The 57671-nt window shown below is 69.7% G+C and carries 39 protein-coding genes (1 of these 39 cut by a window edge); 25 read left to right on the top strand and 14 right to left on the bottom strand.

Annotation, left to right across the window (positions count from 1 at the left end; translation table 11 throughout):
• The 3 genes from ACFVAV_RS02675 to ACFVAV_RS02665 all read left to right on the top strand — a co-directional run.
• On the top strand, positions 1-232 hold the 3' end of the coding sequence (locus ACFVAV_RS02675; protein WP_379028794.1) for a protein kinase. 1436 nt of this gene lie to the left of the window's left edge; the window shows 232 of its 1668 coding nt (coding positions 1437-1668); its start codon lies off the left edge, out of view; the stop codon is at positions 230-232.
• A 26-nt stretch (positions 233-258) separates the two neighbouring features.
• On the top strand, positions 259-1233 hold the full coding sequence (locus ACFVAV_RS02670) for an NADPH:quinone oxidoreductase family protein (RefSeq protein ID WP_379028791.1): 975 nt from the start codon (positions 259-261) through the stop codon (positions 1231-1233).
• Positions 1234-1340: 107 nt separating this feature from the next.
• On the top strand, positions 1341-2453 hold the full coding sequence (locus ACFVAV_RS02665; RefSeq protein ID WP_379028788.1) for a winged helix DNA-binding domain-containing protein: 1113 nt from the start codon (positions 1341-1343) through the stop codon (positions 2451-2453).
• Between the two features lie 4 nt (positions 2454-2457).
• Here ACFVAV_RS02665 and ACFVAV_RS02660 read toward each other — a convergent pair whose 3' ends face one another.
• Positions 2458-2973, bottom strand: coding sequence for an Lrp/AsnC family transcriptional regulator (locus ACFVAV_RS02660; protein WP_379028785.1), 516 nt, complete (start codon positions 2971-2973; stop codon positions 2458-2460).
• 139 nt (positions 2974-3112) lie between these two features.
• Here ACFVAV_RS02660 and hppD point away from each other — a divergent pair, with 139 nt between their 5' ends.
• The 8 genes from hppD (at position 3113) to ACFVAV_RS02620 (ending at position 11024) form a co-directional block, all read left to right on the top strand.
• On the top strand, positions 3113-4258 hold the full coding sequence (gene hppD, locus ACFVAV_RS02655) for a 4-hydroxyphenylpyruvate dioxygenase (RefSeq protein ID WP_379028782.1): 1146 nt from the start codon (positions 3113-3115) through the stop codon (positions 4256-4258).
• 31 nt (positions 4259-4289) lie between these two features.
• Complete coding sequence (locus ACFVAV_RS02650; protein WP_379028778.1) at positions 4290-4817, top strand: DUF3558 domain-containing protein; 528 nt, start codon at positions 4290-4292, stop codon at positions 4815-4817.
• The gene (locus ACFVAV_RS02645; RefSeq protein ID WP_379028775.1) at positions 4814-5368 is read left to right on the top strand and encodes a DUF3558 domain-containing protein; all 555 of its coding nucleotides are present in this window, start codon (positions 4814-4816) and stop codon (positions 5366-5368) included. Before ACFVAV_RS02650 ends, ACFVAV_RS02645 begins: the two co-directional genes overlap by 4 nt.
• Before the next feature lie 273 nt (positions 5369-5641).
• Positions 5642-6016, top strand: coding sequence for a 30S ribosomal protein S12 (rpsL, locus tag ACFVAV_RS02640; protein WP_019049359.1), 375 nt, complete (start codon positions 5642-5644; stop codon positions 6014-6016).
• Between the two features lies 1 nt (position 6017).
• On the top strand, positions 6018-6488 hold the full coding sequence (gene rpsG / locus ACFVAV_RS02635) for a 30S ribosomal protein S7 (protein ID WP_019049358.1): 471 nt from the start codon (positions 6018-6020) through the stop codon (positions 6486-6488).
• Between the two features lie 150 nt (positions 6489-6638).
• A complete protein-coding gene (gene fusA / locus ACFVAV_RS02630) occupies positions 6639-8741 on the top strand; it encodes an elongation factor G (RefSeq protein ID WP_355273726.1) in 2103 nt (700 codons plus the stop codon).
• Between the two features lie 114 nt (positions 8742-8855).
• Entirely contained in the window at positions 8856-10046 is a 1191-nt protein-coding gene (gene tuf / locus ACFVAV_RS02625; protein WP_379028772.1) for an elongation factor Tu, read from the top strand.
• A 159-nt stretch (positions 10047-10205) separates the two neighbouring features.
• Positions 10206-11024, top strand: coding sequence for an alpha/beta fold hydrolase (locus ACFVAV_RS02620; RefSeq protein ID WP_379028769.1), 819 nt, complete (start codon positions 10206-10208; stop codon positions 11022-11024).
• Here the strand turns inward: ACFVAV_RS02620 and ACFVAV_RS02615 are convergent, their stop codons facing one another.
• On the bottom strand, positions 11025-11342 hold the full coding sequence (locus ACFVAV_RS02615; protein WP_379028766.1) for a nitroreductase/quinone reductase family protein: 318 nt from the start codon (positions 11340-11342) through the stop codon (positions 11025-11027).
• A gap of 103 nt (positions 11343-11445) precedes the next feature.
• Positions 11446-11874 (bottom strand): PPOX class F420-dependent oxidoreductase, encoded by a 429-nt coding sequence (locus tag ACFVAV_RS02610; RefSeq protein ID WP_379028763.1) that lies wholly within the window; start codon positions 11872-11874, stop codon positions 11446-11448.
• A gap of 304 nt (positions 11875-12178) precedes the next feature.
• Between ACFVAV_RS02610 and fusA (ACFVAV_RS02605) the strand changes: the two genes are divergently transcribed.
• Positions 12179-14263 (top strand): elongation factor G, encoded by a 2085-nt coding sequence (gene fusA / locus ACFVAV_RS02605; RefSeq protein ID WP_379028760.1) that lies wholly within the window; start codon positions 12179-12181, stop codon positions 14261-14263.
• A 166-nt stretch (positions 14264-14429) separates the two neighbouring features.
• Here the strand turns inward: fusA (ACFVAV_RS02605) and ACFVAV_RS02600 are convergent, their stop codons facing one another.
• The gene (locus ACFVAV_RS02600; RefSeq protein WP_379028757.1) at positions 14430-15314 is read right to left on the bottom strand and encodes a helix-turn-helix domain-containing protein; all 885 of its coding nucleotides are present in this window, start codon (positions 15312-15314) and stop codon (positions 14430-14432) included.
• Between the two features lie 103 nt (positions 15315-15417).
• Between ACFVAV_RS02600 and ACFVAV_RS02595 the strand changes: the two genes are divergently transcribed.
• Positions 15418-16959 (top strand): MFS transporter, encoded by a 1542-nt coding sequence (locus ACFVAV_RS02595; protein ID WP_379028755.1) that lies wholly within the window; start codon positions 15418-15420, stop codon positions 16957-16959.
• Here the strand turns inward: ACFVAV_RS02595 and ACFVAV_RS02590 are convergent.
• Positions 16867-17484 carry a TetR/AcrR family transcriptional regulator gene (locus ACFVAV_RS02590; protein WP_379028753.1) on the bottom strand — a complete coding sequence of 206 codons (618 nt, stop codon included), beginning with the start codon at positions 17482-17484 and terminating at the stop codon, positions 16867-16869. The genes ACFVAV_RS02595 and ACFVAV_RS02590 overlap by 93 nt on opposite strands.
• Complete coding sequence (locus ACFVAV_RS02585; RefSeq protein WP_379028751.1) at positions 17484-17840, bottom strand: SPW repeat protein; 357 nt, start codon at positions 17838-17840, stop codon at positions 17484-17486. The genes ACFVAV_RS02590 and ACFVAV_RS02585 overlap by 1 nt, the downstream gene beginning before the upstream one ends.
• A gap of 246 nt (positions 17841-18086) precedes the next feature.
• Here ACFVAV_RS02585 and ACFVAV_RS02580 point away from each other — a divergent pair, with 246 nt between their 5' ends.
• The 4 genes from ACFVAV_RS02580 (at position 18087) to ACFVAV_RS02565 (ending at position 21274) form a co-directional block, all read left to right on the top strand.
• Positions 18087-19286 carry an NAD(P)/FAD-dependent oxidoreductase gene (locus tag ACFVAV_RS02580; protein ID WP_379028749.1) on the top strand — a complete coding sequence of 400 codons (1200 nt, stop codon included), beginning with the start codon at positions 18087-18089 and terminating at the stop codon, positions 19284-19286.
• 46 nt (positions 19287-19332) lie between these two features.
• Positions 19333-19542, top strand: coding sequence for a hypothetical protein (locus ACFVAV_RS02575; protein WP_379028747.1), 210 nt, complete (start codon positions 19333-19335; stop codon positions 19540-19542).
• A 65-nt stretch (positions 19543-19607) separates the two neighbouring features.
• Positions 19608-20372: a glutamate racemase gene (locus tag ACFVAV_RS02570; protein ID WP_379028746.1), complete on the top strand. Its 765-nt coding sequence runs from the start codon at positions 19608-19610 to the stop codon at positions 20370-20372.
• Between the two features lie 128 nt (positions 20373-20500).
• The gene (locus ACFVAV_RS02565) at positions 20501-21274 is read left to right on the top strand and encodes a DNA alkylation repair protein (RefSeq protein WP_379028744.1); all 774 of its coding nucleotides are present in this window, start codon (positions 20501-20503) and stop codon (positions 21272-21274) included.
• A gap of 83 nt (positions 21275-21357) precedes the next feature.
• Here the strand turns inward: ACFVAV_RS02565 and ACFVAV_RS02560 are convergent, their stop codons facing one another.
• The gene (locus ACFVAV_RS02560; protein ID WP_379028742.1) at positions 21358-22413 is read right to left on the bottom strand and encodes a 2Fe-2S iron-sulfur cluster-binding protein; all 1056 of its coding nucleotides are present in this window, start codon (positions 22411-22413) and stop codon (positions 21358-21360) included.
• 37 nt (positions 22414-22450) lie between these two features.
• A complete protein-coding gene (gene mftR2, locus ACFVAV_RS02555) occupies positions 22451-23089 on the bottom strand; it encodes a mycofactocin system transcriptional regulator MftR2 (protein ID WP_379028740.1) in 639 nt (212 codons plus the stop codon).
• A gap of 174 nt (positions 23090-23263) precedes the next feature.
• On the opposite strand from mftR2, the gene mftA reads away from it, so the two are divergent.
• The 8 genes from mftA (at position 23264) to ACFVAV_RS02515 (ending at position 51487) form a co-directional block, all read left to right on the top strand.
• The gene (gene mftA / locus ACFVAV_RS02550) at positions 23264-23368 is read left to right on the top strand and encodes a mycofactocin precursor MftA (RefSeq protein ID WP_379028738.1); all 105 of its coding nucleotides are present in this window, start codon (positions 23264-23266) and stop codon (positions 23366-23368) included.
• 2 nt (positions 23369-23370) lie between these two features.
• The gene (mftC, locus tag ACFVAV_RS02545) at positions 23371-24864 is read left to right on the top strand and encodes a mycofactocin radical SAM maturase (RefSeq protein ID WP_379029925.1); all 1494 of its coding nucleotides are present in this window, start codon (positions 23371-23373) and stop codon (positions 24862-24864) included.
• Between the two features lie 139 nt (positions 24865-25003).
• Positions 25004-26401 (top strand): mycofactocin biosynthesis glycosyltransferase MftF, encoded by a 1398-nt coding sequence (mftF, locus tag ACFVAV_RS02540; RefSeq protein ID WP_379028736.1) that lies wholly within the window; start codon positions 25004-25006, stop codon positions 26399-26401.
• A gap of 10 nt (positions 26402-26411) precedes the next feature.
• Positions 26412-27839, top strand: a complete 1428-nt coding sequence (gene mftG, locus ACFVAV_RS02535; protein ID WP_379028734.1) for a mycofactocin system GMC family oxidoreductase MftG — start codon at positions 26412-26414, stop codon at positions 27837-27839.
• A 77-nt stretch (positions 27840-27916) separates the two neighbouring features.
• Positions 27917-29287 (top strand): GAF domain-containing protein, encoded by a 1371-nt coding sequence (locus ACFVAV_RS02530; RefSeq protein WP_379028732.1) that lies wholly within the window; start codon positions 27917-27919, stop codon positions 29285-29287.
• A gap of 467 nt (positions 29288-29754) precedes the next feature.
• Positions 29755-48174: a non-ribosomal peptide synthase/polyketide synthase gene (locus tag ACFVAV_RS02525; RefSeq protein WP_379028730.1), complete on the top strand. Its 18420-nt coding sequence runs from the start codon at positions 29755-29757 to the stop codon at positions 48172-48174.
• The gene (locus ACFVAV_RS02520; protein WP_379028728.1) at positions 48174-51272 is read left to right on the top strand and encodes an AMP-binding protein; all 3099 of its coding nucleotides are present in this window, start codon (positions 48174-48176) and stop codon (positions 51270-51272) included. Before ACFVAV_RS02525 ends, ACFVAV_RS02520 begins: the two co-directional genes overlap by 1 nt.
• Positions 51272-51487 carry an MbtH family protein gene (locus ACFVAV_RS02515; protein WP_379028726.1) on the top strand — a complete coding sequence of 72 codons (216 nt, stop codon included), beginning with the start codon at positions 51272-51274 and terminating at the stop codon, positions 51485-51487. Before ACFVAV_RS02520 ends, ACFVAV_RS02515 begins: the two co-directional genes overlap by 1 nt.
• 16 nt (positions 51488-51503) lie before the next feature.
• Here the strand turns inward: ACFVAV_RS02515 and ACFVAV_RS02510 are convergent, their stop codons facing one another.
• From ACFVAV_RS02510 to ACFVAV_RS02485, 6 genes are all read right to left on the bottom strand, one after another.
• Positions 51504-52952, bottom strand: coding sequence for a DUF1254 domain-containing protein (locus ACFVAV_RS02510; RefSeq protein WP_379028724.1), 1449 nt, complete (start codon positions 52950-52952; stop codon positions 51504-51506).
• A gap of 150 nt (positions 52953-53102) precedes the next feature.
• On the bottom strand, positions 53103-53798 hold the full coding sequence (locus ACFVAV_RS02505) for a type II toxin-antitoxin system HipA family toxin (protein WP_379028722.1): 696 nt from the start codon (positions 53796-53798) through the stop codon (positions 53103-53105).
• A complete protein-coding gene (locus tag ACFVAV_RS02500) occupies positions 53764-54090 on the bottom strand; it encodes a HipA N-terminal domain-containing protein (RefSeq protein ID WP_379028720.1) in 327 nt (108 codons plus the stop codon). The genes ACFVAV_RS02505 and ACFVAV_RS02500 overlap by 35 nt, the downstream gene beginning before the upstream one ends.
• Positions 54083-54322 (bottom strand): helix-turn-helix domain-containing protein, encoded by a 240-nt coding sequence (locus ACFVAV_RS02495; protein WP_379028718.1) that lies wholly within the window; start codon positions 54320-54322, stop codon positions 54083-54085. The genes ACFVAV_RS02500 and ACFVAV_RS02495 overlap by 8 nt, the downstream gene beginning before the upstream one ends.
• Before the next feature lie 100 nt (positions 54323-54422).
• Entirely contained in the window at positions 54423-55646 is a 1224-nt protein-coding gene (locus tag ACFVAV_RS02490; RefSeq protein ID WP_379028716.1) for a TetR/AcrR family transcriptional regulator, read from the bottom strand.
• A gap of 12 nt (positions 55647-55658) precedes the next feature.
• A complete protein-coding gene (locus ACFVAV_RS02485) occupies positions 55659-57602 on the bottom strand; it encodes an acetoacetate--CoA ligase (protein WP_379028714.1) in 1944 nt (647 codons plus the stop codon).
• Positions 57603-57671 lie beyond the last annotated feature (69 nt).

Genomic DNA, 57671 nt, shown 5'->3' with positions numbered 1-57671 from the left:
GCGCGTGGTCATCTGCCACACCGGCGACAACCGCTACTACTACAAGGGCGCACGCGCCAGCAACGGTCTCGGCATCGAACTCGACGACCCGGTGCCCACCGGCGGCGGCGGTTTCACCGCGACCAACCCGACCGACGGCACGCAGTATCAGCTCACCTCCGCCGGACTGACGATCACCAAGGGCGGGTCGGTGCTGGCCAGCGAGCAGGTCACGGAATTCGCCCATCGCTGACCGGTTCGCCGGGATAGTGTTCGAGCATGCGCGCAGCCCAGGTCGGTAAGTTGGACGGTCCATCGGCGATCGAGATCGTCGACCTGCCCGAGCCGGTCGCCTATCCCGGCGGGGTACTGATCGACGTGTACGCGGCGGGCATCGCCTTCCCCGATGTGCTGATGACGCGCGGTCTCTACCAGATGAAGCCGGGCCTGCCGTTCGTCGTCGGCGGCGAGGTGGCCGGCGTCGTGCGCGCGGCGCCGGAGGGTTCGCCGCTGCGCCCCGGCGACCGCGTCGCCGCGCTGACCATGCTCGGCAACGGTGTCGCCGAGGTGGCCGTCTCGCCCGAGCACGCCGTGTTCAAGCTGCCCGGCAATGTCTCGCTCGAAGCGGGCGCGGGCATCCTGTTCAACGACCTCACCGTCCACTTCTGCCTGACCAAGCGCGGCCGGATCGCCGAGGGCGAGACCGTGCTGGTGCACGGCGCCGCGGGCGGCATCGGCACCTCCACCCTCCGGATGGCCAGGGCGCTCGGCGCGGGCCGGGTGATCGCGGTGGTCAGCACCGAGGCGAAAGCCCAGGTGGCCAAGGCCAACGGCGCGACCGATGTGGTGCTGACCGAAGGCTGGCTCGCCGCCGTGAAAGACCTCACCGACGGTCGTGGCGTCGACATCGTGCTCGACCCGGTGGGTGGCGACCGCTTCACCGACAGCGTCCGCTGCCTGGCCGGTGGCGGCAGGCTGCTGGTCGTCGGTTTCACCGCGGGCGAGATCCCGACCGTGAAGGTGAACCGACTGCTGCTCAAGAACGTCGAGGTCGTCGGCGCGGCCTGGGGCGAATGGGTGATGAGCCACCCCACCTACCTGGCCGAACAGTGGGCCGAGGTCGAACCGCTGCTCGCCTCCGGCGCCATCCCCGCGCCCGAGCCGGTGCTGTACCCGCTGGAAAAGACCGCCGAAGCCGTTGCGGCGCTGGACAACCGCACCGCTACCGGCAAAGTGGTCGTGCAGCTGCGCTGAGTGGTCGCGATACTGCGCCGAGTGGCCGCTTCCCCCGCGGGGAGGCGGAGTGTGTCGTCGTCGGCCGGTATCGTCCAGCTCGTCGCCGGGGGAGTCGGAGGAGTCGCATGCAGCTGTCGAATCGGGTACTGAACCGGACGCTGCTCGCGCGTCAGCACCTGCTGGAGCGGTCGGCGCTGACGACACCGCAGATGTGCGAGCACCTCGTCGGCCTGCAAGCCCAGGACGTCCCGCCGCCGTTCGTCGGACTGTGGAGCCGGATCGCCGACTTCGATCCGGCGACGGTGTCCACGGGCCTGGAAGACCGATCGCTGGTGCGAATCACCCTGATGCGCGGCACCATTCACCTGGTCACCCCGCCCGACGCGCTGCGGATCGCGCCGCACATCCAGCCGGAGCTGGAGAAGGCACCGTTCCGCAAAGGCTTCAACTACGGGGCGATGGTCGGGCTCGATCCCGACGAGGTCCGCGCGCACGGCGAAGCGGCGCTCGGCGACGAGCCGATGGCCGCCGCCGCGCTACGCGCCGAAGCGGCCAGGATCTACCCCGATCGCGACGCGGGCGCGGTCCTGCAGACCTGGCTGTACCAGCTGCCCGTCCTGCAGACCCCGCCGCGCGGCCGCTGGCGCGACAACAGCCGACCGGTCTGGTCGCGCGTGCAACCCTGGCTCGGCGCGCCCATCGACCCGGGTTACCCGGTGGCGGAACTGATCCTGCGCTACCTGCGCGCGTTCGGCCCCGCGAGCACGATGGACATGCAGGCCTGGTCGCGCCTGCCCGCGATGAAACAGGCCATCGCCGACCTCGGCGACCGGGTCCGCACCTACACCGACGAGCGCGGCCGGACCCTCTACGACGCCGCCGACCTCGACCTCGCCGATCCCGATCTGCCGGCCCCGGTCCGGCTGCTCGGCTGGTACGACAACGCGCTGCTGTCCCACCAGGACCGCACCCGCATCCTCGGTGACGACTCCGCGCCCCCGCTGCGCGCCTTCGCCACCTCGGTCTCGCCGGTGTTGATCGACGGTTTCCTGGCCGGCCTGTACAAGATCTTCGTCAAGTCCGGCACCGCCCGGCTGCGTATCAGCCCGCTGCGCTCCTGGACGAAACCCGAAGCCGCGCAGGTCGAATCGGAAGCAGCCGCGCTGCTCGCCTTCCTCGAACCGGAATCCGCGCCCGCCGTGGAGATCCTGGCACCCGGCGCGGACGTCCGGCCGTGACCGCTCAGCGCGGCTCGCGGTAGGCGGGCGCCTTGGCGGTGCCTGCCGGAGTCAGCGTGTGCAGCAGCGGCATGGTGCGCCGTGCGATCACCGTCGACAGCACGATCACGCTGTGCGAGCGCACCACCGAACTGGTCCGATCGATGCTGAGCAGCACCGACTGCAGCCCGGCGTGCGAGTCGGCGCCGATCCGGCACAGCACGTCACCGGAGCCGGTCGTCGCATAGGCCTCCAGCACACCGGGGATGGCTTCGAGCTCGGCGCTCACGGTGTCCAGCGCGCCCTGTGCGATCTCCAGCGTCACGAAGGCCTGCACGTCGAATCCGGCGGCGGTCACGTCGATCTGCGGATCGTAGGAGGCGATCACCCCCGACTCCTCCATCCGGTTGATCCGGGCCTGCACGGTCGCCCGCGCGACCTTCGTGCGCCGCGACAACTCGAGGATCCCGGCCTTCTGGAACTGGTGCATCGCGGCGAGGATCGCGAGATCGAGTTCGTCCAGTTTCGCCGGCGTACGCATCGAAAGACCTCCGTGTCTGCGCGGTCAGTTGCTATTCAAATTGTCCACCATCAGGCCGTGATCGGTAGCTTCTTGTGTCAGCCTGTTCAGACTTCGATGGAGTAGTTGCCCAGCTCACCCAGACGAGATCTCCTAGGTCATGACCATTGAGCAGCAGCTCGTCGGGCTGATCGAGCACGACGCCAGCGTCGATCCGTTTCCGGTGATCGGGTGGGACGCGCTGGTGTGGGTCGTCGGCAACGCGACCCAGAGCGCGCACTTCCTGCAGTCGGCGTTCGGGATGCGGCTGGAGGCCTACTCCGGTCCCGAGACCGGCAATCGCGACCACAAGTCGTTCGTGCTGCGCAGCGGGGGAGCGCGGTTCGTCGTGCAGGGCGCGGTCGACCCGGACAGTCCGCTCGTCGCCCATCACGACCGGCACGGCGACGGCATCGTCGACATCGCGCTCGAGGTGCCCGACGTCGACCGCTGCATCACGTGGGCGCGCGACCACGGCGCGCGAATTCTGGTCGAACCCCACGACGAGACCGACGAATTCGGCACGGTCCGCTCCGCGGCGCTGGCCACCTACGGCGAGACCAGGCACACGCTGGTCGACCGGTCCGGGTACTACGGGCCGTATATGCCGGGCTATGTGGCCCGCACGTCCACCCATCAGCGGCGCACGGCCCGGCTCTTCCAGGCCATCGACCACGTGGTCGGCAATGTCGAGCTCGGCATGATGGATCGCTGGGTCGACTTCTACCGCAACGTCATGGGATTCACGAACATGGCCGAGTTCGTCGGCGACGACATCGCCACCGAATACTCCGCGCTGATGAGCAAGGTCGTCGCCAACGGCAACCACCGGGTCAAGTTCCCGCTCAACGAACCCGCGGTGGGCCGCAAGCGTTCTCAGATCGACGAGTATCTCGAGTTCTATCGTGGCCCCGGCGTCCAGCACATCGCCCTGGCCACCGGTGACATCCTCGCCACGGTCGACGCGTTGCGCGCCGAAGGCGTCGAATTCCTGCAAACCCCCGACACCTATTACGAGGATCCCGAACTCCGCGCCCGGATCGGCCACGTGCGAGTCCCGGTGGGGGAGTTGCAGCGCCGCGGCATCCTCGTCGACCGCGACGAGGACGGCTACCTCCTGCAGATCTTCACCCGCCCGCTCGCCGACCGCCCGACCGTCTTCTTCGAACTCATCGAGCGACACGGCTCACTCGGCTTCGGAAAAGGCAACTTCAAGGCCCTCTTCCAGGCCATCGAACGCGAGCAGGAGGCCCGCGGCAACCTGTGAGCCCGGCGGCGCAGCCACTAGAGTTCATGGCATGCGGATCCCCTCGGCGATCATCACCGGCATGGCCTTGGTCGTCATGCTGACGTCGTGCGGATCGGGGGGCGACTCCGATACGCCGACCGGCCCGATGCGGCCACCACCGAAGGTCGCCTCGCTGGGGCCTTTCGTCGGTGAATGCGGTCACGTCACCGACGACGAAGTACGCAATCTCGCAGGCCTCGGCCAGATCTCGCGCGTGTACAAGAACGCGACCGGATGCAACTGGCAGTCCGCCGGCTTGAGTTCGCCGAGCGTGACCTTCGCCTCGTATCGGGGCAGCCCGATCGAACGCGAGAAGGCGTGGGTGTCCAATGTCGGCCGCAATCCGCAGACCATCGATGTGGGTGGGCGCCCTGGCTTCCAGGCACTCGCCCCCGAGGGCACCGTCTGCGATCTCGCCGTCCAGCTCGACGACGATTTCTTCGAGTGGTCCATGTCCACCGGCATGTTCGCGACCGGCGGCAACCCGTGCGACCGGACCAGGAAACTGGCGGAGCTGACCGTGGGACGGCTCGAGTGAGCGCGCGTCGGGTCGCGGTCGCCGCGACGGCCGCGCTGATGCTCACCGCCGCGCTGGCGGGCTGTGCCGAGAAGGTCCAGGGCAACGCGCAGCCGCTGGGCAGCGGTGGCGGCGGTGAAACGATCAACACCGACTTCGACAAACTGCTGCGCGAGTGCGACGTCGTGGCCAGCGACAAGATCGGCGAGATCGTCGGCAACGCGACCTACGTGAACGACTCGTTCTCCGGCGCCGTCTGTATGTGGGACATCGAGGACGCCCCCGGCGGCGGGGCGATGGCCACCCTGAACTGGTACGAGATGGGTACGCTGAACAACGAGAAGACCACCAACGACAAGTTGGGGTACCTCACCGGCGACATCACCGTGCAGGGCCGCAGGGCGCTGCAGGTGCGCAGACCGGGCGACAACGACTCCTGCGGAGTCACCGCCCCGGCCGCCGATGTCGGGGTCGTCGGCTGGTGGATCAACTACAAGCCGGGTTCGGCCCACCCGGATCCGTGCGCCGCCGCCCAGAAATTGGTGGAGCTGACCTTGGATCTGGCCCGGTAGAAGCCTTGACGGGCCACCCCGCTTTGACCCGGATTCGGGCACGCGGGTATCGTGGATCCCTGTGCCCGGATTGCTACGGGCAAGTTCGTGCGTGAACGTAGGCCAGCGAAAGCGGCCGGAACGTTCCAGCGTGCCCAGAAAAAGGGCCCTGAGCTGCGCGCGACACGCCCGACCGCGGGTAGACGGAAACACGGTCGGACGTGCGAGTGAAAGCTCGATGAACTGAAGACATGTATTCCGACAGCCGCAATTACCAATAAGGAAAGCCGGTCTATGCCAACCATCAACCAGCTGGTCCGCAAGGGTCGCCGCGACAAGGTCTCCAAGACCAAGACTGCGGCCCTGAAGGGGAGCCCGCAGCGTCGTGGCGTGTGCACTCGCGTGTACACCACCACCCCCAAGAAGCCGAACTCCGCGCTGCGTAAGGTCGCGCGTGTTCGCCTGACCAGCGCAGTCGAGGTCACGGCGTACATCCCCGGCGAGGGCCACAACCTGCAGGAGCACTCGATGGTGCTCGTCCGTGGCGGTCGTGTGAAGGACCTCCCCGGTGTCCGCTACAAGATCATCCGTGGCTCGCTGGACACCCAGGGTGTGAAGAACCGCAAGCAGGCCCGCAGCCGCTACGGCGCCAAGAAGGAGAAGAGCTGATATGCCACGCAAGGGCCCCGCACCCAAGCGTCCGCTGATCAACGACCCGGTTTACGGGTCGCCGCTGGTCACTCAGCTGGTCAACAAGATCCTGCTGGACGGTAAGAAGTCCACCGCCGAGCGCATCGTCTACGGTGCGCTCGAGCAGGCGCGTGAGAAGACCGGCACCGATCCGGTCGTCACCCTCAAGCGTGCGCTGGACAACGTCAAGCCCGCCCTCGAGGTGAAGCCCCGCCGCGTCGGTGGCGCCACCTACCAGGTGCCGGTCGAGGTCCGTCCGGGCCGCGCCAACACCCTGGCGCTGCGCTGGCTGGTCAGCTACTCCCGCGCCCGTCGCGAGAAGACCATGGTCGAGCGTCTCGCCAACGAGCTCCTCGACGCCAGCAACGGCCTCGGCGCTTCGGTGAAGCGTCGCGAGGACACCCACAAGATGGCCGAGTCGAACCGGGCCTTCGCGCACTACCGCTGGTGATTGCCGCCCGGCCCGTCGCTAGTGTCGGCGCCGGAAGGCTTTCAGTCGGGACGCGGCACTTCGGTGCCGCCCCCGGCGTTGACATTGTGACGACCCGAACCAGGGTCGTTCCCGAGAATTCCAACTAGCTAACGAGCGGGGAAGATTTCCGTGGCACAGGACGTGCTCACCGACCTGAACAAGGTCCGCAACATCGGCATCATGGCCCACATCGATGCGGGCAAGACCACCACTACCGAACGCATCCTCTTCTACACCGGTATCACGTACAAGATCGGTGAGGTCCACGACGGCGCTGCCACGATGGACTGGATGGAGCAGGAGCAGGAGCGTGGTATCACCATCACCTCCGCCGCTACCACCTGTTTCTGGAAAGACAACCAGATCAACATCATCGACACCCCCGGGCACGTCGACTTCACCGTCGAGGTGGAGCGTTCGCTGCGCGTGCTCGATGGCGCGGTCGCGGTGTTCGACGGCAAAGAGGGTGTCGAGCCGCAGTCCGAGCAGGTGTGGCGTCAGGCCGACAAGTACGACGTGCCGCGTATCTGCTTCGTGAACAAGATGGACAAGCTCGGCGCGGACTTCTACTTCACCGTGCAGACCATCAAGGACCGTCTCGGTGCCAAGCCGCTGGTCATCCAGCTGCCGATCGGCGCGGAGAACGACTTCGAGGGCATCGTCGACCTGGTCGAGAACAACGCCAAGGTCTGGAAGGGCGAGACCAAGCTCGGCGAAGAGTACGAGGTCGTCGAGATCCCGGCCGACCTCAAGGACAAGGCCGAGCAGTACCGTCAGGAGCTGCTCGAGACCGTCGCCGAGTCCGACGAGTCCCTGCTGGAGAAGTTTTTCGGCGGCGAGGAGCTCTCGGTCGAGGAGATCAAGGGCGCCATCCGCAAGATGACGGTCAACTCCGAGCTGTACCCGGTGCTGTGTGGTTCCGCGTTCAAGAACAAGGGCGTGCAGCCCATGCTCGACGCGGTTATCGACTACCTGCCGTCCCCGCTGGATGTCGAGGCCACCACCGGCCACATCCCGGGCAAGGAAGAAGAGCTCGTCACCCGTAAGCCGAACGTCGACGAGCCGTTCGCGGCGCTGGCGTTCAAGATCGCGGTGCACCCGTTCTTCGGTGAGCTCACCTACGTCCGCGTGTACTCGGGCAAGGTCGACTCCGGCTCGCAGGTCGTCAACTCGACCAAGGGCAAGAAGGAGCGCCTGGGCAAGCTGTTCCAGATGCACTCCAACAAGGAGAACCCGGTCACCACCGCCTCGGCCGGCCACATCTACGCCGTGATCGGTCTGAAGGACACCACCACCGGTGACACCCTCTCGGACCCGCAGAACCAGGTCGTCCTCGAGTCGATGACGTTCCCGGACCCGGTCATCGAGGTCTCGATCGAGCCCAAGACCAAGTCCGACCAGGAGAAGCTCGGTACCGCGATCCAGAAGCTGGCGCGCGAAGACCCGACGTTCTCGGTCAAGCTGGACGCCGAGACCGGCCAGACCGTCATCGGCGGCATGGGCGAGCTCCACCTCGACATCCTCGTCGACCGCATGAAGCGCGAGTTCAAGGTCGAGGCGAACGTCGGTAAGCCGCAGGTGGCCTACCGCGAGACGATCACCAAGGCCGTCGAGAAGCTCGAGTTCACGCACAAGAAGCAGACGGGTGGCTCCGGCCAGTTCGCGAAGGTCATCATCGCGGTCGAGCCCTTCGTCGGCGAAGACGGTGCGCACTACGAGTTCGAGAACAAGGTCTCCGGCGGTCGCGTGCCCCGTGAGTACATCCCGTCGGTCGACGCGGGTGCCCAGGACGCCATGCAGTACGGCGTGCTCGCCGGCTACCCGCTGGTGAACCTGAAGGTCACCCTGCTCGACGGCGCGTACCACGACGTCGACTCGTCGGAAATGGCGTTCAAGATCGCGGGCTCGCAGGCCCTCAAGGAAGCGGCCCGCAAGGCCGGTCCGGTGATCCTCGAGCCGCTCATGGCGGTCGAGGTCATCACGCCCGAGGATTACATGGGCGACGTGATCGGCGACCTCAACTCCCGCCGTGGCCAGATTCAGGCCATGGAGGAACGCAGTGGTGCCCGTGTCGTCAAGGCGCTGGTTCCGCTCTCGGAGATGTTCGGCTACATCGGTGACCTTCGGTCGAAGACCCAGGGTCGCGCGAACTACTCCATGGTGTTCGCCCAGTACGCGGAGGTTCCGGCCAACGTGTCCAAGGAGATCATCGCCAAGGCGACCGGCGAGTAATTCGCTTGCCGGGGCCAAGTACGCTTGGCCCCGGCAACCGGGCGTCAGCACGACCCCCCTTAATAACCGCACTGCTGCAAAAAAGCACGCACTAACTAGTCCAGGAGGACAACAGTGGCGAAGGCGAAGTTCGAGCGGACGAAGCCCCACGTCAACATCGGCACCATCGGTCACGTCGACCACGGCAAGACCACGCTGACGGCGGCGATCACCAAGGTGCTGGCTGACAAGTACCCGGATCTGAACGCCGCGTTCGCGTTCGATCAGATCGACAAGGCGCCGGAGGAGAAGGCTCGTGGTATCACGATCAACATCTCCCACGTCGAGTACCAGACCGAGAAGCGCCACTACGCGCACGTCGACGCCCCCGGTCACGCCGACTACATCAAGAACATGATCACCGGTGCCGCCCAGATGGACGGCGCGATCCTGGTCGTGGCCGCCACCGACGGCCCGATGCCGCAGACCCGCGAGCACGTGCTGCTCGCCCGTCAGGTCGGCGTGCCCTACATCCTGGTCGCGCTGAACAAGTCGGACATGGTCGACGACGAGGAAATCCTCGAGCTCGTCGAGATGGAGGTCCGCGAGCTGCTGGCTTCGCAGGAGTTCGACGAGGACGCGCCGGTCGTGCGTGTCTCCGGCCTGAAGGCCCTCGAGGGCGACCCGAAGTGGGCCGAGGCTGTCCTCGAGCTGATGAACGCCGTCGACGAGTCGATCCCGGACCCGGTCCGTGAGACCGAGCTCCCGTTCCTGATGCCGGTCGAGGACGTCTTCACGATCACCGGTCGTGGCACCGTCGTCACCGGTCGTGTCGAGCGCGGCATCGTCAACGTGAACGAGGAAGTCGAGATCGTCGGCATCCGCGAGAAGAGCACCAAGACCACCGTCACCGGTATCGAGATGTTCCGCAAGCTGCTCGACCAGGGCCAGGCGGGCGACAACGTCGGTCTGCTGGTTCGTGGCATCAAGCGCGAAGATGTCGAGCGTGGCCAGGTCGTCGTGAAGCCGGGCACCACCACTCCGCACACGGAGTTCGAGGGCCAGGCGTACATCCTGTCGAAGGACGAGGGCGGCCGCCACACCCCGTTCTTCAACAACTACCGTCCGCAGTTCTACTTCCGTACGACTGACGTGACGGGCGTTGTGACCCTCCCCGAGGGCACCGAGATGGTCATGCCCGGTGACAACACCGAGATGTCCGTCAAGCTGATCCAGCCGGTCGCCATGGACGAGGGCCTGCGTTTCGCGATCCGTGAGGGTGGCCGCACCGTCGGCGCCGGTCGCGTCACGAAGATCGTCAAGTGAGTCTGTAGACCCACTGCTGACACCGCAACGGCGTCGCTCCCCCGGGAGCGGCGCCGTTCGGCGTTTTCGGGACAGCTGTCCCTATGCCGTCATCGCGGATTTGTCGGTGGGGCTCGGTAGCTTTGGGGCGGTAACGCATTCGAATGAATCGGAGACGTCGTGGGTAGAGCTGCGCTCGAACAGGAGTTGGACGTCACGGAGGGGACCCTCGAACACGGGATGCCGTATCTCGCATTCGGTTCGGGGCGTCCGTTGGTGTTTTTGCGGTGGTTCACGCCCGATCACGACAATCCGCGTGGGTGGATGCGGGCCAGTGAGATCAAGACGATGGCGCCACTGGCCCGGCATTTCCGGGTGTATGCGGTGAATCGCGCGCCGGGGATGGCGGCGGGGACGACGATGGCCGATATCGCGCGGGAGCACGCGGAGGCGTTGCGGGCCGAGTTCGGTGAACCGGTGGACGTGCTCGGGATCTCGTCCGGTGGGTCGCTGGCGTTGCAGCTGGCCGCGGATCATCCGGCGGTGGTGCGCGGGCTGGTGGTCGCCTCGTCGGGGTATCGGCTCGAGGATGCGGCGCGGGAGTCGCAGATGAAGTATGCGACGGCCGCGGCAGCGCGGAAGCGGGCGCTGCAACATCTGGCGACCCAGGGGATCGAGTCACCGGTCAAGGCGCGGCTGGTCGGTGCGGTCGGCTGGCTGGCCGACCCGCTGGTGCGGCCGAAGAATCCGGCCGACACCCTCGCGTTCGTGCGCGCCGAGGACGCGTTCGATCTGGACGGCAGGCTCGCCGACATCACGGCCCCGACCCTGGTGGTCGGCGGTGATCGGGACGAGTACTACTCCGTCGACACCTTCCGCCACACCGCCGACGGCATCCCCGGCGCTCGCCTCGTGATCTATCCCGACACCACGCACCTCGGCGCGATCAAGCACCAGCGTTTCGCGCCCGATGTCACCGCATTCCTGGAGGGGGCCTGATCAGGCAGGCCGGACGCGAACGGTGACGCGACCGTGGTCGTCGCGATGGCTCACCGCGTGCCCAGGCCGGTCCACTCCACCGATGCGCAGGGTGACCGGCGCGCCCTCGCCGAGGAAATTGCGCCACCACTTCTTCTTGTCCGGCATGGCCACCCCGATGACGTACTCGTCACCGGAACGGCGGTAGTTGACCGGCGTGCTGAAGGTGCGCCCCGAGCGGCGGCCGACGTAGCTGACCTGAGCGAAGGACCCACCGAGGAGCTTCCCGACGACCGGCGCCTCGGTCAACGCGACCACTCCGGCGTTGAACCCACTCAAGCCCCGACGCAACAACGATTCCTGACTCAACGGCCTCTCCTGCCTGGTGGTGAAGAACTAGCACGTGCCGCCCACGGTAGCGAGCGTCTCGATTTCCGGGCGATCAGCGAATCTTGGCGCCGTAGACGTGTTCGACGCTCAACGCCATCAGCACCCGGCGGTCCGAAACCATGACCTCCCGGTACTCGTTCCAATCCGGGTGCTCACCGGCGGCGGCACGGTAGTAGGCGACAAGAGCCTCCACCTCGGGACCGTTCGGGTCGGTACCGGGACCGGTGAGGGTGACGCTGCCCTCGGCCGTGGCCCAGGACCAGCCGTCGGGCGCGGTCACCTCGAAGGCGGCCCGGGGATCCCGCCGGAGGTTGGCCGTCTTGGCCCGGCCTTCGGTCATCGAGACATAGATGATCCCGGCGTCGCGGTCGTAGTACGGGGTGACGGGGGACAGTTGCGGACGTCCGTCGGCTTTGATCGTGGCCAGTACGCCGAGCTTGGCCGTCACGAGCAGTTCTTGCGGGTCGAACGCTGCTGTCATCGGTGGGTCTCCTCTGGATGCACGGTGCCTGCCCTCGTTGTGACGAACCGTGGTCGTGGCGCATTTATGCCCGGCTCGGGCGCCAGGCTCCGAGCCGGCGGAAAACCCGTCGACAGCCGGGCAGCCGGCCGCGTAGAACTGGTCCCATGGTTACGGCACGTCCGCATTCGCGGCACTAGTTCGCATCGGGTCTTCGGGCGCCGGTGGGGTGCCGCGTGATCCGACGCCCGTGCCGTCCGGTGGAACGCACAACTGGCGAGCGTCGACTCTTCGACCGAACTAGTTGACCCACTGGGGGATTCCCATGACCAGACCACGCACCGACCTCTCCCGCATGCGCAATATCGGGATCGCCGCCCACATCGACGCGGGCAAGACCACCACCACCGAGCGGGTGCTGTTCTACACCGGTGTCACCCGCACCCTCGGCGAGGTCCACGACGGCACCGCCGCCATGGACCGGATGATCCAGGAGCGCGAGCACGGCATCACCATCGCCGCCGCGGCCACCACCTGCTGGTGGAACGAGCACGAGATCACCATCCTCGACACCCCGGGCCACGTCGACTTCACCGTCGAGGTGGAACGGTCGCTGCGTGTTCTCGACGGCGCGGTCGCCGTGTTCGATGTCAAGGAGGGCGTCGAGCCGCAGTCGGAGCAGGTGTGGCGCCAAGCCGACAGGTACGGCGTGCCACGGATCTGCTTCGTCAACAAGATGGACAAGCTCGGTGCGGATTTCGCGTTCACCGTGCGGACCATCGCGGAGCGGCTCGGTGTGCGGCCGTTGGTGATTCAGCTGCCGATCGGCGCGGAGGGCGGGTTCGAAGGCGTCGTCGACCTGGTCGAGATGACGGCCAAGGTGTGGCGTGGCGACACCGACCGCGGTGCGCGGTTCGAGGTCGTCGAGATCCCGGACGACCTGCGCGTCAAAGCCGAACAGCACCGCGAGGCGCTGGTGGCCGCGGTCGCCGAGGCCGACGAGGCGGTGCTGGAGCGCTACCTTTCTGGTGCGGCGATCCCGGTCGACGAGCTGAAGGCCGCCATCCGCACGATGACGGTCGACGCCCGCGCCTACCCGGTCCTGTGCGGTTCGGCGCTGGCCAACATCGGCGTGCAGCCGCTGCTGGACGCGGTCGTCGACTACCTGCCCTCGCCACTGGATGTCGTTGCGGTGCACGGTTTCGCGCCGGAAGGTGGGCACATCGAACGCGCACCCGATATCGCCGAGCCGTTCGCGGCCCTGGCGTTCAAGGTCGCGCTGCATCCGTTCTTCGGCAAGCTCGTGTACCTGCGGGTCTACTCGGGCCGGATCGAACCCGGTGCGGCCGTACTGAATTCGACGAAGGGACGAAAGGAGCGCCTTGGCAAACTGTTCCAGATGCATTCGAGCACCGAGATCGCCGTCGATCGGGTGCAGGCTGGTCAGATCTGTGCCGTGATCGGCCTGAAGGAGACGGGCACCGGCGACACCCTGTGCGATCGGAACGCGCCGATCGTGCTGGAGTCGATGACCTTCCCCGATCCCGTGCTTGCGGTCTCGATCGAACCGCGGACCCGCGCGGATCAGGACAAGCTGGGCATCGCCCTGGCTCGCCTGGCCGAGGAGGATCCGACGTTCACCGTGCACGTCGACACCGAGACCGGCCAGACGGTCGTCGGCGGCATGGGCGAACTGCATCTGGAGATCCTGGTCGACCGGATGAAGCGGGAGTTCCGGGTCGAGGCCGAGATCGGCGCACCACGGGTGGCCTATCGCGAAACCGTCACCGCCGCGGTGGATCTGTTCGAGTACACCCATCGCAAGCAGGTGGGTGGGCGCGGACAGTTCGCCAAGGTGGTGATCGCGCTGGAGCCGCACGTGGCCGACGACGGCGCGGTCTACGAATTCGAGAGCCGGGTCGCCGGCGGGCGCGTACCGCGGGAGTACATCCCCGCGGTCGACGCGGGCGCGCAGGACGCGCTGCGCGTCGGCGCGCTGGCCGGCTTCCCCCTGGTGAACGTGAAGGTGACGCTGCTCGACGGCGCCGCCCACGTGCAGGATTCGTCGGACCTGGCGTTCCGGCTGGCCGGCGCGGCAGCGGTGCGAGCCGCCGTCGCGAAGGCGAAACCGGTGCTCCTCGAACCGATGATGGCCGTCGAGGTCGTCACTCCCGAGGAGTACGTCGGCGAGGTGATCGGTGACCTGAACGCCCGCCGCGGCCGCGTCACCGACCTCACCCAGCGGGGCGGCGCCCACGTCGTGCGCGCCCTGACCCCGCTCCAGGAGATGTTCGGCTACATCGGTGATCTTCGCTCGAAGACCCGGGGCCGGGCGAACTACTCCATGGTGTTCGACTCCTACGCGCCGGTCCCACCGGCGGTCGCGGAGTCGATCATCGCCGGCGGCTGAGCGGGCCCGGTGGCGTCGTCTCCCGCGGAGACGGCGCCACCGGTCACTCGCCTCGGCAGTGTCGGTTCCACCGCCTGCAGTCGCTGGGCTCGCCGAGTTCTGTGCGATGCGCGCCGTCGGCAGCGAGCCGACATGGTGCGCCTCGGTGCGGTAGATCACGCGTCGGTCACTCGGCGGCGAGGACACGATGCTGGTCGTGCGCACTCTCCGCTGTCGCACGGCCGAGCAGCCGCAGCGCATCGGCGGTGCTCGCGTCGCGCGGGGTGTAGACCTCGAGCCGATGGTCGGGGCTGTCCGGTTGCAGCCACACCTGGTAGTCGACGTCGACAAGCCCGACGGTGGGGTGATGCAGGTTCATGGCGCCGACTGTGCAGTCGGCGACTTCGCCCTCGGCCCATAGGGCGGCGAATTCGGAACTGCGCATGGACAATTCGCCGATCAGTTCGGCCAGGTGACCGTCGGTGGGGTAGCGGCCCGCAGTGAGGCGCAGGTAGGCGACGTGGATGCGGGCCAGCTCGGACCAGTTGCGGTGCAGGTCCCTGGTGAGGGGGTCGAGGAAGAACATGCGCGGGATGGAGGGACGCAGGGCCGGGTCGGCGGGGGCGGCGAAGTCGAGGTGTTCGGCGAACAGGGCGTGCCCGGTGCGGTTCCAGGCCAGCACGTCACCGCGGCGGCCGAGGACGACGGCGGGCATGGTGTCGCCCAGAGCGTCGAGCAGCGCGAGGACTCGGGGGTGCGCGCGTTCGGGTTCCGAGCGGGTCAGGCGCGGCGTGGCGGGGAGTCCGGCCAGGTTGTGCAGGTGGGTGGTCTCGGCGGGGTCGAGCCGCAGCACCCGGGCGATGGCCTCGATGACCTGCGACGATGCCGTTCCCGCCTGATCCTGTTCGAGCCGCGTGTAGTAACCGGCGCTGACACCGGCCAGCTGGGCCAGCTCCTCGCGGCGCAGCCCGGGCACCCGGCGGGTGGCGCCGTAGGTCCGCAGCCCGATGCGCTCGGGCGTGATCCGGTCGCGGCGGGTCTTGAGGAACGCGCCGAGGCTTTCCAGCTCCATGCCTTCCGATCGTAGGCACGGCGGCCGGCCGGCGGGTATCCCCGCGAGGTGTACCCATCACCGGGTCTGGTTGCCGGTGGCAGGCTGCCGCAGATTCGGGGACATGACTCGACTCGGCACACCCCCTTCGGCGCTGCGGGCCTGGCTGGGCCTGCTGGTGATCCTCGGCCCCGTCCTGCTGGTGGCCATGGACGGCTCGGTGCTGTTCCTTGCCATGCCCGCGATCACCGGCGCGCTCACCCCGACCGCGGACCAATCCCTGTGGATCCTGGACAGTTACGGTTTCGCGGTCGGCTCGCTGCTGATCGCGTTCGGCAGCATCGGCGACCGGTACGGCAGGCTCCGGCTGCTGATGATCGGCGCCGCCGTGTTCGGCCTCGCTTCGGCGGCAGCGGCTTTCGCGCCGAGCGCCGAGATCCTGATCGGCCTGCGGGTGCTGACGGGCGTGGCGGGAGCGACGCTGCTGCCGTCGGCGCTGGCGATCCTGAGCGCCCTGTTCGCCGACCCGCGCCGGCGCGCACAGGCCATCGGGATCTTCGCCGCCACCTTCGCCGCGGGGTTCGCGGTGGGTCCGATCGTCGCGGGGCAGTTGCTCACCAGGTTCTGGTGGGGATCGGTGCTGTTGATCAATCTGCCTGTGCTGCTGGTGTTCCTGGTGTTCGCACCGGTACTGCTGCGTGAGGTGCGCGAGTCCGGGGTCGGTCGGGTCGATGTGGCGAGTGTGCTCGCCTCGGCCGCCGGACTGCTGCTCACCATGTACGCGGTCAAGCACGCGGCGGCGGAGGGTCTGTCCGCGACCGGGTCGCTCGCCGGGCTCGCGGGCCTCGCGCTGCTGATCTGGTTCGTGCGCAGGCAGTTCCGGATCACGCACCCGCTCGTCGACTTCGGGCTGTTCCGCAGTCCGGTGTTCACGATCGCGATCGTCACCGGATTCCTGCCGCTGGCCGCCTGGTCTGCGACCGCCTACCTCACGAGCGCCTATCTGCAGTCCGTGCTCGGGCTGACGGTCGCCCACGCGGCCTTGCTCGCGGTTCCCGGTGCCGTCGTGCTCACCGTGGCCGCGGTCGTGACGCCCGCGGTCGTCGCCCGGATCGGACAGTCGGCGGCGCTGATCGGCGCGCACTTCGCCATCGCCGCGGGACTGTTCCTGTTGCTGTTCGCCGGTGATACGGGCGGCGCGGGCTGGTACATCGCCTCGACCGCCGTCGCCGGCATCGGCTACGGCATCTCGTTCAGCGTGGTCGCCGACATCGCCGTCGCCGCGGTGCCGTCCGAACGGGCCGGTTCGGCCGCCGCGCTCGCCGAGACCGGCAACGAACTCGGCAACGCCTTCGGGATCGCGGTCTTCGGCTCGCTGGCCGCGCTGCTGTTCCGGCTGCACGGCCCCGACCTCGCGCCGACCCTCGGCGAGACCCTGCGCCTGCCCGCTCTCGCGCCGGTCGCGCTCGCGGACGCGCGCGCCGCGTTCGTGGACGGACTGCACGTGGTCGCCGTGACCGCGGGGCTGCTGCACGCCGCGCTCGGCCTGCTGGCCGCGCGCGTGCTGCGCCGGTCAGCCGAGCTGGGTCATCCCGGCGGCGACCACCCTGGCGACGTTCATCAGATCGTCGGTGGTGGGGACCGGCATGTCGTCGAGGGCGTGTAGCCGGTCGGTGCCCGCGATGGCGAACATGGCCGAGACCCAGGCGGCCGCGCAGGCGCGCAGGGTACTGGGGCGGATGGGGGTGGGGACGCTCTCCTGGAGGACGCGGGCGGTGACGTCGAGGAGCTGGTCGCGTAGTTGGCGCAGGCGGCGGCGGACGTCGGGGTGGGTGTCGGCCTCGCGCCACATGATGACGCGCAGGACCGAGGAGTGGTGGTCGCGCAGGTTGACGGCGGTGTCGAGGTTGATCAGGCTGGTGGCCGGGTCACCGGGGGCGACGACGGCGTCCAGGTTGTCGAGCGGGTGTTCCGGGACGCGTTCGCGCATGAGCGCGGACAGGATCGCGGTCTTGGTGGGGAAGTAGTAGAAGACCAGACCCTTGGGCACACCGGCGGCCGCGGCCAGGGCCGCGGTCGGAGTGGCGTCGAAACCTTGTGCGGCGAACAGGTCTTCGGCGGCATCCAGAATGAGTTGCCGGGCGTCGCCATCGCGTTTCGCGTTGCGGCGCCCGACGTGTCGGCCCGGCATCAGTGATGTGGAGCCATATTGTGCAGGCGGGCGTTCATCGCGGGCAGCGCGGCGACCGCCACCACCGCCGTCACCACCCCGACGACCCATGCGGTCCAGGATGCGCCGCTGAAGGCGGTGAAGTCCATCGCCCACGGCGAGATGAACAGCAGGACGCCGAACAGGCCCATGGCGTAGTCGGCGGCGGCCATCTCCGCCCTGACCATCTGGATCAGCCCGGTCGCCGCGATGAGCACGCCGAGCACGATCAACGTCCAGCGGGCGTTGTCGTTGGTGCTGACCCACAGGGGCGACAGTGCGGTGAATGCGCCGAGCACGACGGCGAGAAAATCTTGTGCACGGCTGTCGGTGAACATGGGGAAATGCCTCCTCGGTGCGAAGAAAAATGCTTCTGACCTCGGTCTACTCCTGATTGACCGCCCGGTCGATACCGGAACCGGCACGGTTGTGTTGCGACGTGGGTATCACTGGTGACCGGCCGCACTGGTACAAACATCTGGGGGCCGTAGTGGCCCGCGACACAAGGACATGGGCGGTCAGCTCCCGGCGGCGATGGCTCGCGCGAGCACGTAGGGCGCCGCACATGGCGAGAGGACACAGGTATGAGCGCGCCCATCGTGATCGTCGGAGCGGGTCTGGCCGGCCTGCGCACGGCGGAGGAACTGCGCCGGGCCGGATACGAGGGCGGTGTGCTGCTGCTCGGTGACGAGACGCGCCCGCCGTACGACCGCCCGCCGCTGTCGAAGCAGTTCGTTCGCGGCGAGACCGACGACACCACCCTGCGCCCGCCGGAGTTCTTCGCGGAGAAGGACATCGAGCTGCGCCTCGGCACTGCGGTCACCGGCGTCGACACGGCCGCGCACACGATCACCCTCGCCGACGGCACCACCCTCGGCTACGAGCAGCTGATCATCGCGACGGGTCTGCGCCCGCGCAGGCTGCCCGGACTGTCCGAGGTGGCGGGCGTGCACGTGCTGCGCGCCCATGAGGACGCCGAGACCCTGCGCACCGAACTGGACGGCGCGAACCGGGCGCTGATCATCGGCGCCGGTTTCATCGGCTGCGAACTGGCGGCCAGCTTCCGCGCGGCGGGCATCGAGGTCACCCTCGTCGAGCCGCAGCCGACCCCGCTCGCCTCGGTGCTGGGCGAGCGGATCGGTGGCCTGGTCGCCCGCATGCACCGTGAGGAGGGCGTCGACCTGCGCTGCGGCGTCGGCGTCGACACGCTGCGCGCCGACGATTCCGGCCGGGTGCGCGGCGCGGTGCTCACCGACGGCACCGAGATCGACGCCGACCTGGTCGTGATCGGTGTCGGCTCGGTTCCGGTCACCGACTGGCTGGCCGATTCCGGCATCGAACTCGCCGAGCGGGCCGCCGGGGGCGGTGTGCTCGCCGACGAGGTCGGCCGCACCTCCGCCGAGAGTGTCTGGGCGGTCGGCGATGTCGCCGCCTGGCAGCACGACACCGGCGTCCGCAAGCGCGTCGAGCACTGGACCAGCGCGGGCGAACAGGCGAAACTCCTGGTCACCGCGCTGCTCGGCGGGGCTGCCCCGACCGCGGCCCGGGTGCCGTACTTCTGGAGCGACCAGTACGACGTCAAGATCCAGGCCCTCGGCACCCCGTCGCCCACCGACGACGTCATCGTGGTCACCGACGACGGCCGCAAGTTCCTCGCCTACTACTCCCGCGACGGCATCCTCACCGCCGTCCTGGGGGCGGGCCTGACCGGCCAGGTGATGAAGCTGCGCGCCAAGCTGGCCACCGAGACCCCGGTGGCCGACCTCCTCGCGGCGGCGGGCTGACCCGAAGGCTCTGTCCGTGGCTGTGGAACTGGATTACTGTGGCGGCGTGGGGTTTACCGATTACGCGCCCGGTGATGTCGTCCAGTTCCCGGCGGGGCCGTTCGGCGGAATCTGTGGCGTCGTCCGTGAGGTCGATGTCCGGCGCGCGACGCTGCGGCTGGAGTTCGCCGAAGGGGTTGCCCACCGCGAAGGCGGCGTCCTGCGGGAGCGGCGGCACAACCTGACCGTCGGGTTCGACGAGATCGAATTGGTCTAGCTGTCCCGACCGGCGGGACACGGTCGTGACGGGCCGATGTGGGTGCCTGTAATACGGTGGACCCCGTGATCGTCGCGCTTATCGATTCCGGCCTAGGCCTGCTGCCGACGGCTGCGTGGTTGCGCAAGTTGCGGCCCGACGTGGATCTGCTGCTGCTGCTCGACCCCGAGGGTGCGCCCTGGGGGCCCAAGCCGGAGGACTGGGTGGTCGAGCGGGTGCTGGGGGCGGCGCGCCAGGCGCTGGAGCTCGGGGCCGAAGTGATCGTGCTGCCGTGCAATACCGCGAGCGTGACGGCGCTGGAGCAGGTGCGGGCCGCGGTCGGGGAATCGGTGCCGGTGATCGGGACCGTGCCCGCGATCAAGCCGGCGGCGGCGCAGTGCCGGTCGGTGGCGGTATGGGCGACCGCGGCGACCACCGCCAGCCGCTACCAGGCCGACCTGATCGCCCGGTTCGCCGGTGACGCGAAGGTCGTCGGGGTGGCCTGCCACGGCCTGGCCGACGCGATCGACCGGGGTGACCTCCCCGCCATCCGCGATTCCATCACCGATGCCGCCGCACGCACCCCCGCCGACGTCGAGGGCGTGGTCCTCGGCTGCACGCACTATCCGCTGGTCATCGATGCCATCGTCGCGGCGCTGCCGGACGGTGTGCGCCTGTTCGACAGCGCCCAGGCGGTCGCCGCGCAGACCATTCGCAAGATGGACGAACTCGGCCGCCCGACGACAGGCAACGGCACCGTCGCGGTCCGCACCAGTGGCAGGCCGGGGGAATTGCCCAGCAGTGCGGCCACTTTCGAGTCGGGCCGCGTCGTCGGCGCGCTCCCGGGCTGACGACGTCGCCTGCCCGGCGGGCGATGGATGGGCCGTCGGGCGACCCGATCGGTTTCGCACCGGTCGTCGACGGAAGGTGCTCGTGTGTGCCGGTTGCCGGCGTGAATCTGTCGGCCCACCGGTGTTGAATGCGAGGAAATTCCCCGACGCCGGAGGTACCCGTGTCCGAGCTCCCCACTGCCGCGCAGGTGCGGGCGGCGCTCGCCGAGCAAGCCGATCCCGCCGACGCCCTGCACCTGCAACGTTTCTTCAAGACGGGCGTCGGCGAATACGGCGAGGGTGACGTTTTCCTCGGTGTCCGGGTTCCCGCCACCCGGAAGGTCGCCACACTGTTCGCCACCCTCCCGCTGAAGCAGATCGGCGATCTGCTCGACGGCCCAGTCCACGAGGAACGCCTAGCCGCGCTGCTGATCCTGAACGCCCGTTTCGCGAGGGCATCGAAACCGCGCTCCCGGGACGACGCGGCGCGCGCGGAGATGGTCGAGTTCTACCTGGACGCCGTACGCCGGGGCCGGGTGAACAACTGGGACCTGGTCGACGCTTCCGCCGAGAACATCGTCGGCCCCTGGCTGCTCGACAAGGACCGCGGCCTGTTGTTCGAACTGGCGCAGCGGGATTCACTGTGGGAGCGGCGGGTGGCGCTGCTGTCCACCTTCGCCTTCATCAAGGCGGGCGATCCGAGCACCACCCTGGAACTGGCGACCATCCTGCTGGACGACCGCCGCGACCTCATCCAGAAGGCGCTCGGCTGGATGCTGCGCGAGGTCGGCAAACGTGTCGACCCCACGGTGCTCACCGGCTACCTCGACGCCAACGCCGCCGGGATGGGCCGGACCGCGTTGAGCTATGCCGTCGAGCACCTGACCCCGGAGCAGCGGGCCGCCTACCGCGCGATGCGGTAGGCGTACCTCCGTTCGCTCCGGCCCTGCGCGAAAGACCGACGACCGCCGGCGCGCCTGTGCCCATCGGGCGGCGCGCCGCAGGCTCAGAACTGGATCTTCAGGTGGTCGGTCACCGGTCGCGCCTGGCAGCCCAGGATGTAGCCGTTCTCGATGTCCTCGGGGTCGAGGATCTCCGCGTTCCCCATCTCCACCTTGCCCTCGAGCACGGTGCAGGCGCAGGACCCGCACTCGCCCTCCTGGCAGGAGTAGGGCACGTCCAGGCCCTTGTCGAGCATGATGTCGACGAGGGTCTGCTTGCGTGGCCAGGACAGCTCGTGCACCTGCCCGTCGAGCTCCACCTCGACCGTTGCCGCGTCGGCGGCCTCTTCGTCGCTGACCTCGAGGGGGGCGTGGTCGGCGAACGGGTCACCGGCGAGGGAGTTGAACACCTCGGCGTGGGTCCGGGCGCGTGGCACCTCGAGCGAGGCCAGCGCGTCGTGCACCAGGTCCATGAACGGCTTCGGCCCGCACATGAACGCCTCGTAGGCGGTGTAGGGCGCTACCAGCGTCGACAGCATGTCGGCGGTCGGCAGCCCGAGCAGCGGTTCGAGCCAGTGGATGACGGTGAGTCGCTGCGGGTGCTTGCCGACGAGGTCGCGCAGCTCGTCGGCGAAGATCACCGAGTTCGCGTCGCGGTTGGCGTAGACCAGCACCACCTTGCCGGTGCCCTGCGACAGCGCCGACTTCAGGATCGACATCACCGGGGTGATGCCGCTGCCGGCGCCGAACAGCAGCAGGTCCTCGTCGAGGTTCTTGGGGGTGAAGACGCCCGAGGGCGGCAGCACCTCGAGCTGGTCGCCCGCGGAGATGTGGTCGCACAGCCAGTTCGAGCCGTACCCGCCCTCGGTGCGCTTGACCGTCACCTTGGGCAGATCGTCGGTGAACGGCGAGCTGGCCAGCGAGTAGCAGCGCGCGACCGAGCCGGTCTGGTCACTGGGGATGCGCAGGGTCAGGAACTGGCCCGGCGCGTAGGTCATGCGTTCGCGGAGGTCGGCGGGCACCTCGAAGACCACGGAGTTGGTGTCGGCCGTTTCGGCGATCACCGCGGCCACCCGCAGCACCACCGAGCGCGAACCGTGCGGAACCTCGACTGTGGTCATGTCGTCCTCTCGAACAAAACTAGAACGTGTTTCAGTTTCATGCTAGGTCGGGACGCGCCTGCAGGGCAAGCTGTGCCTCGAGACCGGCGACCAGCACCTCCATCCCGAAGTCGTAGGAGTACTTGCCGCGCAGGTCCGCCATGTACTTCGTGGCTCGTGCCACCGCCTCGGGCAACAGCACGTCCGCCGGGGCGGAGCGGTCACGCGGATTCACCCGGCTGCGGCCGAACAAGTAGGTGTGGATGGTCGCATACGCGGCCAGCACGTTGCGGTCGCTGAAGCCCGCGTCGAACAGGATCTCCATCACCGCGTCGATCAGGTCGAGCTGCTTGCCGAGCATCTGCTCGAGCAGGATGTCGCCCAGGCCGGGATGCCTGCGCAGTTTATCGTCTATCTGATCGATCAGATCGCGCAGGCGCTGCTGCCACGGGCCCGACTCGCGCGTGGGCTTGCGCACCCCGAGCAGCGCGGCGCTGGCCACGAGATCGAGCAGTTCCCGCTTGTCCGCGACGTAGTAGTACGGGGCCATCGGCGAGACGCCGAGCTCGCGGGAGAGTCTGCGCATCGACAGCTTCTCCACGCCGTCCTCGCGCACGACTCGTAGCGCGGCCTCGACGATCTCGGACTCCGAGAGTGTGGAATGCGCGCCGCTCCCTGCCCCTCCGTGGTTACGCAAACTTCCGCCTCACCTCTACTGCCACCGGGCGATCGGCCCGCTCCCGTCCTGCTCCCGGAAGTCTAGAGGGGTGCCCCAGGGCGCTCGTGGCCATCGGGATTTTCGAATTCCGCCCCTTTATGGCAGTGACTGACGTTAAGGTTGGCGGTGACCGGCAACACAATGGAGGTAGTCATGCCCGAGAACGCAACGCCTGCGACCGTCGAATCCGACGAAGACCTGGTCAGCGAGACGCTGATCGAAGAGGTCAGCATCGACGGCATGTGCGGCGTGTACTGACCATGGAGGCAGGCGTGCTCGATCTCGACACCCGCTGGGCGCTGCATCCACGCGTCTCGCTGCGGCCGGAATCCTTCGGTGCGCTGCTGTATCACTTCGGCACTCGCAAGCTCTCGTTCCTCAAGAGCCGCGACCTGGTCGACGTGGTGCAGTCGCTGCCCGCCCATACCTCGGTGCGGGAGGCGCTGCGGGCCAAGGGCGTCGGCGCGTCCGACGTGCACATCAAGGCGCTCGCGCAACTGGCCGACACCGACATGATCGTGCCGTCACCGGGCCCGGTCACCCCGGTGACGCCGGTGAGCATGCCTGCCTCCACGGACACCACGCAGGGCGGCAGGCTGATCGACCGCTTCGAATCGGGCCTGGCCGCACCGATCTGCCTCACCTGGGAACTCACCTACGCGTGCAACCTGTCGTGCGTGCACTGCCTGTCCTCGTCGGGCCGCCGCGATCCGAACGAGCTGAGCACCGAGCAGTGCAAGGCGCTGATCGACGAGTTCGAGCGCATGCAGATCTTCTACGTCAACATCGGCGGCGGCGAGCCGACGGTGCGCCCGGACTTCTGGGAACTGGTCGACTACGCCACCGCCCACCATGTGGGGGTCAAGTTCTCCACCAACGGTGTTCGCATCACCGAGGAGGTCGCCGCGCGGCTGGCCGCCAGTGACTACGTCGACGTGCAGATCTCCCTCGACGGCGCCGACGCCGCGGTCAACGACGCGGTGCGCGGCGCAGGCTCCTACGACACCGCGATCCGCGCGCTGGAGAACCTGGCGAACGCGGGCTTCAAGGACGCGAAGCTCTCGGTCGTCGCGACCCGCCACAACATCTCCCAGCTCGACGAATTCAAGGCCATCGCCGACCGTTACGGCGCGACCCTGCGACTCACGCGCCTGCGCCCGTCGGGCCGCGGCGCCGACGTCTGGGACGAGCTGCACCCGCTGCCCGAGCAGCAGCGCGAGCTCTACGACTGGCTGGTCCGCAACGGCGACGGCGTGCTCACCGGCGACTCCTTCTTCCACCTGTCCGCCTTCGGTTCCGCGCTGCCCGGCCTGAACATGTGCGGCGCGGGCCGGGTGGTGTGCCTGGTCGATCCGGTGGGCGACGTCTACGCCTGCCCGTTCGCCATCCACGACCGGTTCAAGGCCGGAAACATCGTCGCCGACGGCGGTTTCGACGCGGTGTGGACGACCTCGGAGCTGTTCGCCGAACTGCGCGAGCCGGTCGATGGCGGCGCCTGCACCAAGTGCTCGCACTACGACGCGTGCCGCGGCGGCTGCATGGCGGCCAAGTTCTTCACCGGCCTGCCCGCCAACGGTCCCGACCCGGAATGTGTTCAGGGCTATGGCGAAGCGGCGCTGTCGATGCCTGGACGCACGATTCCCAGACCAGCGGTCGACCATTCGCGCCCGGTCCGTACCCGAGGCCGGGTGTCGCTGCCGCTGACCGTGAAGCGTGCTCCTGCCAAGGCGTGCAACGAGAGTCCGCTCGGATAAACGGGTCGGTTGCCGAAAGTGCGCTGCCGATCTTGTTGACGCGTCCGGCTAACGGTCACGGCGGCATTTCTGGTGGACTTTCCTCCTTTTTTGTGGGGTGATGATGTCTGCGAGCTCGAGTGCGAATAGCATGCGAGGAATGCGCCATGATCGTCTGCCCGACGGCTTCGGGGTACGGATCGATCCACGGGTACGCGCATTTTCCGGGGGTCGGATCCTGATCGGTGGATCGCCCGCGCGGATCATGCGACTGGCCCCGGAGGCCGCCGAGTTGATCGGCGACGGGTACCTGGAGGTGACCGATACCAAGTCCGCGATCGTCGCCCGCCGGCTGCTCGATTCCGGTGTGGCGAACCCTCGCCCGCGGCTGCTGCCCTCACTCGACGACGTCACCGTCGTCATCCCGCTCTACAACAACGCCGACGGCCTGCTGCGGCTGCTGGCCACGCTGCGCGGGCACAATGTGATCGTCGTCGACGACGGCTCCGACGAACCCGTGCGCATCCCGCCACGGCAGGGCCGCGGTCAGGTGACGGTGCTGCGCCACGAGACCCCGCTCGGTCCGGCGGCCGCGCGCAATGCCGGATTACAGGCGGCGGCAACGGGCTTCGTCGCGTTCCTGGACTCCGACGTGGTGCCGCGCAGCGGCTGGCTAGAGGTGATGCTCGGGCACTTCAGCGATCCGCAGGTCGCGCTGGTCGCGCCGCGCATCGTCGCGCTGGACAAGGAGTCCAACGCGCTGGCCCGCTACGAGCACACCCGGTCCTCGCTCGATCTGGGCAGGCGCGAGTCCGCGGTGCACGCGCGCGGTGTCGTGTCCTATGTGCCGAGCGCGGCGCTGCTGGCCCGGCGCGCGGCGCTGCTCGGTGAGGGCGGTTTCGACGAGTCGATGCAGGTGGCCGAGGATGTCGACCTGTGCTGGCGGCTGGAACGGGCGGGCTGGCGGCTGCGCTACGAACCCGCCGCGCATGTCGCCCACGATCACCGGGTGGCCTTCCGCGCCTGGTTCGGCCGAAGGCTGTTCTACGGCACCGGCGCCGCACCGCTGGGTAAGCGGCACGCGGGGATGGTCTCGCCGCTGTCGGTGCCGACCTGGACCGTGCTGGCGAGCATCCTGTTCGCGACGTTGTCCAAGTGGGGCCTGCTCGGCGGGCTGGTCACGCTGGCCACCGCGCTGGTGCGGCTGCGGCGGGTCTTCACCGAACTGGACAACCCGACGCGCATCGCGGCGGTGTATCTCGCGCGCGGCTATTTCGCCGGAATGTGGCGGCTGGCTTCGGCGATGTGCCGGGACTACTGGCCGGTGACGCTGGTCGCGGTGCTCGCCTCGCGGCGGATCAGGAAGATCGCGATCACCATGGCGCTCGCCGACGGGCTGGCCGACTGGTTCACCCATCGCGATTCCGGTGGGCTCGACCCGGTGCGCTATGTCGCCTACAAGCGTCTCGACGATGTGGCCTACGGCAGCGGCCTGTGGCTGGGCGTCATCAGGGCGCGCAGCTTCGAGGCGCTCAAGCCGAGCGTGCCGCCGCGCTGAGTTTCGCGGCGTGACCAGCACTCTCGTCGTCGGGGCCGGGTCGGCCGGGTGCGTGGTCGCGGCCCGGCTCAGCGCCGACCCGGCGCACACGGTCCTGGTGCTGGAGGCGGGACCGGTCTGGGCGTCGGCCGCCGAGCTGCCTGCCCCGCTGCTCGATCCGGGGCATCTTCCGGTCGGCCCGGACTCGGGCGTGGTGTGGCGGTACCCGGGAAATATCGTGCGGGGCAAGTTGATCGGCGGGTCGGGCGCGATCAACGGCAGCTACTTCGTCCGCCCGACCGCCGACGACTTCGCGGCGTGGAGCGCGGCGGCCGACAGCGCGCTGTGGTCGTTCGACGCGGTGCTGCCCGTCCTGCACGAGCTGGAGAACGATCGCGATTTCGGCGCCGAACCCGGCCATGGCGACGCGGGCCCGATCCCGGTGCGGCGAACCGTCGACCCCGCCCCGGTCAGCGCGGAATTCGCGGAACGGTGCGCGGCGGCGGGATTCGCCGAAATCGCCGATCTCAACGCGCTTCCCGGCACCGGTCCGGCCGACGGCTGCGGCCGGGTGCCGCTGGCGCTGGCGGGCGACCGCCGCGCCGGACCCGCACTGACTCATCTTTATCCCGCGCTCGCCAGGCCCAACCTGACCGTCATCGGCGCGACGACCGTGACCCGACTGGCGCTGCGCGGTTCGCGAGTCGTCGGCGTCGACTGGGTCCGCGGTCGCGAACGCGGGACGGCCTTCGCCGACCGGGTGATCGTGTGCGCGGGCGCCATCGAATCGGCGGCGCTGCTGATCCGGTCCGGGATCGGCCCCGAGTCGCAGCTGCGCTCGCTCGGTGTCCCGATCGTGCTGCCCGCACCGGTCGGTGCCTGGTGCACCGATCATCCGGAGATCGGGATCGAATACCCGGGACCCACGCCGGCGTCGACGACGGTCGCGCTCGAATACGTCCTGGAACTCGACGATCTCGAACTGCGCCCGTATACCCCGATGTTCACGCCGGGCCTGCGCAGGCTCGGGGTCGCGCTGATGTATCCGGAGGCGACCGGCGAACTGACGCTCGGCTCGGCCGACCCGGCTGTCCCGGCCCGCATCGACCAGGGCTATCTGCGCAGCGCCCGTGATCGGGACCGGCTGCGGGCCGGGGTCGAGGTCGCGACACGAGTGCTCGGCCTGCCGCCCCGGGCCGTCGACGACGCCTGGCTGCGCGCGCATCTGGGGACGTCCCAGCATCTTTCGGGTACCTGCCGGATGGGGCCCCCCGGTGACCCGCGCGCCGTCGTCGACGAGTGCGGCCGGGTACACGGCATCGAGTGCCTCACGATCGCCGATCTGTCCGTCGTACCGGTGCCGCTGCACCGTGGTCCGCAAGCCGCGGTGGTGCTGCTGGCGACACTGATAGCCGATCGACATGCGTGTGATGAAGTGACATTTACTACCGCAATGTGACCTGCCGGACAAACCCACGCTTCTGGCGAATCGGCCGATAACTGACCGGTACAGTTTGTAGCGGGAAAGAAAGGCAAATGGTCAGCAATCTCGCAGGTGGGCGGCCCCCACGGCAGGCGGCGGAGACGGGCGCACAGCTCGGTGCTCTGGAAGCCTATGCCGCACAGGCCCATGGTTTTCTCAGTGCCGGTGGTGAACAGCTGACCCAGCTGGCCGGCCTGCTGCGTCCGCTCGTTCTCGAGTCCTGGCTACGCAGTATGCGTGGCGGTATCGATCCGACGGACGTCCTCGACAGTCGCGGTCTTCGTGGTGCCGATCTGGTGCGTTACCGGGATGCCCATCCCATCGCCGCACTGATGCCACTCATCGACAAACTGCTGGTCCAGGACGCGGCGCGCGCCGGACTCATCGTGACGGTCGCCGACCAGTTCGGTCGAGTGCTGTCGGTGCACGGCCATCCGGAGCAGGTCTCCGCCGCCGCCGAGATCGGCGTGCGCGAGGGCGACGATCTCAGTGAGCGCCGGATCGGCACGAACGCGGTCGGCCTCGTCGTGCGCTCGGGCCGCGCGACGTGGATCCACGGACCCGAACATTTCCTCCATCGCATGCACCAGATCACCGGTGCGGCGGCGCCTGTGCACGAGCCGGACGGCCGGTTGGTCGGCGTGCTGATGATTGCCGGCGGGATGCGGGTGGCCAAGCCGGAGATCCTCGCTCTGGTGAAGGCGGCGGCGACGGCGTCCGAGATGGATCTTGTCTTGCGAGCCATGCGCGCGGGCCGCGGCGGCGCGACGGCGGAGCCGCAACGCACCGCTGACACCGACGCGGGACCGGCGCGGCTCGGGCTCGATGTGCTCGGCCTCGGTCAGCCGCAGCTGAGCATGGCGGGAGAGCGGGTGCCGCTCTCGCAACGCCATGCCGAGATCCTGCTCCTGCTCACCGAGCACCCCGAAGGATTGGGCGCCGATCATCTGGCGCTGCTGCTCGACGACACCGATCTGGACAACGGCACGATCCGCGCGGCGATGTCGCGATTGCGGTCGGTGGTCGGTGCGACGGTCGTCGGATCGCGTCCCTACCGTCTCCGAGTGCATGTCGCAACCGATGTGGAGGCGCTGCGGGCCGCGCTCGACTCCGGTGATATCGAATCCGCATTACGCTTGTACGCCGGTCCGGTGCTCCCGCGATCCTCGGCTCCCGGCATTTGCGACATCCGTGACGAGCTTCGGGTGCGTCTGCGCACCGCCGTGCTCGCTTCGGCCGATCCGGGCGTGCTGCGCCGGTGGACAGCGGGCCCGGAAGGGCGTGACGACGCCGCCGCATGGGCCGCGTACCGCGCCACTGTCGATCGTGATTCGCCACTGTATGCGCAGATCGAGGCCAAGATCCGGGTGCTCGACCGGCGCCTCGGGGCCGATGCAACGCAGATGCAACGTTTCGGCTCATAGTCTCCGGTTCTGAAAGTGTTGCAGCTCACACATCGATCGACGATGTGGTGTGGCACACACTGATGCCCAGGTCGTGGGCACCCCCCCGAATCAACTGGACGCTTGTTCGGTTTTTTTACCGGAAAAAGTTTCTTTTTATAAACTGAGCGCCTAGTGTCTGCATCACATGGACAGGCTCCATGTGATGTACGTGACAACGCCGGGGCGTGAGGTTCGAGCCGCGGCCGCGATGTTGGAGGAACGGTCAACGGCTAGGTACCCCGCGGCGGACACGAACCGTCTGTCGCGACGACGGCCCATCGGGTCGTCGATCTCGTCCACATGATCTGTCGGGGATCCTGCGCGAGTGCGGCGTTGCGCCCCACTGCGCTCACACCGAATTTCTCGGTCCACGGAGTACAGAGGTGTCTTCGTGCTGCCCGAAAAACGTTCGGTCTGCTGTTTTTTCGCGATTCGAGGAGGCTCTGGTGCACGGTACGGAGTTGGGTGGGTTCAGCGCGCGACCACAGGAAGCGGAGGCCGCGTCGGCGCCGTTTCCGCTGACCCCCGCCCAGCTGGGTGTCTGGTACGCACAGCTGCTCGACCCCGACGTCCCGATCACCATCGCCCAGTACGTCGACATCACCGGCGAGCTGGATGCCGCTGTGCTGCAACAGGTCACGGCCGAGGCGGCGCACGCCTACGGCTCCCCGCTGGTGCGCATCGGCGAATCCGACGGCGTTCCGTACCAGGTTGTCGACCACACCATCCCGGTCGAGACCGAGCTGCCGCTGATCGATCTGCGCCACCACGACGACCCGGTCGCCGCCGCGCACGAGTGGATGCGCGCGGAATTCGGCGCCCCGATCGATCTGCTCACCGACCGGCTGGTGGCGGGTGCGGTGCTGCGGGTCGGCGAGGCGCGCTGGTTCTGGTACCTGCGCGGACACCACATCGTGCTCGACGGCTACGGCGCTTTCACCAACTCCCAGCGCATCGCCGAGCTCTACACCGCGCGCATGCTCGGCACGCCGCCGCGCGAGGTCGTGCCGGGTGACCTGGCCGAACTGGTCGAGGGCGAACAGCGCTACCGCGAGAGCACCCGGTTCGCGGGCGATCGCGAACACTGGGCCCAGCGCATCGCGGGCCTGGACAGCCCGACCGGGCTCGACAGCCGCACCGCCCCGCGCGCCGCGATCAACCTGGTGACCGGCGGACGCCTGTCGGAGAAGCTGGTCGAGCGGCTGGAAACCATTGCGGCCAGCGATGATTCGACCATCTCGGCGGTGCTGCTCGCCGCCTTCGCCGCCTACCTCGGCCGGCTCACCGACCGCCCGGACGCGGTGCTGAGCCTGCCCGTCACCGCCCGCACCACCGCGGTGATGCGCCGCTCGGCGGGCATGCTGTCCAATATCGTGCCGCTGCGCCTGCCCACCGGCGCCGCGGGCGCCACCACCACCTGGGGTGAGCTGCTGCGCGCCGCGCGGGTGGAGGTGGCCGGTGCGCTGCGGCATCAGCGGTACCGCGCCGAGGACATCCGCCGCGACGCCGAGGACGACGGCCGCCCCGCCCGGCGCGCGCTGTACGGCCCGCTCGCCAACTTCATGCTCTTCCGCAGCGATCTCACGCTCGGCACCACCACCGGCCGGTACCGGGTGCTGTCCACCGGCCCGATCGAGGACCTGAGCCTCAACGTCTACTACGGCGACCGCGATCGCGTGCACGTCGACTTCGAGGCCAACCCCAACCTCTACGACGCCGACACGCTGGCCAGGCACCACAGCCGGTTCCTCGGTTTCCTCGAGCGCCTCTCGGCCGCCGACCTGGACACCTCGATCGCCGCCATCGAGGTGGCGACCGAGCTGGAGCTGGAGGTCAGCACCAAGATCTGGAACGCGACGACCTTCGACGTCGAGGCCGCGCTGGCCGAGCGCTCCGTGGCCGGGGCGACGCTGCCCGCGCTGTTCGAAGCCCAGGTCGCCCGCACACCCGGCGCCGTCGCGGTGCGGATGGCGGGCGACGACCAGGCGACCCTGACCTACCGCGAGCTGGCACAGCGGGTCAACCGGCTGGCCCGGCGCCTGCGCGCCGACGGCATCGGACCGGAATCGCTGGTGGCGCTGAGCATTCGGCGTTCCACCGACCTGGTCGTCGCGATGTACGCGGTGCTCGCCGCGGGCGCGGCGTACGTGCCGATCGACCCGGATCATCCGGCCGAGCGCATCGCGCACATCCTCGGCACCGCCGCACCGGCCGCCGTCCTCACCACCACCCGCGACGGTGCGCCCGGCGCCGGCGCGCTGCCGGTGCTGGTCGTGGACGCCCTCGATCTCACCGGCTACGCCGACGCCCCACTGACCGACGCCGAGCGCACCGCGCCGCTGCGCCCCGGTCATCCCGCCTACGTCATCTTCACCTCCGGCTCCACCGGTCTGCCCAAGGGTGTCGCGGTCGAGCACGCCGCGATCGTCAACCGGCTGGTGTGGATGCAGCACTCCTACCGGCTGCACGGCATCGACGTGGTGCTGCAGAAGACCCCGATGGCCTTCGATGTCTCGGTGTGGGAGTTCTTCTGGCCCTTGCAGATCGGTGCGACTCTGTTGCTCGCCGAGCCCGACGGCCACCGTGATCCGGGCTACCTGCGCCGGGTGATCGCCGAAGACGGCGTCACGGTCGCGCATTTCGTACCATCTATGCTGGAAGCCTTTCTCGCCCAGCAGGAAATCGCCGAGCGCACATCGTTGCGGTTGGTCTTCGCCTCCGGCGAGGCACTGCCCGCTGCACTGGCGCAGCGGCTGCGGCTGCTCACCGGAGCGCGGCTGCACAATCTCTACGGGCCGACCGAGACCGCCGTCGATGTCACCTTCCACGAGGTGAACGACGCCGACCGGGTCACGGTGCCGATCGGCGCGCCGGTGTTCAACACCCGGCTCCATGTTCTCGACTCGCGGCTGCGGCCGGTACCGGTCGGGGCTCCGGGTGAGCTGTATCTGTCGGGGGTACAGCTCGCCCGGGGTTATGTCGGACGTCCCGAGCTCACCTCGGGGCGCTTCGTCGCCGACCGCACCGCGCCGGGCGCGCGGATGTACCGCACCGGTGACCTGGTGCGCTGGACGACCAATGGCGAACTGGAGTACTTGGGCCGCACCGACTTCCAGGTGAAGCTGCGTGGTCTGCGGATCGAGCTCGGCGAGATCGAGGCCGTGCTGGAAGGCGTCGAGGGCGCGGTGCGCGCGGTGGTCGTCGTCCGCAGTGACTCCGGCGTCGGCGAACAGCTCGTCGCGTATGTGGTGGAAGCCGAGCCGGGCACGGTCGCGATGGAGCAGCTGCGGGAGGCGGCGCTGCGCGCGCTGCCCGGGTACATGGTGCCCGCCGCGTTCGTGCTGCTCGACGCCCTGCCGGTGAACGCCTCCGGCAAGCTGGATCGCAGGGCGCTGCCCGCGCCCGCCCGCACCGTCGTCGCCTACGCCGCGCCGGTCGGCCCGGTGGAGCAGACGGTGGCCGGGGTGTTCGGCGAGGTCCTCGGGCTCGACCGGGTCGGCCGCGACGACGATTTCTTCGCCCTGGGTGGCAACAGCCTGGTCGCGACCCAGGTGGCGGCCCGGCTCGGCGCCGACCTCGGCTGCCGGCTCGGGGTGCGTGATCTGTTCGGCGCGACCACCCCGGCCCGGCTGGCCGTCGCGATCGCCGAGCGCGCCGATGCCGGGGTCTCGGCTCAGCTGCCGGTGCTGGCGGCACGTCCGCGTCCCGCGCTGATCCCGCTCTCGCCCGCGCAGCAGCGGATCTGGTTCCTCAATCGGTTCGACCCGTCGGCTCCCGGCTACAACATGCCGTTCGTGGTCCGGATGCGCGGGACCGCGAATCTGTCGGCGCTCGTCGACGCGCTCACCGCCGTCGCCGGACGGCACGAGGCGCTGCGCACTGTCTTCCCCGCGGTGGACGTGCCCGGTGGCGAGGTGGCCGAGCAGGTCGTGTGTGACGCCGGGATCGTGCGGATCGGTGAGCCGACTACGGTCGCGGCCGCCGAGCTGGACGCCGAACTCGCCCGATTCGCCTGCGCCGGTTTCGATCTCGAACGCGAGGCGCCGTTCCGCGCGCACATCTTCGTCGTCGCGGATGAACCGTACGAGTGCGCGCTCGCGATCGTGCTGCATCACATCGCGGCCGACGGTGTTTCGCTGCGGGTGCTGGTGCGCGATGTGCTCACCGCCTATCAGGCGGCCACCGCGGGCATCGAACCCGGCTGGGCGCCGCTGAGTGTGCAGTACGCCGACTACGCCCTGTGGCAGCGGGAACTGCTCGGCGCGGAAACCGATCCGCAGTCACTGTCCTCGCGGGAAATCGCTTTCTGGGAGCGGACTCTGGCCGGGCTGCCCGATCAGCTGGAACTCCCGTCGGCGCGGCCGCGTCCGGTGGAGCCGAGCATGCGCGGCGCCCGGACCGGCTTCACGATCGGCGCGGGTCTGCACCGGCAGCTGTCCGAGCTGGCCGGCCAGGCGGGCGCGTCGCTGTTCATGGTGCTGCACACGGCGCTGGCCGTGCTGCTGGCCCGGCTCGGCGGCACCACCGACATCGCGATCGGTACCGGCGTCGCCGGCCGTGGCGACCGGGCCATCGACGACCTGATCGGCATGTTCGTCAACACCCTCGTGCTGCGCACCGAGGTCGACCCGGCCGCGAGCTTCGCCGCGGCGCTGGAACACACCCGCGAGACCGACCTGGCCGCCTTCGCACACGCCACGGTCCCGTTCGACCGGCTGGTCGACGTGGTGAACCCGGCCCGTTCGCAGGCCAGGCATCCGCTGTTCCAGGTGGCGCTGAACTTCCAGGCCGGACTCGACACCAGCTTCGAACTCGGCGGCACCCCGGTGACGGTGCACGAGATCGAACTCGACATCACCAAGTTCGACCTGCAGCTCACCCTCGCCGAACAACGCGGCGCCGCAGGCGAACCCGCGGGCATCGAGGCCGTCGTCCTCTACGCCACCGACCTGTTCGACGACGCCGAGATCGTCGACCTCGGCGCGCGTTTCGTGCGTCTGCTCGCCGCGGCCGTGGCCGCGCCCGAGACGCCGGTCGGCGATCTGCCGCTGCTGTCGGCGGCCGAACTGGCCCGCCTCACCGGCATGCGCGGCGCACCCGTCACCGCCACCGGTCTGCTCCCCGACCTCCTCGCGGCCGCTGTCGCGGCCGACCAGGATCGGGTCGCGGTCACCGACGGCGAACGCAGCCTCACCTACCGGGAACTCGACCGGGCGTCCTCGCGCCTGGCACGGGTACTCATCGACGGCGGCGTCGGCCCCGACGACACTGTCGCGGTGGGGATTCCGCGTTCCGTTGAGTCGGTGCTCGCCGTGTGGGCGATCGTCAAGGCCGGCGCCGCCTGGCTGCCCGTCGACCCGAGCTACCCGCTCGATCGGATCACCCACATGGTCACCGATTCCGGTGCGCGAGTGGGTCTTACGGTGTCCGAGTCGCAGGCCGCGCTGCCCGGCCCCACCGGCTGGCTGGTCCTCGACGAACTGAAGCTGATGGCCGACTGCGCCGCCCGCTCCAGCGGTCCGGTCACCGACGCCGACCGGGTGCGCCCGCTGCGCGCCCAGCATCTGGCCTACGTCATCTACACCTCCGGTTCCACCGGTCTGCCCAAGGGCGTGCTGGTGACCCAGGCAGGTATCGCCGGGTTCGCCGCCGAGGAGACCGACCGCATGTTCGGCACCCCCGACGCGCGGGTGCTGCAGGTCGGGTCGCCCTCGTTCGACATCTCCGTGATGGAACTGCTGCTCGCGGTGAACTCCGCCGCCACCCTGGTGATCGCGCCGATGGGCCGCCACGTGGGCGCCGACCTGGCGCAGCTGCTCGCCGCGGAGAAGGTCACCCACGCGCTGATGACGCCGTCGGGTCTGGCGGTGCTCGATCCCGCGCAGCTCGACGACCTGCGCATGGTGATGGTCGGCGGCGAGGCCTGCCCGCCCGACCTGGTCGCCCGCTGGACCGAGGGCACCGTGCCCCGCGCGTTCGTCAACGCCTACGGCCCGTCCGAGACGACGGTCGCCACCAATATCAGCGCCCCGCTGTCCGCGAACGCGCCACTGACCCTCGGCACCCCGCTGCGCGGCATCGCCCAGTGGGTCCTCGACGACCGGTTGCAGCCGGTCCCCGCCGGCGTGGCAGGCGAGCTGTATGTCGCGGGCGCGCAGGTGGCCCGCGGCTACCGCAGCCGCGCCGCGCTCACCGCAGGCCGCTTCGTCGCCTGCCCGTGGGAGCCGGGTGTACGCATGTACCGCACGGGTGACTTGGTCCGCTGGACCGCCGAGGGCAGCCTCGAGTACCTGGGCCGCAACGACGACCAGGTGAAGCTCCGCGGCTTCCGGATCGAACTGGGCGAGATCGAGACCGCGCTGCTCGCACAGCCGTCGGTGCGCCAGGCGGTCGTGCTGGTGCGCGCCGACGCGCACCGCGGTGACCAGTTGGTCGCCTACCTGGTTCCGGCCAACGCCCTCGCTGCCGATCCGCGCGCGGCCGCCGAAGCGCGAGAAGCAGTGGAGTTCGCCGGAATCGATGTCGAGGCGATCGAGGCCGCGCTGCGTGGCTCGCTCGCCGCGCACATGGTGCCGTCGGCGTTCGTCGTGATCGACGCGCTGCCGCTCACCCCGAACGGCAAGCTCGACCGGCGCGCGCTGCCCGAGCCGGTGTTCGCCGCCCGCGCGTTCCGTGCGCCCGCCGCGGGTGCCGAGACCGTGGTGGCGCGGGTGTTCGGTGAGGTGCTCGGGGTGGAGCAGGTCGGCGCCGACGACGACTTCTTCGCGCTCGGCGGCAACTCGCTGGTCGCCACCCAGGTGGTCGCGCGCCTCGGCGCCGCGCTCGGTGTGACGGTGTCGCTGAAGGTGCTGTTCGAGGCGCCGACGGTCACCGCGCTCGCCGCTCGGCTCGGTGCGGGGGAGACGGTTGCGACTCGGCTGCCGCTGGTGGCAGGGGAACGGCCGCAACGGATTCCACTGTCCTATGCCCAGCAGCGCATGTGGTTCCTCAACCAGTTCGACGCGGATTCGGTGGCCGACAATATCGCCGCCGCCATCCGCCTGACCGGCACGCTCGACCACGCCGCCATGACCGCCGCGGTCGCCGCGGTGTTCGCCCGCCACGAGGCGCTGCGCACCCGCTACCCGGCCGTCGACGGCATTCCCTTCCAGCAGGTGCTCGCCGCCGAACAGCTGACGATCACGCTCGAGCCCGAACCCGTCGACCCGGCCACGCTCGGCGACCGGATTCGCGCCGTCGCCGCCGTGCCCTTCGCGGTGGATCAGGAACCACCGGTGCGCCTGCACCTGCTGCGCACCGCCGCCGACGAGCACGTCCTGGTCCTGGTGCTGCACCACATCGCCGCCGACGGCTGGTCGGTGGCCCCGCTGACCCGCGACGTGATGGTGGCCTACGCCGCCCACCTCGCAGGCACCGCGCCCCGGTGGACTCCGCTGCCGGTGCAGTACGCCGATTTCGCCCTGTGGCAGCGCGCCGCGCTCGGCGCCGAGGACGATCCGGGCTCGCCGATGGCGCGCCAGATCGATTTCTGGACAACGGAACTCGCCGACCTCCCCGACCTGCTCGCCCTGCCCGCCGATCGTCCACGCCCCGCGGTCGCCTCGGGACGCGGCGCCCGCCACACCTTCGCCGTGCCCGCCGCGATCACCGATCGGCTGCGCGCCCTAGCCGCCGACACCCATGCCTCACTGTTCATGGTGCTGCACGCCACCTTCGCCGCCACCCTGGCGAAACTGTCCGGCCAGCAAGACATCTCGATCGGCACCCCCGTCGCGGGCCGTGGCGATCAGGCGCTCGACGAGCTCGTCGGCATGTTCGTCAACACCCTCGTACTGCGCACTCAGGTCCGTCCCGGCGCCACCTTCGCCGAACTCGTCGGCACCGTCCGCGACGGTGACCTGCGCGCCCTGGCCAACACCGACGTCACCTTCGACCGGCTCGTCGAAGCGCTCAACCCCGAGCGCTCCACCGCCCGGCACCCGCTGTTCCAGGTGATGCTCGACTTCCAGAACAACTCCCAGACCGAGCTGGAACTGGCGGGCCTGACCGCCGCCGAAATCGAGATCGATACCTACACGGCCAAATTCGACCTCCAGCTGACCCTGCGCGAAACCGCCGACGGCCTGCTCGCCCGCTTCGAGTACGCCACCGACCTGTTCGACCCGCAGACCGTCACAGATTTCGGCACCCGCCTGCTGCGGGTGCTGGATGCGGTGACCACCGATCCCAGCGTCGTGATCGGCGACATCGACCTCCTCGGCGCCGCGGAGCGCACCCGCATCCTCGACACCTGGAATGCCACCGCGTACCCGGTCGACGAGTCGATGACCTTGGTGTCGCTGTTCGCGGCCCAGGCAGCGCGCACGCCGGGCGCGACCGCGCTGACCTTCGAGGGCGAATCACCGGCCAACCCGTCGCCCGACCACCACCCCTCATCGAGTCACGCTGTGACGCTGACTTATTTCGACTTCGCCGAGCGGGTCAACCGGCTCGCGCGCCTGCTGATCTCGATCGGCGTCCGGCCGGACCGCACCGTGGCCCTCGGCATGCGCCGGTCGCCCGACCTGGTCGTCGCGATGTACGCGGTGCTCGCCGCGGGCGGCGCCTACGTGCCGCTGGACCCGGAGCACCCGGCCGAGCGTGTCGCCCACGTCATCGACGCGGCGGACCCGGTGTGTGTGCTGACCCGCGCGATCGACGAACTCGACCTTCCCGCGACGACTGCGGTTCCCGTGCTCGACTTCGAACAGCTCGACACCGCCGACTACTCGGCCGAGCCGATCACCGATGCCGACCGCCTCGCCACCCTCACCTCGGCCGATGCCGCCTACCTGATCTTCACCTCCGGCTCGACCGGCAAGCCCAAGGGCGTCGTCGTCTCGCACGCCGCGATCGTCAACCGCCTGGTGTGGATGCAGGACGCCTACCGCCTCACCGCCGCCGACACCGTGCTGCAGAAGACCCCGGCCACCTTCGACGTCTCGGTGTGGGAGTTCTTCTGGCCCTTGCAGATCGGCGCCCGGCTAGTGCTTGCCCGGCCCGACGGTCATCGTGATCCGGCCTACCTGGCCGACTTGATCGACCGCCAGGCTGTCACCGTCGCCCATTTCGTGCCGTCCATGCTGTCGGTATTCGTGGCCGCACTCGACGCGGCATCCACCGGGAGCGTCGGCGACACGGGTACCGTCTCAGGCGGAGCTTCGGCGAGTGTTCCCGCTGCCGGCGTGCCAGGCATGGTGGCCGGACGCTGCGCTTCGCTGCGCATGGTGTTCGCGTCCGGCGAGGCGCTTCCGCCCGCGCCCGCCCAGCTGCTGCGCCGGCTTACCGGTACGGCTGTGCATAACCTGTACGGCCCGACCGAGGCGGCGGTCGACGTCACGTTCCACGAGGTCGTCGATGCCGATGTGCTCACCGTGCCGATCGGTGAGCCGGTCCACAACACCCGTGTCTACGTGCTCGACCAGCGGTTGCGGCCGGTCCCGGTGGGCGTCCCCGGCGAGCTCTACCTCGGCGGCGCCCAGCTCGCCCGCGGCTACGCGGGTCGCGTCGACCTGACCGCCGACCGTTTTGTCGCCGACCCGTTCGCAGCGTCTGGTGAGGGTCCGTCACACACCGCCGGCGTGCCCCAACCGGTCGACCGCCCCGGGGTGGGCTCGCGCATGTACCGCACCGGTGACCTGGTCGCCTGGACGGCCGACGGTGAACTGGAGTACCTGGGCCGCACCGACTTCCAGGTGAAGCTGCGCGGTCTGCGGATCGAGCTAGGCGAGGTCGAGGCCGCGCTGGCCGGGCTGGCCGAGGTCGCGCAGGCGGCGGTCGTCGTCCGCGACGACCTGCTGGTGGCCTACCTCGTCGCGGCGGCGGATCTCGACGTCGACGCGGTGCGGGTCGCGCTCACCCGCACGCTGCCCGCCTACATGGTCCCCGCGGCGTTCGTCGAACTCGACGCGTTCCCGCTCAACGCTTCCGGCAAGCTGGACCGCAAGGCACTGCCCGAGCCGGTCTTCGAAGCCGCCGTGTTCCGCGCCCCGGTCACCGAGGTGGAGCGGATCGTGGCGACCACCTTCGCCACCGTGCTCGGTTTCCCGGCCGACCGGGAAGTCGGCCTCGACGACGACTTCTTCGCCCTCGGCGGCAACTCGCTCAACGCCACCCAGGTGGCGGCCCGCCTCGGCGCCGCCCTCGACACCCAGGTGCCGGTGCGGCTGCTGTTCGACGCGCCGACCGTGGCCGCCCTGGCCGAACGGTGCGTCGCGCTGCGCGGCACGGGCCGTCGCCTCCCGCTCACCATTCGCGAACGTCCGCAGCGCATTCCGCTCTCGGCGGCCCAGCGCCGGATGTGGTTTCTCAACCGCTACCTCGCCGATGCCGACGGTCCCGGCGACGCTGTCGACAACATCCCGGTCGCGCTGCGACTGTCCGGTGACCTCGATATCGCCGCGCTCGAAGCGGCCCTCGCCGACGTGGTCGACCGGCACGAAACCCTGCGCACCAGCTACCCGGACGGCCCGGAGGGCGCCGAGCAGCTGATCGCCGGCACCGCACGCCTCGGGCTGCGGCCCGAGCCGATCACCGAGGCTGAGCTGCCCGAGTGCCTGTTGTCTTGCGCCGCAATCAGATTCGATCTCACTACCGAAATCCCGCTGCGCGCCGCGCTGTTCGCCGTTGCCGACGAGCACGTCCTCGTGCTGGTGGTCCATCACATCGCCGCCGACGGCTTCTCGCTCGGCCCGCTGGCCGCCGACCTGATGACCGCCTACGCCGCGCGCCGCGACGGCACCGCCCCCGCTTGGTCGCCACTGCCGATCCAGTACGCCGACTACGCGCTCTGGCAGGACGAGAATCTCGGCGAGGCAACCGATCCCACCTCCCTCGCGCACACCCAGCTCGCCTTCTGGCGGCGCGGCCTGGCCGGCCTGCCGGAGCAACTGGAGCTGCCGACCGACCGCCCCCGCCCCGCCGAGTCCAGCTTCCGCGGCGGCGTGCACCGGTTCCAGATCGACTCCGATCTGCACAGCGAACTGCGTGAACTGGCCCGCAAGCACGAGGCCACCCTGTTCAGCACCGTGCACGCGGCGCTGGCGGTGCTGCTGTCCCGGCTCTCCGGCGGCAGCGACATCGCCATCGGCACCCCCGTCGCGGGCCGCGGTGAGGCCGCGCTCGACGGGCTGATCGGCATGTTCGTCAACACCCTCGTGCTGCGCAGCCAGATCGATCCGCGCGCCGAATTCGAGACCACCCTCGACGCCGTGCGCGCCGGTGACCTCGACGCTCTTTCCCACGCCGACATCCCGTTCGAGCAGATCGTCGACGCGGTGGACCCGGCCCGATCCCGCAACCGTCACCCGCTGTTCCAGGTGGCGCTGGTCCTGCAGAACTTCACGGTGCCCGCACTCGAGGCCGCCGGGCTGCAGGTCGCGCCCGTCGACTTCGACGCCGCGGTCGCCAAGTTCGACCTGCAGTTCACCGTCCGCGAAACCGACGACGTCGACGGCCGTGCGGACGGCATGGCCATCGAGATCGCCTACGCCACCGACCTGTTCGACGCGGGCAGCATCGCGGTGCTGGCCCGCCGGTTCACCCAGGTGCTGGCCGCCGTCGTCGCCGACCCGACCGTCGTGGTCGGTGACATCCAGCTGCTCAGCGCCGAGGAGCAGCAGCGCACCCTGCACGACTGGGCCACCACCGGCAGCTCGGTGACCTCGGGCACCGAGACCATGCTGGACCGGTTCGCCCAGGTCGCCGCGGCGAGCCCGCATGCCGTCGCCGTGAAGGCAGGTCGCAGCGCCCTCACCTACGGTGAGCTCGACGCCTGGTCCAACCGGCTGGCCCGGCGTCTCGCCGGGGCAGGCGTCGGCCCGGAAACGCTAGTGGCCGTGGCCCTTCCGCGTTCGGTGGAACTGGCCGTCGCGCTGCTGGCCGTGCTCAAGGCGGGCGGCGGCTACCTGCCGATCGACCCGAACTACCCGGCCGACCGCATCGAGTACGTCCTCGACGACGCCCGTCCGCTGTGCGCGATCGCCAACGCCGGCACCGGACTGGCCCGTGACTGGTTCGGTGGCCCGGTGCTCGACCCCGCCGCCGACACCCTGAGCGGCTACTCGGTCGCACCGCTGACCGACGCGGACCGCCGCGCGCCGCTGACCCCGGCGAACACCGCCTACGTCATCTACACCTCCGGCTCCACCGGCCGCCCCAAGGGCGTGGTGATCCCGCACACGAACGTGCTCGCGTTGCTGGACAACAGCGCACGCCACTTCGGCTTCGGCCCGTCGGACGTGTGGACGATGTTCCACTCCTACGCCTTCGACTTCTCGGTGTGGGAACTGTGGGGCGCGCTGCTGACCGGCGGCTCTATCGTCCTGGTCGACTACTTCACCTCGCGCTCGCCCGAGCAGTTCCGTGAGCTGCTGCTCGCCGAGCGGGTGACCGTGCTCAACCAGACGCCGTCGGCGTTCTACCAGCTCATCGCCGCCGATCTGGCCGCTGCGTCGCGAGCGGCGGGCCCGGAGAGGGTAGCGGAGCGTGACCACGCAGGGTCCTCGGGAGCGGCGCCGTCGGATACTGCTCCCACCGACTACGCGCTGCGCACGGTGATCTTCGGCGGCGAGGCGCTGGAACCGCAGCGGTTGTCGGGCTGGTTCGCCCGCTATCCGCACTCGCCGCGCCTGGTGAACATGTACGGCATCACCGAGACCACCGTGCACTCCTCCTACCGGGAGATCACCCCGGACACCGGTTCGGCCAGCGTGATCGGCAACGCGCTCGCGGGACTGACTGTGCGCGTGCTGGATTCGCGCCTGCGTCCGGTCCCGGTCGGGGTGCCCGGCGAAATCTATGTCTCCGGTGCGCAATTGGCGCGCGGCTACCTGGCTCGTCCCGCGCTGACCGCGAGCCGGTTCGTCGCCGACGCGTACGGCGCGCCGGGCAGCCTGGCCTACCGCTCGGGCGACCTGGCCCGCTGGACCGCCGACGGCGATCTCGAATACCTCGGCCGCGCCGACCAACAGGTCAACCTGCGCGGTTTCCGCGTCGAACTCGGCGAGATCGAAGCCGCGCTGTTGCACAGCTCGGTGGCTCCGCGCGAGGTCGCGGTGCTGGTGCGCACCGATCTGGTCGACGAGCCCCGGATCGTGGCCTACCTGGTCGCGGGTCCGGACACCGGGCGCATCGACGCCGCCGGCCTCCGCCAGGAACTGGCCCGCACGCTGCCCGAACACATGCTCCCGGCCGCCGTCGTGCCCGTCGAGCGCATCCCGCTGACCGTCAACGGCAAGCTGGACCGGGCCGCGCTGCCCGCACCGGTCTTCGAGACCACCGTCTACCGCAAGCCGGCCACGGTGACCGAGGAGATCATCGCGGCTGTCTACGCCGAGGTGCTCGGCCGCACCGCCGCCGACGATCAGCCGATCGGCGCCGACGACGACTTCTTCGCCCTCGGCGGCAGCTCGCTGCTGGCCGCCAAGGCCGTCGCCCGGATCGGCGCGGCGCTGGACCGGCGGGTCGGCGTGCGGACCCTGTTCGAGACGCCGCGGGTCGGTGAGCTGGCCGCGGCCGTGGACGCGCAGGCGAAGGTCGACCGGCCCGCGCTGGTCGGCCGCGCTCGTCCCGAGCGGCTGCCGCTCTCGCCCGCGCAGCAGCGGATGTGGTTCCTGAACCGCTTCGACCGGGCCTCGGTGGCCTACAACATCCCGTTCGCGCTGCGCCTGTCCGGTGAACTCGATATCGCCGCGCTGCAGGCCGCGGTCGCCGATCTGGTCGCCCGTCACGAATCGCTGCGGACCGTGTACCCGGAGTTCGACGGCGCGCCGGTGCAGTCGATCATGACCGCCGCCGAAGCGGTTCCGTCGCTCGAGCTGATCACGGTCACCGAGGTCGAACTGCCCGGCGCGATCCGCGACCTGGCCGCCACCACCTTCGATGTCACCGCCGAGATCCCGGTCCGGCTGCGCCTGTTCCAGGTGAGCGCTGTATCCGATGGTGATGCTCCCGAGCGCCCTGCGGGGTCACACACCGCCGCCGCCAGCACCGCCGCCGCCGCTAGCGCTGCCACTGGGCCCGCCGGAACCACCACGGGCGAATTCGTGCTCGCCGCCGTCCTGCATCACATCGCCGCAGACGGTTCCTCGATCGCCCCGTTCGTCGCCGACCTGATGCGCGCCTACACCGCCCGCCTCGCCGACACCGCCCCCTGCTGGGCGCCGCCCGCCGTGCAGTTCGCCGACTACGCGCTGTGGCAGCGTGAGCTGCTCGGCGACGAAGCCGACCCGGAATCCGTTGCTGCCCAGCAGGTCGGCTACTGGCAGACCCAGCTGGCCGGACTGCCCGATCAGCTGACCCTGCCGACCGACCGGCCGCGCCCGGCCCGGCAGAGCCTGCGCGGCGACAAGGTGAGCTTCACCGTCGACGCCGACCTGCACGCCGCGCTCGTGGCCCTCGGCCGCGGCGCGGGTGCCACGCTGTTCATGGTGGTGCACGCGGCCTTCGCCGCCCTGCTGGCTCGCCTCTCGGGTACCGCCGACATCGCCGTCGGCACCCCCAACGCCGGGCGTGGCGAAGCCGAGCTCGACGAGGTCATCGGCATGTTCGTCAACACGCTGGTGCTGCGGACACCGGTCGCGGCCGACGCGCCGTTCACCGAACTGCTCGGCGCCGCCCGCACCGCCGACATCGCCGCGTTCTCGCATTCCGACGTGCCGTTCGAACGACTCGTCGAGGTCCTCAACCCGGCGCGCTCCACCGCCCGGCACCCGCTGTTCCAGGTCGGCTACTCGTTCCAGAACCACGAGCGCGGCCAGCTCGAGCTGCCGGGACTGACCGTCTCGGACATCGAATTCGATGCCGGTGTAGCTCAATTCGACCTGCACCTGTTCGCCCTCGATCACTACACCGCCGACGGCGCACCCGCCGGTATCGAGATGGCGCTGGGCTACGCGACCGATCTGTTCGACGCGGGCACCGCCGAACGCTTCGTCGGTCAGCTTCGCCGGGTACTCGAATCCGTCACCGCCGCACCGGAAACCGTCATCGGCGAGCTCGATCTGCTCGGCGCGGACCGCACCCTGGTGCTCGACACCTGGAATGCCACCGCCCGCCCGGTCGAGCGGACCACGCTCGCCGATCTCGGCGCGCGCCAGGCCGCGGAGACCCCCGACGCCCTCGCCCTGGTGGACGGCGAGACCGGCGAGTCGCTCGACTACGCGGCCTTCGATGCTCGCGTGAACCGGATCGCCCGGCTGCTGATCGCCGAAGGCGTCGGCCCGGAACGCACCGTCGTGCTGGCCATGCGGCGCGGCCTCGACCTCGTGGTCGCCATGCACGCGGTCGTGCGGGCGGGTGGCGCGTATGTGCCGATCGACCCTGATCACCCGGTCGACCGGATCGCCTACATCGTGTCGACCGCAGCCCCGCTGTGCGTGCTCACCACCGCCGCCGACGGCCTGCCGATCACCGTGGACGCGCCGGTATTCGAACTGGACCACCTTGCGCTGGAGAGACTCTCGGACAAGCCGGTCACCGATACCGAGCGCATCGCACCGCTGCGGCCCGAGCACCCGGCCTACGTGATCTTCACGTCCGGCTCGACCGGGCTGCCCAAGGGCGTCACCGTGCCGCACGCGGCGATCGTCAACCAGCTGGCCTGGCTGCACGACCGCTTCACCATGACCGGCACCGACCGGGTTCTGCTGAAGACTCCCGCCACCTTCGACCTGTCGGTGTGGGAGTTCTGGTCGCCGCTGACCTCCGGCGGCGCGCTGATCATCACCCGCCCCGGCGACGAGCGCGACCCGGATCGCCTGCGTGCCATCATGACCCGCCACGGTGTGACGGTCCTGCACGCGGTGCCCTCGCTGGTCGGCATGCTGCTGGCCGCCGAAACCGCGCCCGCACTGCCGGAGTCGCTGCGCGCCGTGCTCGCCATCGGCGAAGCGCTGCCCGCCTCCACGGCCACCCAGTTCCGCGCCAGTGGCACCGCGGCCCGCCTGCACAACCTGTACGGGCCGACCGAGGCGGCGGTGTCCATCACCGAATACGAAGTGGCGCAGGACCCCGCGCATGTGGTGCCGATCGGCACCCCCGCCTGGAACAGCGCGCTCTACGTCCTCGACGCCCGGCTTCGCCCGGTGCCCATTGGCGTCGCGGGTGAGCTCTACCTGGCCGGTGACCAGCTGGCGCGCGGCTATCACGGCCGCCAGGCGCTTACCGCTGACCGCTTCGTCGCCAACCCGTTCAGGGCTCCTGCACGCGGCGTCGAATCTGCCGCCGCCCTCGGGTCGCCCACATCGGCGACTACTCCCACCGCGGCGGGAATGGTCACAGACAACGCGACCTTCACCGCTGTGGAGAACCCCGATGCTGCGGCGAGCGCGCCCCCCGTGGCGAGCACCACAGCTGCGACCTCCACCGCACCGAGCTTCGCCACTGGTGACCGCGCCCTCCCTTCGGTGTCGGCTGGTGCGGCTGAGAGTTTCGCAGGTTCGGCCGGCGTCGAACCTGCGAGCGGTCACGGTTCCCGGATGTACCGCACCGGCGACATCGTCCGCTGGCGGGCCGACGGCACCTTGGAGTATCTGGAGCGCGCCGACTTCCAGGTGAAGATCGGTGGGTTCCGCATCGAGCTCGGCGAGGTCGAGACGGCGCTGCTGCGGTGTGCCGGAGTACGTGCGGCCATCGCAATCGCCAAGACCGACGAGCGTGCCGGCTCGCGCCTGATCGCGTACGCGGCAGTCGCCGACTTGACCGCAGGCGACGAGCCGGCGATCGCAGCCCGGCTGCGGGGCGAACTCGCCACCGAGCTGCCCGCGTACATGGTGCCCGCGGCACTGGTCGTGCTCGACGCGTTGCCGCTCAACGCCAACGGCAAGGTCGACCGGGCTCGGCTGCCCGAGCCGGAGTTCGCGGAGGCGGCCTTCCGCGCGCCGGTCACCGCGACCGAACAGCTGGTCGCACAGACCTTCGCCGAGGTGATCGGCTGTGCGGGCGCGGGCCTCGACGACGACTTCTTCGCCCTCGGCGGCAACTCGCTGATGGCGACCCGCCTGGCCGCGCGGCTCGGCGCCGCGCTGGGCGCGCAGGTGCCGGTGGCCGCGGTGTTCGATGCCCCGACCGTGGCCGCGCTGGCCGAACGGCTCGGCAGCATCGATCGCTCGGTCGCCCGTCCGCCGCTGACCCGGCGCACCGGCGACGGTCCCGCGGTGCTCTCGCCCGCGCAGCAGCGCATGTGGGTGCTGCACCAGCTCTCGCCCCAGTCGGCGGCCTACCACATCCCTGCCGCCATCCGGCTCACCGGCGACCTCGACCTGCCCGCCCTGCAATCGGCGGTCGGCGACCTGCTGGCCCGCCACGACACCCTGCGCACCCGCTACCCCGACACCGCGGCAGGCCCGGTCCAGCAGGTGATGCCCGCCTGGTCCGCCGCGGTCGAGCTGGCCCAGATCCCGGTCTCGCCCGCCGATGTCGAGGCCAGGATCGCGGCCCTGGTCGCGCAGCCGTTCGACATCACCGCCGCGCCGCCGGTCCGGGTGGCGCTCTACCGCCTCGGCGCGGGCGATTACGTCCTCGTCGTCGTGGTACACCACATCAGCGCCGACGGCTACTCCATCGCTCCGCTCACCCGGGACCTGGTGCGTGCCTACGTCGATCGCACCGAAGGCCGCGAACCCGGTTGGGCGCCACTGGAAATCCGGTACAGCGACTTCAGCGCCTGGCAGCACGAGCTGCTCGGCGGCGACAGCGACCCGGACAGCGTGCTCACCCAGCAGCTGACCTACTGGACCCGGGAACTGGCCGGTGCGCCCGAACTGCTCGCGCTGCCGACCGACCGTCCCCGCGCCACCCGGCGCGAGATGCGCGGTGCGGCCGAGCAGTTCGAGGTCGACGCCGAGCTCACCCGCCGTCTCGACGAGGTCGCCCGCGCCAACGGCACCACCCTGTTCACGCTCGTGCACAGCGCCTTGGCGGTGCTGCTGGCCAAGCAGTCCGGCAGCGCCGACATCACCATCGGCGCACCGGTGGCCGGGCGTGGCGCCCGCGAACTCGACGACCTGGTCGGCATGTTCGTCAACACCGTCGTGCTGCGCACCGAAGTGGATTCGCGGGCGCCGTTCACCGACCTGCTCGCCCAGGCCAGGCGGCGCGACCTCGCCGCCATCGCGCACGCGGACGTTCCGTTCGAGCAGGTCGTCGATGCCATGGGCCGGGCCCGCTCCGGCGCCTACACCCCGCTGTTCCAGGTGATGCTCACCTTCCAGAACATGCCACCAGGCGGCATCGAGCTACCCGGGCTGCGCGTGCAGACGCTGGACCCCGGACTCGGCGAAGCCAAGTTCGACCTGCACCTGACCGCCCTGCAGCGCTACGCCGCCGACGGCGCGCTCGACGGGCTCGACGTGCACTTCGGTTACGCGACAGATCTTTTCGACGCATCAACCATCCGGGTACTGGCCGAGCGGTTCCGCAAGGTCCTCGCGGCCGTCGCGGCCGACCCGGCCGTGGTGGTGCGGGCGATCGACGTGCGCACCGACGCGGAGCAGACACCGCGTCCGCGCACCTACACCATTGCCGATCTGCCGGGCCTTGTCGGCTCGGCGGCCCGGCTCGCGCCGGCGACCGTGGCATTCGCCCACGGCGAGCACGCCATCTCGTTCGGAGCCCTCGACGCCAAGCTCACCGCCGTGAGCAAGGCGATGGGCGCCGCGATGAAACCCGAAGCGCTGGTGAACGTCGCGCTGGCCGGGCTGGTGCCCGGCGTGCTCGCCGCACTCGGCGCGTCCGGACTCACCACCACTTTGCAAACACTGGTGACCGATGCCGCCGCGGTGATCGCCGGGTCGGAATCGGCTGACGACACGGAAGGACAACTCTGATGTCGCACACGGATTCGGTCACGGCCGCTGTCTCGATCGACGCGCTGCTACGTGACCCCGAGGACGAGCGCAGGCGTGACCCGGCGACGCTGCTCGCCGCTTTCACCACCCAGCTCCGCCACGACCCCGACGCTGTCGCGGTCCGTGACGGTGCGACCGAGCTCAGCTACGGCGAGCTCGGCGAACGGGTCGACGCGCTGGCGGCCTGCCTGGCCGCGGGCGGCGTCGGACCGGAAACCACCGTCGCGGTGTCGCTGCCGCGCTCGGCCGAGCTGGTCGTCGCCGTGCACGCGGTGATCGCCGCGGGCGGCGCGTTCGTCCTGCTCGACCCGGACGCCCCCGCCGACGTGCGGCAGCGCACGGTGTCGCTGGCCGCGCCCGTTCTGCTGATCACCGCGCCGGGCGCACCCCAGCCGAACGGTGTCCCGGCGCTGTCGATCGACACCGAACCCGTCGGTGACATCGCGGCCGACGAGCTACCGGGGCCGGGCGCCGACAATCCGGCCTACCTGGTGGTCGATGTGGCGGCCGCGAGCACGGTCGTCGTCGGACATCGTGCCGCCCAAGCCAACTCGGTGTGGCGGCAGCGGCTCTGCGGCGTCGGTCCCGGTGACGCCGTGCTCTGGCACGCGCCGCTGACCTGTCAGGCGACGGTGGGGGAGATGCTGCTCGCCCTGCAGACCGGCGCCACCCTCGTCCTCCCTACGGGGGACTCCCTGGCTCGCTCGATCGCCGAGACCGGCGTCACCGCAGCCTGTTTCGATCCCGATCAGCTGGCCGCGCTCGCCGCGCTGCCCGATGCCGAAGAGCGCCTCGATTCCCTGCGCATCGTGCTCAGCTGTGGCGCACCGCTGCCCGCGAAGACCGCCGCCGCCCTGCGCGCCGTGAGCGGCGCGACCCTGTGGCACGTCTACGGCAGGCCCGAGACCGCGGGGGAGGTCCTCGCCCACGAGGTCACCGGCGCCGACCTCGAGGTGGTGCCGCTCGGCTCGGCCGCCGACGACGTCGAACTGCTGATCCTCGACGAGCACCTGTGCCCGGTCGCCGACGGTGAAGTCGGCGAACTCTACGTCTCCGGTGTGCAATTGGCGCGCGGCTACCTCGGCAGGCAGGCGACCGCGGCGACCTTCCTGGCCAACCCGATCGGCCCGGTCGACGATCGGATGTTCGCCACCGGCGACCTCGTGCGCCGCAGGCCGCCGGGCGACGGCTGGACCGCGGAACTGGAGTTCGTCGGCCGCGTCGACGACCATGACCAGCCCGCGACGGACGCACCGCGCCTGGGGGGACTTCCCGGCGAACTGCTGCTCGACGAGTTCGAAGCGCAGGCCGCCGCAACCCCTTTCGACCCGGCGGTCGTGTACGCCCCGAGCACGGGTGACCCGGCCTCGATCATCACCTACGGCGATCTGGACCGGCGCACCAACCAGCTGGCCCGGCATCTGTCCGCGCTCGGCGTCGGTCCGGAATCGGCGGTGCTCGTGGATGTTCCGCGCTCGGTGGAGCTGGTCGTCGCGATGTACGCCGTCCTCAAGGCGGGCGGAGCCGTCGTGCCCGTCGACACCGCGACGAGTCCGGCCGTCTTACCACCGGTCGCGAACCCCGCGTTGGTGCTCACCGTGCGCGAGCGCGATCACGGTGCGCTGTACGGCATTCCGGCCGTCGTCGTCGACGCGGTGCCGCTCGCCGACTACTCCGACGAGCCGATCACCCGTGCCGAACGCCGCGCGCCCGTGCTGCCACAGCACCCGGCGTTCGTGCTGTATCCGCGCGGCGCGACCCAGGGCATCACGATCAGCCACATCGCCGCGGTGCACCGGCTGACCGGCGTTCAGGGCCGCCACGCCTTCACCGGCCGTGATGTCTACCTGCATCAGGCGGCCATCGGCGAGGTCACCGAATGGCACGGCTATGTGCTGCCGTTGCGGGTGGGCGCCACCGTCGTCCTCACCGAACCACCCGATCCGGTCCGGTTAGCCGGCCTGGTCGCCGATTACGGCGTGACCGCGGCCGACTTCACTCCGCAGCGGCTCGCCGCCTTCACCGAGCACGTCCACCGGGCCGGCCTGCGCGCCGAGATCGCCTCGCTGCGCAGCGTCGTCGTCCTCGGTGCGCCGCTCACCGCGGCCGAGGTCCGTGCCTTCGGTGCGGTGACGAGCGCCCGGCTGCACCACGACTACGGCCGGGCCGAGGCTACTGTCACCCTCACCTATCCCGCCGCACCGCGCACCGACATCCCCGAGCCGCCCGCCGTGCGGGTCCGCGAATGGAACCGCCGCGTCTACGTGCTCGACCGGCGCCTACGGCCCACCAGCCCTGGCGTCGCGGGCGAGCTGTACCTGTCCGGCGCGCAACTCGCCCGCGGATACCTCGACGATCCGGTCGCGACCGCCGATCGTTTCGTGTCCAACCCGTTCGGGATCCCCGGGGAACGCATGTTCCGCACCGGCGAGCTGGCACGCTGGGAAATCGACGGCACCACCGCGGCATTGGTTCGCCTCGGTACCGTTGGCGCGCTGAAATCCGGCGCACTGGAATCGATCCTGGGTCGCGGCGCGAGCATGCGAGCCCGGATCGGCGCCGGGATCGGCGCGCGGATCGCCGAATTGTCCCGCAGGCACGCGGTCCCGCCGTTCGCGGTGGTCCGGGCCGCGATGACGGTCATGCTCGCCTGGCAGGCAGGCACCGCGGTCGCGGGCGCCACCACCCTCGCGGAAATCCTCTGCGCCGAACCAGATCCCGTGGTCTCCTCGGCCACCGCCGCGACCAGCGAATCGTGCGCGGTCACCGGCCCGCTGGGCGAGGTGACACTGAGCTACCTCGACACCGGCGCGTTCGACATCCCCGGTCTCGAACTCACCGCCCTGCGCTTCGACGGATCGACCGTGGCCGACGGCGTGCACTTCATCGTCTCGGCCCACGCCGATCCCGACGGCAACCTCGGTCTCGAAATCGAATACAGCACCGACCGTTTCGACGACCGCACCGCCGCCACCCTGCTGCGCCGCTTCTCCCGCGCGCTCGGCCTGCTCACCGCCGACCCCGACGCCCCGAGCGACTCCTTCGACCTCAGCACCCCCGCCGAAAGGAAAATCTGATGAGCAATCCGTTCGACGACGAGAACGCCCAGTTCTACGTCCTGGTCAACGCCGAAGGCGAACACTCCCTCTGGCCCACCTTCGCCGCCGTCCCCGGCGGCTGGACCGTGGCATTCGGCGCCGCCACCCGCGCTTCCTGTCTCCACTACGTCGAATCCCACTGGCTCGACATGCGCCCCAACTCCCTCATCGCCGCCATGGCCAACGAGAGCTGAGATTCCGTCCCCCGGTTCAGTCCGCGAGCGTCATCGGCGGCGGCTGCCACGTGCCGTCGAGAGCTGCTTCTTTCGGGGCATAGAGGCGGAGGGTGAGGGAGAAGTCGCCGGTGGGTGGGATGGGGAGCCAGTTTCCGGTGGGGACGCGGGGGCGTGGGTCCTCGTATTGGACGGCGATATCGATCGAGCCGTCGGGTGCGGCCACGGGTGGGGGGACGTGGCCTACGGCGTAGATCGCGTTCGGGTTGGGAACCAGGAAGCCCTGGGGGTCGTAGGCGGTGAGGGAGGCGAAGGCCGCTACCGGTGGCCATTCGTCGCGGGCGAAGCGGATGCGATAGCGCAGGGGAAGGCCCTGGTCGTCGGTGGCGGGGGCGGACCAGAGCGTCGCGTAGAGGACGTTGCGGATCGGGGCGACGCCGGGGGAGCGCATCGCTACCGCCGCGCGGCGCAGGTAGTCGGTGCCGTAGTCGCCCAGGTCGATGGGGATTTCCCAGCCGTTGACGTGCCGGGCGGTGGGGTCGCGCCAGTCGGTGATCCGGCGCTGCGCCTGGCGCACGGCCTCGTCGAGCACGTCGACGGGCTGACCGTCGACGGTGCCACCCGGCCGCACCCCGATCGCGGCGAGTTCCCGCATCAGGGGGGCGTCGGCGGGTGCGGGCGGTGTGGTCAGCAGGAGCCGGCACAGGCGATTGAGGTAGGTGCGGCCGTCCATTGCCGCGATCCGCTTCACCGGCGGTTCCGGCCCGCGGTAGATCGGCTGGAAGCGGCTCACGGTGCTGTCGAATTCGCCGCGTTGCCAGGCACTCAACGGGATCAGCTTGATCTGCTGCTGAAGGTCGCTCACCCGGGCCGCGTCTCCCGGCCCGTTGATCTGGATGCGGCCCACGATCGTCGACATCACCTCGGGCATGCGCAACCGGGTGGTATGTGCGGGCACCGTGCCCGACCACCCCGGTCCGGTGATGACGTAGGTGTAGGGCGGCCCTGCGCCATCGGCGGAGGTGCGTGAATCTTCGCTGGTCAGATCGTGCACGGTGTTGGCCCACCCGTCGAGCACCTGGAACAGCCAGAACCGGCCGGGTTCCATCGCCGGAATCTGCAGCACCAGCGGCTCGTCGTCGAGGTTGAGCCAGGCCTGCGAATAGACCATGTCGTGGCTGAGCCGGGCAACGCGCGTGTCCGGATCGGGCAGCCCGCTGTGCTCGACGGTGTTCGTCGGCCCGCTCGCCGCCCGCATCATGTCCAGCATGATCATCGGATAGCCGAAGATATAGGCGTCGATGGCGAGCGCGAGAACGTCCGGCGGCCCGGTGGTCCGCCTCGGCCCCCGCTCCGGCTCGTCACCGCCGCAACCGGGCAGCGCCGCGGCCATCACACCCGCAGCGCCGAGCCCGAGCAGCCCACGCCTGCTCAGCCCGCCGTATTCACCCGCCAGACCATCCATCCACTCTCCGTTCGAGCGCATCGACGGCCACCATAAATCGCTCCCGCCCCGCTCCACCTCACCCGCAGCGGGTGAAATGCGCAGGTCAGCCGGGTCGGGGGTCAGGCAGATCGTATCCGCCTTTCACCTCGGTCGCGGATGTCGAGCCAGGACACGAGATGTTATCGCCGGTTATGTTTGTCTACCCGCCGGTCGTCCGGCGCGCAGATTGCTCGCGAATCTGGCGATATCCGATTGCAGTTCAGGGTAGGCACGTGGGTGTGGCAGCTCGGTCTCGACGGTGTCGAGGACGGACGCGAGCGCACTCTCGACGAGATCATCGGCGTTCCGCAGACCCCATCGCTGCCCTTCGGCTACCAGCTGCGCACGCGTGATCGCCCGGTGCCGGTATTCCTGATCGATGGCCAACGCCATCTCACCGTCGTTGGGCTGGTGGACCTGCGGCACGAAATCGTAGGCCGGAGCCAATCCGGCGGAGCCGTCCGGTGGGTGCAGTAACGAGATGTTCTTCGCGTGCATGTCCAGGTTGCCGACCGCCACAGCCGCCGTCGTCATGCGGAGCAGGCGCGCCACCGGCTCACGGCCGACTGTCGTCATCAGGGTCTTCGCAATGCGCTCGAGAGAAACCCGCCCGCCGAACCGCTGGTACTTCTGGTCGCCGGTTGCGCCCAAGATCTGGCTGAAGTCCTCCTGGTGGATCCGGCCGCCCGGCGCATTCTGCGCCCGGTCGTAGCGCTCGATCACCAACGCTGAAACCCCGTCGAACTCCGCGATCCAGGTCTGGAAATCGGCGAGGTCGGCGGCCCGGACTATTCGAGCGCCGTATTCCTCGTCATAGATGGACGTGGGGTAATCGCGGGACGACACCGCGACCGTAGCGGCGCAGCAATCCGATGGTGTCACGCTCGGCCAGTCCCGCCTCCTGCGCCAGCCGACTCAGCATCCGACCCTCCGGCAGCAACTCGCGAAAGAAGTTCTGGCGGCGACCCTTTCCCGAGCGTGTCGGCACGACAGCGAAGGGGATCGCCAGCGACAGGATGGTGCTGTCCAGGCCGAAGGTCTCGATGGCCGAGGGGGCGGGGACGAACTCGAAGTCCTGGCGGCTGCCGGTCAGCGTGCCCACCCGGGTTTCGTAGAGCTCGACGACGAGGTCAGTCATCGGCGTCGGCCGGGTCGATCGTGGCGGTGAGGTGCATGCCGGTCTCGCGCATCATGGCGAAGAGCCGGTCGGTGTAGATCGACGGTTTGCCCGCCTCCATCTCCCAGACGTAGCGCTGGCTGGTGCCGAGCCGGTCGGCGAGTTCACGCTGGCTGAGGCCGCTGAGCAGGCGGGCTTGTTGCAGGATGCGGCCCAGTGATTCGGGGCTGGTGACTTTGCCGGTGTACGCCATACTGCCTCCCGACTACGATTTGGTAGTCATCACGTGTGACTACCTTATGGTAGTTCACGCTGATGACTACGAAAAGCTCGTCACGGGCATGATGTGCGGGTCAGCCGAGTAGGACCCGGCGCATGAGGTAGGCGACTCTGGCGCGGCAGGCGATGGGGTTGCCGCCGAAGGCCTGGCCTAGGTCGATGACCATGGCGAAGGCCGCGTGGACCAGGAAGCGGGACTCGGCGGCGGAGAGTTCGGGGCGTTCCTCGCGGACCAGGCGGGCCCATTCCTGGACGCTCAGGCGCTGGATATTGCGCAGGACCGCGCGTTCCTCGGCGGGGACGTGCCCGAATTCGGCGTAGTAGACGACGGCTAGTGCGCGTTCGTCGAAGGTGTCGGTCACGAACTGGCCGATCAGGACATCGAGGGCCGCGCCGCTGTCGGGGGTGCCCGCGACGGCGGGGCCGATCGCGCCGGACACCCGGTCCGCCGCGCGGCGGAAGGCGGCGGCGAGGATGTCGCTCTTGCCGCGATAGAAGCGGTAGACCGCCGAGGCGGCCGACAGGCCGGCGGCGGAGGCGATGTCCTCGACGCTCACGTTCGGGTAGCCGCGTTCGTGGAAGAGCTCGACCGCTTTGCGTAGCAGCAGTTCGTGTTTGAACGAGTCCGGGATCTCGACCTGGGTCGGCTGTTCCGAAATCGTTGCCGCGGGCGGCAATCCGCTCTCGGCCAGGGCGAGACAGGCGGCGCCGAGCAGCCGGTTCAGTGTGCGGGCGGGCAGGGCGGCGTGATGATCGGCGATGCTGGTGACCACGCCGAACATCGCGGTCGACAGCACCCGCAGATCCGGCGCGGTCAGCTCGGGGCGCAGCACTGCCAGCTGCTCGTCGAGGGCGATCTGCACGCAGGCGCGCTGCTCGTCGAGCACCAGCCGGTCGGCCGGCTCCAGGTAGCGGCCCTCCCAGCGCACCAGCGTGACCGTCGCCCGGTTCTCCACCGTCGCGCCGACGAGCCCGGTCAGCATGTGCCGCAACCGTTCCGCAGCAGACGGTGTCGCGTCAACGGATGCGGCGACCGAGGCGGTGAAGGCCTGGCCGACGCGCAGCAGCTCCTCCCGGAACAACGCGTACTTGCTCGGGTAGTGCCGGTACAGCGCGGCCGAGCTGATGCCGAGCCCGGCCGCGATGTCCTCCATGCTCACCCCGTGGTACCCGGCGGCGCCGAATGCCATCGCCGAGGTGGCCGCGATCTGCGCCCGCCGATTCTTCGGCCGCCGCCGCACACCATCCTTCGCGCCGACTACCGATCCACGTGCTCCACGAGACTCGCCGACATTCATACCCGGAGTGTATTAGGGCTTGTGGGGCGGGGTGATACGGGCATACCAGTCCAGCAGCGCGGGGTCGTCGACGGCGCTGCGTTCGACGACGCGGGTGGGGTCGGCGCCCTGGAAGAGTTTCTTGATCGGGACTTCCAGTTTCTTGCCGGTCCTGGTGTGGGGGATGCCGGGGGCCTCGCGGATCTCGTCGGGGACGTGGCGGGGGGAGACCTCGGTGCGGATTGCGGTGGCGAGGCGGGTTTTCAGGTCGTCGGTGAGTTCGGCGCCGGGGGCGAGGACGACGAACAGGGGCATCCAGTAGCCGCCGTCGGGTTGTTCGGCGCCGATCACCAAGGCCTCGGCGATCTCCGGGAACTGTTCGACGACCTGGTAGATGTCGGCGCTGCCCATCCGGATTCCGTGCCGGTTGAGGGTGGAGTCGGAGCGGCCGTGCACGACGACGCTGCCCCGCTCGGTCAGGGTGATCCAGTCACCGTGCCGCCAGACGCCGGGGTAGGTGTCGAAATAGGCGGCGTGGTAGCGCTTTCCGTCTTCGTCGCGCCAGAAGCTGACGGGCATCGACGGCATCGGCTGGGTCACCACCAGCTCGCCGACCTCGCCGCGCACCGGTGCGCCCTGCTCGTCGAAGGCGTCGAGGGCGACACCGAGATACGGCGCCGACAGCTCGCCGGGCCAGACCGGCACGGTGGGCACGCCGCCGATGAAGGCCGACACCACATCGGTGCCGCCGCTGATCGAGTTCACCTGCACGTGCTCGCCCGCGTTCTCGTTCAGCCACAGCGCGCTCGACACGGGCAGCGCCGAGCCGGTGATGCCGACGGCGCGCAAGGCCGACAGATCGTGATCGGTGCGCGGCACGGAACCCGCCTTGATGCAGCCGAGGACATAGCCGGGGCTGGTACCGAGGACGGTGGCGCGCACCTGAGCGGCGATGCGCCACAGCGCATCCGGCGCGCCTGCGGTCGGGCTACCGTCGTAGGTGACGATGGTCGCGCCCGCCAGCAGCCCGGCCACCTGGAAGTTCCACATCATCCAGCTGGGGCTGGTGTACCAGAAGAAGGTGTCGTCGGTCCCGATATCGGACTGCAACGCAACAGCTTTCAGATGTTCGAGCAATACGCCCCCGTGCCCGTGCACGATGCCCTTGGGCAGGCCGGTGGTGCCGGAGGAGAACACGATCCACAGCGGATGATCGAAATCGACAGCGGCGGTGCCGATGACACCGAGGCCGACCTCGGCGACGGCATCGGACCATGCCACGCTGTCCGGAACGTCGAGGCCGAGCTGCGACACCACGACGGTGGCACGAAGGCCGGGCAGACCATCCTGCAGCGCGGCGATATCGGCCCGCTTGTCGTGCTGCTTACCGCCGAACCGGTAGCCGTCGGCCGTCACCAGGACGGTCGGCTCGAGCTGGCCGAGCCGGTCCAGCGCCGCCTTGGCCGAGTAGTCCTGCCCGCACGCGCTCCACACCGCGCCGATACTCGCGGTGGCGAGGAAGGCGACGATCGCCTCCGGGATATTCGGCAGGTAGCCGATCACCCGGTCGCCCGCGCCGACGCCCTGCGCACGCAGCGTGCCCGCGAAGGCGCTGACCTGCTCGATCAGCACGGCCCACGAGATCTCTTCCGGCTCGGCGTCCTCGTGCAGGGCGATGACGGCGGGCCGGTCCGGCCGCGCCTGCCGAATGATCTGGTCGACGTAGTTCAGCCGGGTCCCGGGGAACCACTGCGCGCCGGGCATCTCCCGCCCACCGAGCACACCGTCGGCGATGGGACCGAGCTCGAAGTACTCCCACAGCGCCTGCCAGAACCCGGCGATGTCGTCGACCGACCACTGCCACAGCGCGCGGTAGCCGGGGTACGCCTTGCCGGTCCTGGCTCCGACGAAAGCAGCGAAGTCGGTGATCCGTGCCGACGCGATGTCCTGGGCGTTCGGCTCCCATTGCGGTTGCACCGGATGTCCTCCTGTGGATTGCTCGTGTACCGGGGTCCCCGGCGAATGGTTACCCGGCGCGCCGGGGAG

Source organism: Nocardia sp. NPDC057663, from assembly GCF_042799895.1.
In the GTDB taxonomy this organism is placed as follows: domain Bacteria; phylum Actinomycetota; class Actinomycetes; order Mycobacteriales; family Mycobacteriaceae; genus Nocardia.
Note: the sequence above shows the minus strand (reverse complement) of the source record. Positions and strands in the feature narration are given on the sequence as shown.

Bases quoted from the DNA above. Each gene is read 5' to 3' on its own strand.
- ACFVAV_RS02670 (WP_379028791.1), top strand. From the start codon at position 259: ATGCGCGCAGCCCAGGTCGGTAAGTTGGACGGTCCATCGGCGATCGAG.
- ACFVAV_RS02665 (WP_379028788.1), top strand. From the start codon at position 1,341: ATGCAGCTGTCGAATCGGGTACTGAACCGGACGCTGCTCGCGCGTCAG.
- ACFVAV_RS02660 (WP_379028785.1), bottom strand. From the start codon at position 2,973: ATGCGTACGCCGGCGAAACTGGACGAACTCGATCTCGCGATCCTCGCC.
- hppD (WP_379028782.1), top strand. From the start codon at position 3,113: ATGACCATTGAGCAGCAGCTCGTCGGGCTGATCGAGCACGACGCCAGC.
- ACFVAV_RS02650 (WP_379028778.1), top strand. From the start codon at position 4,290: ATGCGGATCCCCTCGGCGATCATCACCGGCATGGCCTTGGTCGTCATG.
- rpsL (WP_019049359.1), top strand. From the start codon at position 5,642: ATGCCAACCATCAACCAGCTGGTCCGCAAGGGTCGCCGCGACAAGGTC.
- rpsG (WP_019049358.1), top strand. From the start codon at position 6,018: ATGCCACGCAAGGGCCCCGCACCCAAGCGTCCGCTGATCAACGACCCG.
- ACFVAV_RS02610 (WP_379028763.1), bottom strand. From the start codon at position 11,874: ATGACAGCAGCGTTCGACCCGCAAGAACTGCTCGTGACGGCCAAGCTC.
- fusA (WP_379028760.1), top strand. From the start codon at position 12,179: ATGACCAGACCACGCACCGACCTCTCCCGCATGCGCAATATCGGGATC.
- ACFVAV_RS02600 (WP_379028757.1), bottom strand. From the start codon at position 15,314: ATGGAGCTGGAAAGCCTCGGCGCGTTCCTCAAGACCCGCCGCGACCGG.
- ACFVAV_RS02595 (WP_379028755.1), top strand. From the start codon at position 15,418: ATGACTCGACTCGGCACACCCCCTTCGGCGCTGCGGGCCTGGCTGGGC.
- ACFVAV_RS02590 (WP_379028753.1), bottom strand. From the start codon at position 17,484: ATGCCGGGCCGACACGTCGGGCGCCGCAACGCGAAACGCGATGGCGAC.
- ACFVAV_RS02585 (WP_379028751.1), bottom strand. From the start codon at position 17,840: ATGTTCACCGACAGCCGTGCACAAGATTTTCTCGCCGTCGTGCTCGGC.
- ACFVAV_RS02580 (WP_379028749.1), top strand. From the start codon at position 18,087: ATGAGCGCGCCCATCGTGATCGTCGGAGCGGGTCTGGCCGGCCTGCGC.
- ACFVAV_RS02565 (WP_379028744.1), top strand. From the start codon at position 20,501: ATGCGAGGAAATTCCCCGACGCCGGAGGTACCCGTGTCCGAGCTCCCC.
- ACFVAV_RS02560 (WP_379028742.1), bottom strand. From the start codon at position 22,413: ATGACCACAGTCGAGGTTCCGCACGGTTCGCGCTCGGTGGTGCTGCGG.
- mftA (WP_379028738.1), top strand. From the start codon at position 23,264: ATGCCCGAGAACGCAACGCCTGCGACCGTCGAATCCGACGAAGACCTG.
- mftC (WP_379029925.1), top strand. From the start codon at position 23,371: ATGGAGGCAGGCGTGCTCGATCTCGACACCCGCTGGGCGCTGCATCCA.
- mftF (WP_379028736.1), top strand. From the start codon at position 25,004: ATGCGCCATGATCGTCTGCCCGACGGCTTCGGGGTACGGATCGATCCA.
- ACFVAV_RS02530 (WP_379028732.1), top strand. From the start codon at position 27,917: ATGGTCAGCAATCTCGCAGGTGGGCGGCCCCCACGGCAGGCGGCGGAG.
- ACFVAV_RS02520 (WP_379028728.1), top strand. From the start codon at position 48,174: ATGTCGCACACGGATTCGGTCACGGCCGCTGTCTCGATCGACGCGCTG.
- ACFVAV_RS02515 (WP_379028726.1), top strand. From the start codon at position 51,272: ATGAGCAATCCGTTCGACGACGAGAACGCCCAGTTCTACGTCCTGGTC.
- ACFVAV_RS02510 (WP_379028724.1), bottom strand. From the start codon at position 52,952: ATGCGCTCGAACGGAGAGTGGATGGATGGTCTGGCGGGTGAATACGGC.
- ACFVAV_RS02500 (WP_379028720.1), bottom strand. From the start codon at position 54,090: ATGACTGACCTCGTCGTCGAGCTCTACGAAACCCGGGTGGGCACGCTG.
- ACFVAV_RS02495 (WP_379028718.1), bottom strand. From the start codon at position 54,322: ATGGCGTACACCGGCAAAGTCACCAGCCCCGAATCACTGGGCCGCATC.
- ACFVAV_RS02490 (WP_379028716.1), bottom strand. From the start codon at position 55,646: ATGAATGTCGGCGAGTCTCGTGGAGCACGTGGATCGGTAGTCGGCGCG.